We start from the raw sequence: 57,671 nt of genomic DNA on the forward strand, positions 1-57,671 counted from the left end.
GCTTCGCCGTTCGCGCCGAGGATGCCGGAAAGCCCGTTCGCATCGTCGGCGAAGTGGCCGCCGGGAGTCGTTTTCCGAGAGCGATCGGCCCGGGCGAAGCGGTCCGCATCATGACCGGGGCTCCATGTCCGCCGTGCGCCGATACCGTCGTGGAAAAAGAACGCATCGCGGACGATACGGCGTCGATCATCGTGCTGCCGAACCAACTGGTCGCGGGAACGCATATCGCCGCCGTCGGAAGCGAATGCCGACGCGGTCGAGTCGTACTCCCCTCAGGAGGTCGACTCACCCCTCTGGCGATTGCGTCTGCGGCCTCGTTTGGAAAAACAGCCGTGAAGGTCGTCCCGCAACCGCGTGTCTCGGTGATCACCACCGGCAGCGAACTCGTTCCGTGGAATCAGAGGCCGACGGGCGCGCAAATCCGCGATTCAAACGCGCCGATGCTGGCGGCATTGATGCACGAATACGGGCTTCGTACGGTCCGAATCGACCATGCCCGCGACACCACCGAGGCACTGGGGGCGGCCGTCACCCGCCATGCCGATGCCGACGTCGTGTTGTTTACAGGCGGCGTGTCGGTCGGTGATTACGACCTTGTCCCCGAAGTGCTGCAATCGCTCGGTGCGAAAGTCGTTTTCCACAAGGTTCGTCAGAAGCCAGGAAAGCCTTTGCTGTTCGCCGTCGGTACCGGCAAGGTTTTCTTCGGTCTGCCGGGTAACCCGTTGGCGGCTCACTTTTGCTGTCACCGATACGTTCGTCCGGCCGTCATGAGATTGCGTGGAGAACCGGGGCCGACCGACTTGGTCGGCAAGCTCAATGTTCCCATTCTGCCGAAACCGGGAAGAACGCATTTTGTCCTTGCCGAAGCAGTCTGGAACGACGCGCAAAAGGAATGGCGGTTGACCCCCACGCCGGGGATTAGTTCAGCGGACATTTTTTCGGCGGTCGAGGCAAACTGCTACCTTGAGATCCCGGCGGGACGAGAAAAGATGCTCCCGAATACCATCGTGCGATTCTCCTTTTTGTCGCACACTTGGGAATCGACTCAATCCACAACACCCGAAGAACCGGTGTAACGTTCAACTCCCAGCCGCATCGAACTCTTGCGGAGCACAACAACCGCCACGCGCATTGATTCAATCCGAAAGATTCACCTTTTGGCTGAAAGCACCAATAATTCTTGACGAAATTGACACTAAGGTATATCGTGCGTCGGGAGGCGGCAAAATGGTCGGCGCGGCAAAACAGGCCCAATCGGCACGGCACGATACTCAATCATCTTTCAGCCCTAAAGATCTCGCCTTTTTGCATCTCCCAACTTGCCGCATCACTCGTTGTACACGGAATGTGTTTGCTCAGCTCGCAACTTCTACGATTCGCGTATCGTGAAGGATGATTCATGTCCGCGCATCACACCCATCTCAAAGACCTCGTCGAAATCGACAGTGCAACGGTCCGTATTGCCGGCGATTCCGGCGACGGTGTGCAATTAGTCGGAACACAGTTTGCCGACATTTCCTCGATGGACGGTAGCATCATTTGTGCGATGCCCGACTATCCGTCCGAAATCCGCGCCCCGGCCGGGACCGTGGGCGGCGTGAGCTCTTATCAACTCAGTTTCGGAAGCGGAAACATCACGACCCCCGGCGATTCTCCGGGACTGTTGATCGCCTTCAATCCTGCCGCGTTGCGAGTTCATCTCAAAGATCTCGAACCGGGCGGCATCGTCATTCTGGACGAAGACACTTTCACCGCCAAGGCGTTGGAAAAGGCCGGTTACGAATCCAATCCGCTTGAAGATGGTACGCTGGAGCCGTTCCGTGTCATCCCCGTCCCGATGACGCGGTTGAATGAGCAGGCGGTTCGCGACATCGATTTGCCGTTGTTCCAAAAGGGGCGTAGTAAGAACTTTTTCGCCCTGGGCGTGCTGTTGTGGTTGTTTGACCGGCCCCTGCAGCCGCTTCTGGAATGGATGATGCGAAAATTCGCCGGAAAGCGAGACGTGATGGCGGCCAATGCCGCCGCGCTGCGTGCCGGCTACAACTACGCCAATACGGCTGAACTGTTCCGGGTCTACTACCACGTTCACGAAGCCAAGCTCCCTCCCGGCCGGTATCGTCGCGTTACCGGTAATGAGGCCGCTGCAATCGGTCTTGTCGCCGCAGGTTGTCGCGCCGCCCGCACGATCGTTTATGCGAGCTACCCGATCACACCGGCCAGCGACATTCTACACGAACTGTCCAAATACAAAGAGTTCGAAGTGCGCACGCTGCAAGTCGAAGACGAAATCGCAGCGTGTTGTGCGGCGATCGGCGCCTCGTACGCAGGATCGATCGGCGTGACCGGCACGAGCGGTCCGGGATTGGCGTTGAAGATTGAAGCCCTGGGGCTGGCGGTCATTACCGAGCTGCCTTTGGTGTTGATCGACGTGCAGCGTGCGGGCCCGAGCACCGGCCTGCCGACAAAGACGGAGCAGTCGGATCTATTCATCGCGCGATTCGGCCGTCACGGCGACAGTCCTCTTCCGGTCTTGGCCGCCGCAACGCCCAGCGATTGTTTCCATATGGCATTCGAGGCGGTGCGGCTGGCAACCAAGTACATGACACCGGTGATTCTTCTCAGCGATAGCTTTTTGGCCAACGGGGCCGAACCGTTCCGCATCCCCGATCCCGCGAGCCTGCCCGATCTGCGATCGTGCAAAGAAATCCCTCTGGAAGAATTTCAACCGTACAAGCGGGATCCTACCACGCTCGCCCGACCGTGGGTTCCGCCGGGGACACCGGGATTCGAACATCGTATCGGCGGGTTGGAAAAAGAAGATCCGACCGGCAACGTAACGTACGACGGTCCCAATCACGCCAAGATGACCCGTCTACGGCACGAGAAAATTGCACGTATTGTCGAGGACATACCCGAACTCGATGTATCAGGCGACGATCACGGCCCCTTGCTGGTTTTGAGCTGGGGAAGCACCTACGGTGCTGCGGCCGGCGCCGTCTCGGCTTGTCGGCGCGAAGGGCTGCCCGTTTCCTTTGCTCATCTGCGCTATTTGAATCCGTTCCCTCGCAATCTGAAAGACGTTCTTGCAAACTTCGATCGGATTCTCATTCCGGAAAACAACGCAGGTCAATTGCGTCTGTTGATCGAAGCGATGACCGATCGACCGGTGGAGAGCCTAACGGTCGTCGAGGGCCGTCCTTTCTTGATTCGCGAGATTCGCTCGAAAATCGAGGAGTTGATTTCCAGTGAACACACCGTCCGAAGCCGTTGAACGTGGGCCTTCCCGTTGTAGCCAATCCCTGACCCCGGCCGATTTCAAAAACGACCAACTGGTTCGCTGGTGTCCGGGTTGCGGCGATTACTCAATCCTGGCGCAGGTTCAGAAGGTTCTTCCTAAGCTGGGCATTCCCCGCGAGAACTTCGTGTTTGTATCGGGAATCGGCTGCTCGTCCCGTTTTCCCTATTACTTGAATACCTACGGTATCCATGGAATTCACGGACGTGCCCCTGCGATCGCAACAGGGGTCAAATGCGCCAACCCCGATCTTTCGGTGTGGGTCGTGATGGGCGACGGCGACGGATTTTCTATCGGGACGAACCACACCTTTCACGCCCTCCGCCGCAACATCGACATCAACATCCTGTTGTTCAACAATCGGATCTACGGGTTGACGAAAGGCCAATACTCACCGACTTCCGAATTCGGCAAACGCACCAAATCGAGCCCCTACGGCACAATCGAACAACCGGTCAGCCCCGTTCGTGTCGCAATCGCCGCAGGAGCCACGTTCATTGCTCGATCCGTGGCAGCAGACCCACGTCACTTAGAAACGGTTCTTGAGGCCGCGGCTCAACACCGTGGCACCTCCTTTGTGGAGATATTGCAGAACTGCGTGGTTTTCAACGACGGTGCGTTCCAAAGCATCAGCGCCCGGGACGTTCGCGACGATCATCGTATTCTGCTGGAGGACGGCCGGCCGATTCTTTTCGGCAAAGACCGTCGGAAGGGAATCGGAATTCGCAACATGCAGCCGTACATCATCGACCTGGATCAAGGGGGAAAACTGGAAGACGTTCTCGTGCATGACGTTCGCGCCGAGTCACCGGCATTGCCCGCGATGCTCGCCGCTTTGGAACCGCCCGGATTTCCCACGGCCCTTGGCGTATTCCGCGACATCGACCGACCAACCTACAACGACCTACTCGTGGAACAAATCAGCGAGGTCCGCAAAAAGAAGGGGCTCGGCGACCTGAACAGTTTGCTGAACTCGGGTAGCGTATGGGAGGTATGAGAATTCAGTAAGGACACACGGCATCCGATCCCCCTTCGCACAGCCAGGAGACGTAACCATGACGGAATCGGCCCCGGCCGTTTACGTGCTGCCTCCAGCCGATAAACGCCCGGTCGACCAGGATCGCGTCGATGCCCTGCTCCGGCAACGTGAACGCGAACTGCTTCGCTACAATGCCGAATGGTTTTGTCGCTTGCGGTGGCTCGTTGTCATTGCATTGACCGCCGCCGGATTGGGAGCGTTGGTCACCGATAACTGGTCCCTTTTCGGCTTGTCGATCGGCCCCGGCTGGACATTGACCGTCGCCATCGTTCTGGCGATCGCCAATCTCGGTTTTTTGGCGTGGTTGCGACGGCTGGGAAAAGAGATCTCCTGGCAACAAAGCAAGGCGGTGATTTGGTTCCAAATCGCTTTCGATCTAGCCGTGCTGACCGTCGTGATCCATCACATGGGATGTCTCTCGACGTTTGCACCGTTCATGTACTTAGGCCATATCGTCCTGTCGTGTATTTTCTTTCGGCCTACCGAAAGCTTGATCGTCCTGCTGGTTTCCATCGTATCGTATGTCGCACTTGTGGGGCTGGAGGCCTCCGGCGCCGTTCCCCCTGCAAGCCTTTTTGCGGGTGCCGCCATCCCCGACGATGAGAACGTCATTGCGTGGCAAACGGCATTCACTTGCTTCTTGTGGATCTCGATTTGGTACCTTGCTTCCCGTTTGTCCGACACGCTCCACCGTCGCGATCAAGAGCTGGCGGCTGCCAACATTCGGCTCGAGGCGGGAAGCCGTGAGCGGATGCGACACATGCTGCAAACGACCCACCAACTCAAAGCGCCGTTCGCAGCGATCCACGCCAACACCCAGCTCTTGCTGGACGGGTACTGCGGTGTACTTCCGGAACGGGCTGCTCGCATCACCGAAAAGATCGCCCAGCGATGCGCGTTTATGTCGCAGCAAATCCAAAGCATGTTGCAGCTGGCCAACCTGCGGTCGGAGGCACAACTCCCTCCTGCTCCCGAGCGTTTGCGCTTGGATCAACTGATAGAAACCCTCATTCGGCGAATCGAGCCGACGGCTCAGCAACGGGGAATCGCTTTCGAAACGGATTTGCGTCCCGTCGAAATCACGGTCCCCAAAGATTACATTACCATGATCGTCGACAATCTATTGACGAATGCGGTGAACTATTCACACGACGGCGATACCGTGCACGTGTCGCTCCAGACGGCATCGGACGACCAGGTGACCTTCATGGTCCGGGATCACGGTATCGGCATTCCCGCCGACAAGTTGCCGCACGTATTTGACGATTACTACCGCACCGACGAAGCCGCAAGGCACTGCCGGTTATCGACCGGCCTGGGATTGGCCGTTGTTCGAGATGCCGCTCGCGCCTGCGACATCGGTGTGCGTATTGAGAGTGCACCGGGATGGGGAACGCGGGTATGGCTCGACATTCCTATCCACTCGCCGCGTACGTCTTCGCCCCCGCTACCGAACAACGAAACAACGACCGCTCAAGCGAACTGATCTCAAACAGAAAGCCGCAGGGCTATCCGACACACGAGGAGAAACCAATGCCTCATATTCTGATCATCGACGACGACGAAGATTTCGCCGGTGCCGTAGGAACTGTGCTGGAGAGCGACGGCCACCGCGTGCACATTGAACTCGACCTCGAATCGGGATACCGGCATCTCGCAGAACAAACCTTGCCCGACGTCGTCATCCTCGACGTCATGTTCCCCGAAAACCCCAGCGGCGGATTCGAGTTGGCCCGGAAAATCCGCAAAGCGTACCCCGATCTACCGATTTTGATGCTGACCGCAGTCAACCAGGAGTTCCCCTTGGGGTTCAGCAACAAGGACATCGACCCCAAGTGGCTGCCGGTAGCAGATTTCATATCGAAACCGGTCGACTTCGAGGTGTTGCGGGCCAAAGTCAACGAACTGATCGATCAGAAAAAGGCGGAAACCGGCTGAGGTCGCCGCCCCAGAATAATCACTCGAATTGCGCAAGTTCCAAGATGCGGTCGGCAATCGCTGATACATCTTTGCGCAACCACACGGGCACCGGTACGTCCGGGTGATCGTCGGAAACGACGGCGACAATATCGTCGTGTTCCAAGGCCAACGGCGTCGTTTGTCGCTCGGCACGCCACACTTCAATCTTCTTCCCCGGCCCGTCGACGAATCCTTCTACCAACACCAGGCGACAAGGTGCGAACAACGGTGCCAATGCGGTTAGAAAGTCGCCGTCGGTGCGTGGAATGTATATCCCCAACAGTTCCGACGTCACGACGGCAACCGGCGACGCACCTGCCAGGCGATGCCGATGTGAGTCCTTGCCGGGCGTATCCAATTCATGGACATGCGGGCTATGCTTGATCGATCCGACGCGAATCTCCCGACGCCGGAACTCCTCCAACAAAGCCGTAACCAGCGTCGTCTTGCCGTGATTCTTTCGTCCCACGATATGGATCAAGTTCATCGGTTTCCTTTCATCGCGTGTTTGGGTGAGACGATTTTCGATCGATTGCGGACGACGATCATCGCCCCGGCGCCCCCGGATTGCCGGTCATCCACCGAACGGTTATGGTATGCGTGAAGCTCAGCTCGATCCAGCGGGACCGTTGTCGTAACCCGCGAGTGCAAGGCGACCGACGATTTCGGAGTCTCTCCCGTGGCGACGCAGGCCGAAGAAAACTATCTCAAGGCGATGTACCGGCTTGCCGCACCCGACCATCCATGGGTCGGAACAGGCGAACTCGCCGCCGTGCTCGGGCTATCGCCGGGTACCGTGACGAGCATGTTGAAATCACTCCATGCCAAAGAGCTGGTCGACTATCAAGCCTATCGCGGTGCACGATTGACATCCCAAGGGGAGTCGATTGCACTGCGGATCCTGAGGCGTCACCGGCTGCTGGAATCCTTTCTCGCTCGCGTCCTCGACCTCGGCTGGGACGAAGTTCATGACGACGCGGAACGGATGGAACACGTCGTCAGCGATTTCCTGATCGAACGAATCGACACATATTTAGGGCGACCGCGGTTCGATCCGCACGGCGACCCGATTCCCTGCCCGGACGGTGAAATCGTCAAGCGTCAAGCCCAGCCGTTATCCAATCTTCCGATCGGAGCCGCCTTCACGCTGGTACACGTGCTCGACCAGACCCCCGATTTCCTCCAATACCTCAATTCATGCGGGCTCGAGCTGGGTAGCAAGGGCACTGTTTCGGCCCGCAATGAGCCGGCACGAACGGTATCCGTGCATCTCGACACGGGTGAGTACACCTTCAGTCTGAGTACGGCTTCACAGTTGATGGTTTCCGTCGAGCAACCGTAGACCTGCCGGTTCCCTCCTCGCAGAGACGTCACATTAGGTCACCACCAAATCGCGCCCTTCACGGAAAAGTCGCGTGAGCCCCCCGGGGTAAAGGCCGTATGCCGCCGCGAGCAGTTTGATCGGGTGGATCGTCGGTTTCGTTGTACCTTGCTCCATCTGAATCTTGCACGTGCTGCATTCCGTCGTGCCGGCCTGAATCTTTCGGTGACGCAGTCTGTCGATCAATCCCCATCCCGCCCGCAAACTCGTGCGGTAGTTCTCTCGCTTCAACCCAAACGTGCCGGCCATTCCCGAACATCCCGCCTCGAGCGAGCGCACCGTCAAACCGGGAATCAACCGCAAGAGATCCTCACTCGGCGAGCCGATGTCCAGTGCTTTCACGCGACAAGGCATGTGATATCCCAGCACGGCGTGGATCGGCCGAAAGTCGAGTTGCAATCCACCGGCCAAGTGCAGGTTCCATAGAAACTGTGATGCGTCGGAGGCATTCTGCGCCACCAACCGTACGTCGGCATCGTCGATCAACGACGGATACTCGCGGGTCAAGCACACCGTCACGGCGGGTTCCGTCGCCACGACGTGATACCCCTGACGCACAGCTTCGGCAAAAATCGCGGTATTGTGGCGTGCGAGCCTCGCGGCAACATCCAACGCCCCGCACGCCATCGCCGCCAACCCCGCTTGCCGCTGGTCCGGCGGCACGAATACCGAAATCCCGTTGTGTTGCAACACCGAAACAAAGGCTTCCGCCAATTCAGGATCGTGATAGTTGGCGTACACGTCGACAAAATACGCCACCTTTAATCCCGAACGACGTACGCTGCGGGTCAATCCGCGACGGGCCGCGCGTTGCATGAACGGGGTGCGCGTAAACCGCGGTAATTTCCGCCCCTGGGCAATCCCGAATAGTTTCTCGATCACCCAGCGCGCCGAGCGGTTCGTCATGGCCCAATTGGAAAGCAGGCTCATGGAACTGCCGAGCTTGCCGAGGACGTCCATCCGGACAAGCAACCAATCGGCCAGCGACAACCCGTGGGCGGCCGTGTAGGCACCTTTGCCTTCGGCCATCAACTTGGGAATGTCCACTTGCGCCGGGCACTCGCGCACGCACATGTGGCAATGCACGCATTGGTCGGCAATCGCCTTGAATTCCTCGGTGCCGAGCACATCGAGGCTGAGTTGTCCGGTGAGAATTCCGCGAATCAGGTTCGCTTTAGCACGCGGCGAAGCCTCCTCCCGCGAGTGAACGCGAAAAACCGGACACATGCGAAACTCCGGCGAAGAAGCCCGACATTCTCCGCACCCGACGCATCTTTGGGCGATGTCGGCGACCTGTGCCGGATCCCAGTTCAACTGTAGTTCCAGAATATCGGGCAAAGGCGTATCGCTGGTTCGCCGTCGTTTTCGCTTCCGCCGGTCCTTACGATCCTTCGGCCGCGCCGCTTCGGAACGGGGTGTCTCAGCATTGCGAAGCGGGCTTTTCGCTTGGGTCGCCCGGATGTTCTGCAACCACGAATCGCCGGCCTCGCCCACGATTTTGCCGGGATTGAGGATCCACAACGGGTCGAACGTTCGCTTGATCGAACGGAATACGTCGGCAAGCGGTCCGTACTGTTTCTCGATGAACGGGGTTCTCGCCAACCCGCAACCGTATTCCCCGCCTATCGTTCCACGACGCCGCAGGACCTCGTCGTAGAACTCGTCGGCCAATCGGCGCATGCGATCACGATCGCGGTCGTCGGCAGGCTGAAAGAACGGCTGCAAATGGACTTCACCGTGCCCGGCATGGCAATAGATCGAGGCGGTCACCTCGTACTTGCGCAACATCTTTTGCACGGACAACAAAAACTCCTGCAACACGTTCGGAGGTACGGCCACGTCGTTCAACACCGGAACGGGCCGGGAGCGATCTTTGCCGCGAAACAACGCGGGTTGATTGAGCCGCATCAGCTTCCTCAACATCCGGCGCTCACGCTGTTCGAAAGCCTGCCGAACGGCCGTCGGGCGGTGCGGCCCCGCGGTCACTTCGTCGACGATTTCCAACAGTCGTTTTCGAGCGTCGGGCGCGTCGTTCCCTTCCACCTCCACCAAGACCGCGGCCTCGGTATCTTCGGGTACGAGAGCTTCCAAATCGTTTTCCGATTGTCGGGCCAGGCTCAAGTGTCGGCGCTCGAGCAAGTCGCACAAAACCGCTTGCGCTTCGAGAATCCGGCGCACCGCTCCCATCGCTCGCTCCAGGCTCTCGAAACACAGCAAAGCCATTCCACGAGCAGGTAACCGGGGGACCGTCTTCAATTCAATCTCGGTAAAAACCGCGAGCGTCCCTTCGGATCCGGTCAACAGTCTCGCCAGATCCAAATGCTCGTGATCGCAAACACGTGTCAAGCGATATCCGCATCCCGTGTTTGTCGCCCGTTCCTGATGAACGGTAATCAACCGGGCATTTTCGCTCAGAATCGCCGCCAATCGCGTCACAAGTCGCGACTTTGCCGACGACGTATTTTGCCGGTGTTCGGCGATCGCCTCTCTTCCCGCGTTCAAACGCGTGCCGTCGGACAAAACGGCCTTCACGTTTTCGACGTAATCACCGATCGATCCGTATTTCAAGAATCGTGCTCCGCGGGCATCGCGAGCTACCGCTCCGCCGATTGTCCCGACCGCGGCGTTGTCGGGATCAACCGGCACGTGCCGACCGTAACGTCGAAGGTAGGCGTTCACACGCTCCAGCGTCGCGCCAGGCTGGACGCGAATGGTCTCTTCTCCAGCAAAAACGATCCGCCCCAAGAACACCGAAAAATCGAGCACGAGTCCCGGTCCGAGCGATTCGCCGGCCACTCCCGATCCGGCCCCGCGGGGATGCACGGGAATGTCGTGCTCTGCCGCATATTGCAAACACACGATTACGTCGTTTGTATTACGCGGCCGCACGACTCCCAAGGGGCGAATCTCGTAGATACTTCCGTCCCCGGCGTAAAGCTGCGTGAAAGTTTCGTCGCAACGAACCTCACCGGCGATCTGCCCTCGCAAATCGTCCTGCACTACTGCTCGCTGCGGATCGATACTTGCCATCGTCACCCACACGCACCGGAGGCCGATTGCCGAATCCAGCCTTCGTCGGCGTACGAAGGCCCGCCTTTCCGCTAGTCTAGCGTCGACTGCGGCATATGGAAGAGCAGCCTACATTCCCCGAGAGTATTCCCGCCGAACCCGAATGGGCGGGAGCACCGAATCGATCAATGCTTATGCCCGAAGATCAGATTCATCACTTCGACACGGCTCGACGTATTCTTGCGAAAGATCCCTCGGACAGCCGAGGTCACGCAGACGGCTTCGGGTTTTCGGATTCCCCGAACGGACATACACGAGTGCATCGCCTCGACGACCACGGCGACGCCCCTTGCACCGAGCTCTTCTTCAATCAAGTCGGCAATCATCTCCGTCATGCGTTCCTGAACCTGGGGGCGCCGAGAGATATCCTCGACGACTCGAGCCAGCTTACTCAACCCGACCACTTTGCCGTTCGGCAAGTAAGCCACATGCGTCTTCCCCAAGAACGGCAATAGATGGTGCTCGCACATGCTCTCGAACGTGATGTCACGCACCAACACCACCTCGTCATATTTCTCGTCGAACACCTTTTTCAGGTGAACACGAGGATCTCTCCTTAACCCACCAAACAGCTCGGCGTACATACGGGCCACGCGAGCGGGCGTCTCGCGCAGTCCGTCACGGTCCGGATCTTCTCCCACCGCCGCCAATATCTCTCGCACGGCTTTCTCGATTCGCGCCAGATCGACGGGCGATCCCAGCGGCGACAGAGATGCAGCGTCCCGGTCTTGTGTTCCGTTATCTTGCGAAATCGACACCGTATTCACCTCTCTTCTGCCCCCACACATTGGGGGATCCGTTGTTTTTCGCCATTGATCGCATTGTAGAGCAAGGCGGCGACCGGTCAACGCACGGCATTGTCGATGTCGGCATCGGAGATTTCACGGGCAATGCTGGACGCGCTCACGACGGTGGGTTAGACTCCACCGTAAGGAAGGTACCGTCGGTCGACGCAACGGCATTCGCAGAAGCGGTCCATCGACGACTCGTCTCTACTCGCGGTACCGTTACAATCTGTCGAATGCACACGATTCGTGCCTTCCCCCAAGTCGAGCAGATCTCCTAGTCGATAATCAATACACAGGCTACCGTGCAGACGCGGCCCGTGTCGTGCTGCTTACGCCTCGTACGTTTCCTTTATGAGTCCCGAGGAAACGACGGCGTTTGACTCGCGTTTTGCCGAGGTTTGCTCGCGTTTTGCATCCGGATTGCATCGGCCCCTTAGGCAAGGGCCCCAAAGGCGGAACGGAACCACGGGCGCAAGTTGGAACGGGGAGGCTACTTATGGTCGAGGAATACGGCCCGGCCGGGCATCAAACTCCCGATCCCGCCAGCGATACTCCCCCGAGTTCGATCGCGCCGCCCGACTTCATGCCCGAAGCGTTGCAACCATCGCCACCGCCTCCGATTGCAACGCCGCCCCAAGGTGAATCGAAGCGTCCTATTCCCCGCGCGAAACCGCTGCAATCCGGTGATGAATCTACGGACCCCCGTCCTCGTGTCGTTCCCCGCGCGCAGCCGGTAGTTCCGCCACCGGCGGATGATGTCCCCCGAGAACCGTCGCGTCCGCAAGCCGCACGCGCAGTGCCGGTGAGGTCCACCGAGCCTCCCACACCCCGAATTCAGCCCGACAGACCGGGTTCACCCCTACGACCGACACGGCCGATTCCCGTGAAGCCCGGCATGCTTCCGGTTGCTTCCGACGACGCTCACTCCGACGCCGACGAAGAAGACGAGGACTTGACCGAGCTGGCGGTGGAGTACGCTCCGCCCTGGCTGATCAGCGCAGTATTCCACATGCTGCTGCTGATCGTATTGGCGCTGATCATGATTCCCCAGATGTTCAACCGGCGCATCGATCTGAACGCCGAAATCGTCTACGCCGAAAAGGAAGGCGAACAACTCGAATTCGATTCTCCCTTTGCCGGAACCGACGAGGAACTGCTCGAAGAACCCATTTACACGCCACTGGAACTACCGCAGGTCGAAGACCCATTTGCAGCCCCCGCCGAAGTACAGATTGCCCCTGAGGGCACGACCTCGACCAGTACCGAGACGGCGCAGATCATCGGATACGCGTTGCAAGGGCGCGAGGCCGGTTCGCGAGAAGCCCTCCTCGCCGCCTACGGCGGTGACAAGTCGACGCAGGCGGCTGTGGAACTCGCCTTGAAGTGGTTGGTGCGCAACCAGCAAAAAGACGGTTCGTGGAGCCTCCAGGGACCATATAGCTACGGCGCCAACGAAGAAAATCCCGAGGCTGCCACGGCCATGGCGTTACTGGCGTTCCAAGGCACGGGATACACGCACAAAAGGGGCCCCTACAAAGACGTCGTCTCCCGCGCGTGGTACTACCTGCTCAAGCAGCAGGATTCCGACGGCTGTTTTTTCCGGCAAGGCGGCTTCAATCATCGCTTTTACACCCACGGTCAGTGCGCCATCGCCATCTGTGAATTGTACGGAATGACCAAAGACGAAACGCTGCGAGAACCGGCCGAAAAGGCCATCCGCTATATCATCGATTCGCAATCGCCCGAGGGCGGTTGGCGGTACGCCCCCCAGGCCGACAGCGATCTCTCCGTTACCGGCTGGATGGTGATGGCCCTTCAAAGCGCCCGCATGGCCGGACTCGACGTGCCGGAAGAGACGCTAACCCGCATCGAACGCTTCTTGGACAAAGTCGCCGTCGAAGAGGGCAGCAAGTATTGCTATCAACGCGGCCGCGCTCCCACGTTGGCAATGACGGCCGAAGGACTCTTGTGTCGCCAATACCTCGGCTGGGAACACGACGATCCGCGGCTGATTGCGGGAGTCGAGTGGATTACCCAACCGGGAAATCTCATCCATTTTGAGCGAGATCGGGACGTGTACTACTGGTACTACGCGACCCAGGTGTGCCACCACATGGAAGGTGAATACTGGGAGCGATGGAACAACGTGATGCGTCAAGAACTTCCCAAGCATCAGGAGAAAACAGGTCCCGAAGCCGGAAGCTGGAATCCCGTGACTCCTTCGCGAGACGCGAACGAAACCTTCGGAGGCCGTCTGTACGTTACCTGCCTGTCGGTGTACATGCTCGAGGTCTACTACCGGCACTTGCCGCTGTACTCGAACGTGTTCCAATATCTCAAGGGCATCGCGCAATAGTCCGGCGTTTCAAATCGTTCCGGGCGCGTTTTCGTTCGTTTCGGCGGCAAACCCGACTTGCCGAGACGCTTCGAACAAAACGATTCCGGCACTGACCGACAAATTCAAGCTCCGCACTTCCGGGCGAATCGGAATTCGTAGTGTTCGATCGCGATGCCGTGCCAACAAGTCGCCGGGCAAACCGGTCGATTCGGCACCGAAAACAAAGACATCTCCCTCTGCAAACTTTTCATCACAATATCTACGCCGGCCTCGTTTCGACAAGAACCAAAAGCGACCATTCTCGAGCCGGTCCTGAAGTCGGTCCCAGTCGTCGACGACTTCCCATTCCAAATACGGCCAGTAGTCGAGCCCTGCACGCCGCAAATGACGGTCCGTGATTCGGAACCCCAACGGGCGCACCAACCATAACTTGGCAGCGCACGCAACGCACGTTCTTCCGACGGCGCCCGCGTTGTAGGCAATCTCGGGCTGGTACAGCACAACGTGGAATCGAGGGTTATACATGATCGTCGACTACACCTTTCGAGGTTTCCGGCGGCGATATTCCTGCCCAAGAACGGCCGACCATTCTCAGAGCGACTGTTGAGACACGCTCTCATCTGCCTTCTGTCGGCTCCTCGCAGGATCGCCGGCACAGCTCGAATACATCTTCGGCCAAAAGCTTTACCCGCAATGCTGTTGGCGGTAAATTGGACGGCTCCAAGCTTTTTCGCCCAGGCCGGTCGCTCCGCCGACGCGGGCGACTGCTGATTCTGCAACGCGTGCTCCACAGCGGCAAGGGGTACCCGAAAGCGAAAGCGTTGGAAGATCCTGACTGAGATCCCTTCGTTGCCAACCCGGGAGGAGTGTCCGTCGATGACCCACCTCGATGTCACACCATACGAACGTGCACTTGAATTCGCAGAAAAGCAAGTTGCCGCGTTGATCGAAAAACACCCCGACTTTTTCCCGATCTATACCGTCGACGGCAAGTGGTATCACGAAGGTGAGCTTTGGACGGATTGGACCGGCGGTTTTCTGGCCGGCATGATGTGGCAATTCCACCGTCGTACCGGTGATGCAACCTGGCGAGAGCGAGCGGAACATTACTCAAAGCTCTTGGAACACCGACGGTACGACCGAAAAGTCCACGACCTCGGGTTCATCTTCCTGAACACCTACTTGCCGTGGTATGAGCTGACGGGCGATTCCGAATTGCTCAACACGATACTCGAAGCCGGCAATACGTTGGCCCTGCGATTTCAGGAAAAGGGGCGGTACCTGTGTTCGTTCATCGGTCCTGAGTCGCTTTTCATCGACATCATGATGAACGTGCCCCTGATCTTCTATACGGCGATCGAGACGAACGACGACAAGCTCATGCGGATCGCCCGCGATCACTGCCGAACAACGCGGCGATACCTCGTCCGCGACGACGGCTCTACGGCGCACGAAGGCTTGTTCAACACCGAAACCGGTGAGTTCATCAAACAAAGTACCCATCAGGGCCTACGCGACGACAGCGCTTGGGCAAGAGGACTCGCTTGGTCGTTGTACGGCTACAGTAAAGTGTACGGATTGACCCACGAGAAGGAATTCCTCGAAACGTCGGAACTCAATGCCTCGTATTGGTTGGAACATCTACCCGACGACAAGGTTCCTTACTGGGATTTCGACGCCGACTTGAACGAACCCTTACCATGGGGGCCGCAGAAAGACAGCTCTGCCGGCGCCATCGCTGCCTCAGGGTTGTGGGACCTTGCCAAGCAAACGAAATCGCCGCAAAAGGCAAAGGCCTACCGGGAAACGGCTTTGGCCATGCTCGACGCCCTGATTGACCCCGAATACCTGGCGATCGACACGCCCGGCTGGGAAGGCATTCTCAAACACGGTGTTTATCACACCAAGAAGAACCTGGGCGTCGATGAATCGGTCATGTGGGGCGAGTTTTTCTTCGTCGAAGCCCTGACGAAGGTTGTCATGGACAACAAATCGTAAGCTTGATCGTGTACCGGCGGTCCGGCGGGGGTCGACCATCCCGAAACGCCGTGTTACGCTCAGTTATACCGAACCGGGAATACATTTCCGGGGTCGGTAGCATTTGATCAGCCCAGTCCCCTTTGCTAGGAGCGACATCCAATCGTGACCGTCGAGGTGCGACTTTTTGCCGGTGTTCGCCAGGCTGCCGGTTCGGATCGTATTACAGTGGAACTTCCCGAACCGCCCACGGTCGGTTCCCTTCGGCGGGTCTTGGCTGAACGACTGCCTCAAGTTGCCGAGATCATTCAAGCGGCGATGTTCGCCGTCGACACCGAATACGCCGCCGATGATACGGTCCTCCAAGCAGATCGGGCGGTTGCCTGTATTCCGCCGGTCAGCGGAGGCTGACCCGCCCTGCTTCTCCGCTCATCTATCGACGCAATTCGCAGGTCATGCCCACGATCGAACTCACACACGAAAAACTCGAGGAACAGGCCGTACTCGACTCGGTTCGTTCCAATCTGGCCGGAGCAATCGTCGTATTCGTCGGAACGACGAGAGAACTCACCGGCGACCGGCGGACCGTGTCTTTAGATTACGAAGCCTTCGAAGAGCTGGCCGTCTCGGAACTGAATCGCCTGGGATGCGAAGCTGAGAAAAAGTGGCACCTGACCGGTTGCCGGATCGTACACCGGTTGGGTAACGTTCCCGTCGAAGAATCGTCGATCGTAATCGCAGCGTCCGCTCCGCACCGGCGCAATGCTTTCGAAGCGGTCGCCTGGTTGATCGATGAGATCAAAAAAACCGTCCCCATTTGGAAACGCGAACGGTACGCCGACGGCACCGAGGAATGGGTACACCCTACACGCTCCGAGGATGCCGCCTCGTAACCCGTCGAATCGAGCATCACGGACCGTCGGCCGAGGTTTCTTCCAAAGGCCCTTGCGGCACCAGTCGATACCACGTGCCTTCTGCGGCGTTTGACGCGCGGGCCGTCAATAGATGGGTCGCGTCTGCGGCGAACGCCAGCGGTCCGACGAACACATCACCGCTGAACTCTTGCAGGACCGTCTCGCCTGCCGGTTCGAGTGAGGGCAGTCGATACCATCGAAGCACAACGTCCGTCTTGTTCTGCGATTTCGGTTGTAACTGCACGACAAGCATGAATCGCCCGTCGGGTGTGATTGCCGCGTCTTCGACGCGCTCGCACGAAACCGCCGTGACGACCTTTCCGTCGTCGGCGCTCACGATGAAGAAGCCGTCCGATGCGTGAACGATGACGTTCCCGCCGACTTTGCCGACGATGGAAAGCAAGCGTCCCTCGGCACGTTGCCACACGAGAGTGCCGTCCTTCGGATCGACACACGTGATACACCAGCTACCGCGCGTAGTAAACACGACGTATCGGCCCACCGGCAGGGGATTCTCCTCTTCGCGTCGCAGCCAGTCATTACCGTTCCACCAGTCGTTCCATTCTCCCCAAATCCAAGGAATACGACGGATCCACAGGACGTTACCGGAAATGTCGCAGCCGATCGCTGTGTCGCCTGCCGTCACAATCAAACGGTCGTCGGTGCGACACACACGAGCCGTCAGTTTCCGGTTCCATACGTCGCGGTAAGAAAGTAGCGGTACGCGGCGCAAGACGTCGCCGGTGCTTGAATCCATTTCGACGATCGACAGCCGCAAGTCGTTGCCGGCAGGCTGCCCGAACACACAAAACAGCTCGCGTCCGATGCACCAGGGATCCGACGCTGCATAGGAATCGGCACGCGACGTCCACAGCATTCGTCCATCGACGGCATCGACGCACACGATTCGAGGCCCCGAAGCAGTCAACTGCCTGCAGTAAATGCGGCCATCCAGCCGGACGGGTTTCATCCACACCAGCGGCCACTGCTGCCCCGCTTCGTCCACACTGCACCAATGCGACCACAGAGAAAGACGGCTGTTGCGTTCCACAGCGCTCAGTTCGACCTGGTTCGTCAGCCAAACAACGTCCTGCTCGAACACGGCCGTCGTTTGCTTCCCCGCCCAGTTGAAATCCCGTGAAGGCATGGCCCGCGGTTTCTTGACATGGATGCCGTGCATCTTGAAGACAGCTTCGAGGCTATATTGTGCGGGCAGCCAAGGTAGACTGTCCTCGTCAGCTTCGCTCGGCACACCGGTGCGATCAGCTGCGGGGGCGACTCGTCTTTCCAATCCGCAATTTCCTCTGAATCCTGTTTCGTCCCAAGTAGCTTGCTGCGTGGCATCCGTCGAATTTCCCAGCCTCGCAAGAAGCGCACGTCGTTGCGAAAGAGCCGCCTGTGTCTCCTCATCACCCGCTTGAACCGCGGTCGCGTACCAACTCGCGGCCTCGGCAGCTTTTCCCAACACAAGCCGCCGGTCCCCCAACCAAAGGGCGGCCGCTGCCGCCGGTTTGCCCAAATAGGTTTGTCTTGCGATTTCGACGGCGGTCGTCTCATCGCCGCTCTTGATGCATTCCTGCGTCCGAAGTTGCAACGCGGCGGAATATTCCTCTCGGATCCTCTGTCCCAATGCCGGCTCCGCATGAATCAATCGTCGCACCCATTCGTCGAACGACAGCCAGTGTGCCGGATCCTTTGGGGCGGGCAGGCAGCCCACGCCGGCACCGTACCGATTCTCTACCAACGCATGCACGGCAGCGTTGCCCCCCTCGCGCAGTCCGGCGTTGATCTCCGTCGTCAAATTGAAAGCTTCCTTTGTGACTTCAAGCCGAGAAGGCGGCATTCGTGAGGGTCTCGAATCAACCGGCAAATATTTCAGCCGTTCCCACGATGCAGCCGCTCGCGCTGCCGCCGCGCGCAGCATTTCTCGCGGCCCCGGCAGCAAGTGCTCCATCTCGTTTACCGGGCACCGGCACATTGCCGCTGCGCACAATTCACCCAATGCGAAAGAATCCCCCGAGGCCATCGACTCGAATATCTCGTGCCGCAGAGCAGCGGGCAAATAAGCGGTACGGTCCCATTCGGTCCAATACATCGAGGAGTCGACAAACCGAGCCGCTTTTTGGTACGGCTGCGACAATCCTTGCCTCGCCCAATCCAAGAAGGTCGGCTCGATGCTCTCGGAAAACTCGTGCCACGTTCCCCAATCGTAAGCCGGAAGGATACGGGCCAATTCGGCCAAAACCTGTGATCGCTCATTCCACGAAAGCGAGTCGTCGTGTCGCACCGTGTCAATCAAATCGAACAAGACGCGACGTGACGCAAACCAACTGCGATTTTCCAGCAGGCGTCGCACATTGCATGCGTATAGCCAATCGCGGACAGGGATGCCTTCCGGCCTCGCCATATCCCGAGCTTCATTCCAAGGGCGAACCCGATCATCGGCAATCAGTTCATCGGAGATCACATCGCGCGGCACGCGCGCCGCCAACCGACTGGTCTCCCGCAACGTCTCGAACCGAAGCCGGCATAGGGTTATCTCGCGGTGTTCTTTTCCCGGTGAGGCATACAATGCAACGGCAACCGGCTTGCCTTCGCACGGCTCGCCTCCCGGTTGTACGCGAGACCACGCCCGGCCGTCTCGCGAAAACTCCCAGTTTACTGATCCGCCCGCTACGATCATGCGATACCATTGCCGCGACGCGATCAACGGTGCGATCCGGTTACGACGATCGAAACTGCGGCGATCGTCGGCCGATGCCGGTTTGTCCGGGGCAAACACCGTTCCGCGTGTTTCGTTATGACGAAAGAACCCCAACGCCGCGATCGCGCGACCTTCGACGTCCAGCAACGCAATCCCCGTTTTCGGCGTAGGCGATTCAATTTCGAAGGTGTAGGCAAAAACTTCGTTCACCGGTAGCGACGTCATTGCCTGCACAACGCCGCTTTGCCCGTCGACGACAAGTCGCACTGCACCGTCGGCCATCCGTTCGACCTTTGCGGCGACGTCCGGTGTCACCGTCCACGTCCAGTCCGACGGCTGAACCGCCTCATTCCCGGAAGTCGTCGAAACTTGGATGAATGAATCCGAAACCTCGGGCACGTCAAAATCGTCGATCCAACGAATCTCGCGAAAAAGGGCCGTGGTCGCGATTTCCAAGATCCAGTCGCGAGGGTCACCGTCGACCGGCGCTTCGAGTAACACGTTTTTGCCTCGCGTCACGACGAGCCGCCCGGGGCGAAAATGTAAGACAACGCTACCGTGGCCCGAACGACGATAACGACCGCTGTCGGTCGCCAGCAAGGCGGTCGGTTCCAATCGGAATTGATCTTTCTCGTGCACCGCCTCGTAGAGCGCCCAAGCGTCGTGAAACGCGGGCAGGTATTTCAATACGTAGCCCGACGTCCCGGATCGCATCGCCAGCTCGAAGTTGTCGGTTTGCACAATGGCAATCCGCAACGCCTTGCCGGGCGGAGGACTCTCTCGAAAGCGAAATCCGCCCGAAAGACGGGGCAACTTCATGTTATAGCGAGAATACGAAGAGATATCGTACCGCTGGCCGGGCACCTCGCCCAACAGTTCTTCTAACTCCGAGGGCGTCGAAAGGTTTTCTTGTCGATGCGATTCAAGGAACGCCGGCGAGATACTCGCCGGCTCGTCTGCCGATTCGACGCGTGATTCGTTCGTACCGGCCTCAGCCAATATCGCAGCGGGTCGAGACGACACCGACCACACTATCGATATGACAATCGCCCACGTCGCAAATGTCCGCCGGAACCCCATCACCGGGCCCCGTTCTTTCCTGCGTGCTCTCTGATCGGCCATATACGCTTCTCTGAACCACAACGATCGTCGCTCGGCATTAATAATGTACCCACCCCAACCAAGCCATGAACTCCAGCAACCACGGATGCGTCCACGGATTCCACGTAGGATACGCCGCCGAAAGGGCCGAAAGCCCCAGCAGCAACAAAGCTGTTCCGCGCCGAAAGCGCGAACGCGCCATCCGATCGAGGGTGGGTATCATCGTCGTTAACCACAAAGGCGTGAACCACAACATCCAACGAAAGGCGCACGACATGCCCCCGTAATTGCGGTCATCTTGCCCCCGCATCAGGTAGAATGTCAAACACACGAGCGTCAAGACGGCAATCGACGCCGCCAACGCGCGGAGCCTTCGATCATCGCCCCTCACAATCCACATCCCCATTCCGATGAACGACAATATCCAAACCGGCGTCAGCGAAAAGATTCCGTGATGCCCGATCAGCACGTGCACGGCGTACATCAGTTGTGACGATTCCCCGCGGTCGATTCCTACACGATGCCGCCAATAACTCTCGTATATTTTCCCGTTCCGCTCGTACGTGTAGTCGTACCAGTTCTCTCCGGTCGTCCCGTCGCCTCTTTCCGCGTAGGGAATCGTCACCCGGCCGTGCGCTTGGTAGGTCGTCCAAAAGAAAGCTGCTGCGACGATTGCCGCCGCCGGAACAAAAGCAATCAACGTGTGCCGAATCGATCGGAGCAGCATGGCAAGCCCCAAGAGCCCCAGGAACGCCAGCGCAGGCAATTCGCATGCGACTGCGAATGTTCCGAACAAGCCCGCCGCGAAAAAGTCGCGTCTACATAGCCTGTCGTGCCACCATGTTGCAATCGCGCGATCCAATGCGATCGCGACACACACAATCGCCGGCAGATGGTTGTTCAATGTGATCAAAAACGGATTCACCAACGTGGCAAAGCACGCAGTCGCCACGACAAAAAATCGCGTCCAGTCGTTTTTCGCGAACCGTTCCGCCCAACGGCTGATCAGCACCAGCACGCCGATCCACGGCAGAAGGTTCCACGTCAACAACATAGTCCGCCCGATAAAGTACGGATGGTCTCCCAGCGTCCACGGCTCTCCGATAACGGCCTTTGTCCCGTGGTAGATCAGCCAATATTCCCACGATATGAGCGTCGGCAACAACGGCGGCTTGCTCGAAAAAAGGTGGCCGTCGTGTTTCACCATGTCGATGGTGTCCCAGCCTTGTTCTTGGATCACATTGTCGATGGCGTACGGCCATCCTTCGACTTGAAGATCCTTTTCCACCAGTACTCGAATGGTGCACCACCGACTTCGATCATTCGCACTGAGAAACGGCCGGCGAATCGTCGCTTGATCGATCAGCGCACTTCGGATTCGAGCCAGTTCGCGTTCCAGTTTCCGGCCGGTCACACCGCGGGCTATCAGCTCTTGTCGCCGCTGTTCGACTTTTTCGGGCACGGCTTCAAGACGCTTTTCTTCCAACTGAATCGCGTCGACCGAATCGACCGAAAGAATCCGCCCCGCGCCGGCGCCCGCTGCGACGGCAATCAGCACAGCGTACACCATCCGGCGCAATTTCGCGGTATCCTTGAACTCCAACGAGGCATTGTCGCCGGATCGACCGTCATTCTTCATCGTAGGCTCCTTCAAGGCAGAAAGCCGCACTTGCGCATCCACCGAACACACAAGTAGACGAACAACGCCGCGTCACCCGGTCGTCGTCCGAGTCGGTCCGCGTCGCTCGGCGATGGAGTAGGTCGGTGTCTGAGGCACATGAAACGCAGCAAACAACTCGGCCAAGAAGCCGACGCTCAACAGCTGGCCGCCCATCAGCAGCAAGGCGACGGAGTAGAGCACGAGCGGTCGTTTGTGTAATTCGACGTCGGGCATTTCCGTCAGACGAGAGACGACCCATTCGCCCGCCAACCAAACGAGCAAGAGCCCTCCGAGAGCGAAGCAAATTAATCCGATCGTTCCCAATAAGTGTTGCGGTCGTTGACCATAGCCGGTCACGAACTTGACGCTCAACAGATCCAAGAACCCTTTCACGAATCGCGTGAAACCGTACTTCGAATGACCGTGTTCCCGCGGTCGATGATGAATCACCAGCTCACCGACGCGAAATCCCTTCGCCCCGGCCAGCACCGGAATAAACCGATGCAGTTCCCCGTAGAGCGACACTTCCTTCAAGACTTCACCACGGTAACACTTCATACCGCAATTGTGATCGTGCAATTTGACCCCGGTCATTCGACTGACCATCCAGTTGAACACCCGCGATGGATACACCTTGTGCCAGGGGTCATGGCGGATTTTCTTCCACCCGCTCACGACGTCGAACCCCTCGTCGATTTTTTCCAAGAATCGCGGAATCTCGGCCGGATCATCTTGCAGATCGGCATCCAGGGTTATAACGCGGTCTCCCGTCGCCTCGGCAAATCCGGCGCTCAGTGCGGCGGCCTTGCCGAAATTGCGTCGGAACCGAATCGCCCGCACTCGAGGATCTTTGTCGGCAAGCTCACCGATCACTTTCCATGATTCGTCGTTCGACCCGTCGTCGACAAAGATGATTTCGACCTCGTAGCCATGCTCAGAAATCACGTTATCGATTTCGCGATGCAATTGGGGAAGACTTTCTTCTTCGTTGAATACGGGAATCACCAAAGACAGTTTCATTCGGGTCATCTCCCCATTCTCAAAATGTCGCCGTCGGTTGATTCGCGAAGCTCCACGCCCTGTCTTGTCAAACGGATGCCGTATGTTCCGAAGACGGTTCGTCGTCCTTCACCTGCGAATGCCGCCGCAGCTCCGAGGCACGGTCTCCGACGGAATTTGCCGTTTCCACGTCGAGACTTTTGGGCCTGGCCACGTAGAGTACGCCGGCGACGCCCAATTCGGCGGCCACCCATTCCAATCGCAACAACGCGGCGGTTACACAGGCGATAAGCTCGGCACGATCCGCCGTTCCCGGCAGCATCTCCAAATACGGGGCAATCAAGGCGACGAGAATCGCTTCGCGCACACCCAAGCCTCCCGGTAAGACGAGGATCAAGAATCCCGCCACTGTCGCCAATGCGGCGGTCGCAACGCACCGTGGAAACAGTGCCGCCCCCACCGGCTCGACACCAAGCCCCTTCAGTGTTGCCCACAAACTCGCCGCTAAGAACAACCACAACACGAACGTGGCCCCCCACCCCTGCCACAATAGGCCGAAATCAAGCTGCGCGATATGACGCGAAAAAGCCTCATCGCGTTTCAAGCGTCCGATCCACCGCGCAGCAAACTTGAACACCGGCGGAAGCGTCGGAATCCCCGCCACGGCCACGAGAATCGCCGCCGCCCACAGCAACTGCCGTTGCTCCCGCAAAGCAACCACGAGATAGCCTGCCGCCAAGAACGCTCCCACCGCCATCATCGTCAGCGTTTCCACGAAGACGGCAGCGGCCGCCACGGACGCGTCTGTTCGCTTGGAACGCACCAATGCGGCCCGAATCAAAACAGCCCACGCCTTCCCAGGAACATATTTCCCCAGGTGGCCCACGTAATAGGCACGAACCGCTTCATAAAACGTCGGCCGTTGACCGAAGGCAAGCAATACGCGCCACCAAAACCATGCCGAAGGACTCAAGCCGACGGCATAGGCCAACACCGCGAAGACAATCCACCCCGGCTGCCATGCAAGCGCCGACTTCCCGGATGCCCGGTATTCCGTCAATTGCCGCCATGCGTCCATCAGGGTGCCTCGAATGGCCCACAAAACGATGACGACAAGAGCAAGCTTCACAGCGAGGACAACGAAGCGTTTCCAGGGAGTTTTCTTCTTCGGTGGGGCAGTCATTCGGGGTTCGTCTTCACATCTTTACATCTGGAAACGTATTCAGGCGGGCACAGACCCCTCGCAAGAACTAGGCTCATGCCCCTTAATTCTAGGGGTTCGCCCAGCGTGAAAGGGAGCGCAAGGCGATGTCTACAGAATAGCCCCATTCATGGTACAATGCAACGCAACGCGTGATCTCACAACCACTTGCGTCGGAGGCTCCCCCATTACGCTCCGTCGCCGGAGGAAACCGTCATGTATTCAGCCTTGCCCGCCGTCGGTTTCTTGCTAATTGCAGTCCAGGCCGGATGGCAACCAGCCGAAACCGGTGGTGTCGAATATATTCTGCAGATAGAACCGGATCTGCTGCAGGACTTGGCAGAAGGTGCCACAGTGGCAGAGAGCGACTTTCCTCCCGAGCTCGTCGGAAAAATCGTGCGCTACAGGATTACCGTCGGCACGACACCGCCGCCGCGTATCGCACCGCCGGATCAACCGGAGCCACCGCAGGTTGCAACCCCCGAAGCGTCAACATCGTCCCCCGAAGAAGCACCACCAGCCACTCTGCCTGAGATTCCGCAGGGCCGCCGCTTAGAAGCCGTTCCCGCCGTATTTGCAGAATCGGAAACGCCCGGCGGGCCCTCGACTTCACCCAGTGACGCTTCTGCTACGCCGCAGACCTCCTCTACCGAAACTCGCCAAACGGGCGTCTCCCTATCGAGTTCCGATACCAAGCCTCGCCCTTGGTTGCCGCTTACCCTGGCGATCTCCGGCATGGTGGCCGCGGTCGCGGGAATGCTGTACACCGGCTGGTTGGCAGTCGAGTACCGCCGCAAATATCTCTCGCTATTGCGCGAAACGCTGACCGGCGATCAAACACCACAGCCGGCATAACCCCTGCCGCGGATCAGGCGGCTTCCGACGTTCGTTCGGTCTCAGATTCCGCGAAAAAATGCTCGCCCTCCGACAACCAGCGTGATTCGGCGAACTCCCACGAGTCGTCCTCTCGGTCGTCTCGAGGTTGTTGCGAGTGGTTCTCGCCCGCACTCTCTTCCGACTTCCGAGGCGTCTCCGGCGCTTCGCGGTCGGGCCCCTGTTCGACGGCGTCCTCATCCGGTGACGATGCAAGTGTCACAGCCCTTGCTTCGCGCGTTTCTTGGGCAACCTTTTCTCGAAGACCTTCGTCGTCACCGCGGCTTGCCGCACTGGCCCCCGCAGATTTGTCCGGTCCGTGTTCGCCCTTCAAGGCATGCTCGACCGTTTTCTTCTGCCGACGGCGCTGCTTCTTCGTCTCGCTTTTTTTGGAAGACCGTCGGCCATCGGGTGCTTTGACGTGACGGGCAGAATCGGATGCCGCCTCCAGCAGAATCGTACCGTGTTCCGTCAGCACAATGCCCGGTACGCCGACTTTTCGGAATGCCTGAACGATGTGCTGATGACAGGTAAACAGCAGGATTTGCCGTCCGGCTTCGGCAAGCCGCCGCAGCACATCTACGGCTGCCGTAACTCGCTTCACGTCAAAATTCACCAAGACGTCATCCAAAACGATCGGCAGGGACTTTTCCTGGTGAGCATACACCGAAGCGACACTCAACCGTAAAGCCAAGAACAATTGTTCTCGTGTACCGCGGGAAAGCTGCTCCACGCGGCGCACACCGTTTTGGGCATCGTCGACAAAAAGAACTGCTTCGTCGATCGGCGTCCACACGCGCCGATAGCGTCCGCGAGTCAATCGGCGGAACAACTTCGAAGCTTCCCGGAGTGCCTCAGGCTGACGGCGGGTTTCGAAACGTCGTCTCACGCGAGCCAGTGCACGTTCCAGCAACGCAATGCTGTTCCACTCTCGCTCGTACTCCGCTTTTTGCCATTCCAGTGCACGTATTCGAACAGCACATCGGGCGGGCCCTCTGTTTTCGGCCGCCTGGGCCAACTTTGCCGACAACGCCCCCCGCCGCTCGTAACAGCCCTCCAACGTCGATTTCAACTGTGCGGCATTCTTGGCGACTTGTTCGATTTCGGCCGTCAACTCTCGGGAATCTTTGGCGTATTGCTTTGTCAATACCAAAATCTCGTCAGCCTCGCCCGAGCGATCGAGAACGAGTTGAATCTCGGCTTTTTCTTTCTCGAGCGCGGCGCGTCGTTCCGCCTGTTCTTGTGACTCCTCTGCTCGCTTCTTGAAAGACCGATAATCGGATGCGCCCGCCTCGTGATACAAGCGCCGCAATCGGAGCCGATCTCGCTCGATGCGTGCCATCATCCGTTCCCGTTTGCGACGCAGCGAGTGCCTTCTTTCGCGTAACCGTTTGCGAATCCGATCCTTCTCGAGGGCTAGCTTCAGGGTATCTTCCAGCGTGGTCAACAACGCATTCGGTTCGTCCCCGTTCACACCGATTGCGTCGGCCACCTGGCGGATCTGTACTACGAGAGTCTCCAGCTCTCGTTGCTTCTGAGTCAGTTCCTCACGCGTCGCTTGATACCGACGGCGCATTTCCGCCATTTCGTCACTTTCGCGGAACAATTCGGCGACACGGCCGGGTGTGAGGTCGGCGGGAAGTCCACAACTTTTGAGACGGGCTGCCCATTCCGATTTTGCTTCCGCCAGCCGAGCCTCCACGGCCTCATATTCGCGCATTCGAGACTCGGCCGCTTCTTCCGCCGCCGCCCGCTTCCCCTCGAGTACCGAAAACTCGTCCAATGCGGCGAGTTCTTCTTCCGTTTCCTTCAGGCGGGCTTCCCACGACCATTCGCTATCGCCCAACTCGGCTTCCAATGCAGCGCGTTCGGCGGTCAATTCGGCACGCTGCGTATCGAGCATTTGACGTCGCCGCCGACACTGCTCCAATCGCGATCGAGCCTCGCGTTCAAGGAGGAACTTCGCGGCAATCGATGCCGCCATCGCCCCTGCACCGGCGAGAATGGTGAAGATACCGAAGCCTTCCAATCCGCTTTGGGAAAAGACGGCCGAAACGATCGTAAACAAGATCAACATCGCCCCGACGATAAACCCCGCGCCGATTCCGGCCAGCACCGGCACGGACAGTCCCTGTTCTTCCAGCAACTGCTGAATTTGCCGATCGAGCTCGGCTGCATACTCGTCTGTTTCCTCCAACCGGCGTTCGCACTCGATCCGCCGCCGTAGCCGGGACGCCCGCTTCCCGAGTCGGTCGATCGCTTGCGACAATGTCTTGTCCGGCCGATCGGACAAAACCGACGCCAATTGTTTTTCCAACTCGACGGCTTCGGCCTCCGCACGTTCGGCTTCGGCCCGTAATCGGGCAGCTTCGGCCTCCAGCTTTCCCAGCCGTTTTCCGGGGCCGCGAAGTCGTTTCCACGTTGCCGATGTGATCGTCACGCCCTCACCGTCATCGGAGTCGATCGCAACCGGCACTCCAAAACGCGCCCCCAGTTCTTCGAGCCGGCGACGCCGACGGTCGGCTTCCATTTCGAGTTCTGCAATCTGTTGCTTCAGCCGGGGAAGCCATTCTCGCTTCAACACAAGAGCGTCGATCTGCGGGCGTACTTGCAACACATGGGAGAGCTGCCCTAGTGCCTTTATCTTCTTCCGCAAGCGGGATTCCAGCGACCGTAGCTTTTTCAGATTTTCCCGACTGCGGTACAGTCGTTCGCGAACCTGTTCGACCAGCTCGACCAGTTCGCTCGTCGGCCCGGGGTCATCAAATCGTTTGATCTCGCGCGCCAGGGACCGATACCGACGCCACCGCGGCAATAAAGCCTCGACCGTCTTCAGTGTCTCAAGCCGTTTCTGGACGGAAGCCGCTTCTTCTTCCAAGGCGGCTATCTGTTGCTCGTTTTCCTTCGCTTGTCGCACAAGTTGAATGTGTGCCCGCACCTCCGCCGCGTATTCAGTCTGCCGTTCCGCAAGCTCTTCAAGCCGCGACGCACAGTTTTCCAAGGCACCTGGCTCACCATTACCAAACAATCGCCGCCGCGTCTGCTCGATCTCGGCGATCAGTTTTCCCAACGCACCCCGGTCGACGCCGAGGCTTAAATCGTAAAGCAGTTCGGCTGCCTGCGTCTCGTCCAATGTTCGCAGCGATGCCAGTTCGTCCAGGCCGACGGCAAACACGTGATTGAACGTCGGCTCGTCAATACCGTGAAGGAGCGTCTCCAGCGTCTCGACCTCGATGACGTCACCGTCGGCGTCCAGAAGACGGACCGATTCCCCTTCCCCCGGCCGCCAACGCCTCGACAACCGGCAATCGATCTCGCCGTCGCGGATCACCAACGAACCGGCCAGCGCGCCGCCGTCCTCAAACAGATAACGGCTGCGGGATTCCATCCCGAACCACATCGCCCGCAGGAACTCCAAGAGTGTCGTTTTTCCTGCTTCATTCCTGCCGTAGAAAACGTTCAGCCCCGGCGAGAGCTCCTCGATTACGAGATCCCGCCAAATGCCGAACCGTTCCACCTCGATCGACCTAATGTTCACCGCACTCGCTCCTTCGAGCCCCGGCCCGGGCACGTCCGTGTCGTCCCTGTCTTATTGTGACTTCGGACCACCTTTCTCCGACCGCGCCGTCGGCATCTTAGTCGATATGAAGTGCCTGCAACGCACGAACGACGGCCTCGTCCCGCGACGAAAAGGCGATTTTCACGCCTTTTTCCGCCTCGTTTTCAGTTGATGATGATTCACCCTCGGAGGCTTCCGTTGCGTCTTCTCCGTTCCCCCCGGCCAACATCTTCAATAACTCGCCCCGGAGCGTTTCGTCGCCAAACTCCGCCCCAGGATCGTCCCACACGGAAAACCTGACCGGCCCGATGCGACACGACGGTTTCCGCTGGGCACATCGCTCCGCTATTTTCTGCAACGCCTTGTCGATGAGTCCACTACGTCGCGCCGCAGCCAAGTCGGCGGCGCCGCCGGCGAATTCCACCGCAAAGCACGCGGCAATCCTTGTCGACGCCGTGGCAGCCTCGACCTCCCGCATCGCGGAAGCGACGATGGTTTCCGGAGTCGATTCTGCTTCGATCAACAACGTCGTTTTCCGATATTGCAGCGTCTCAACCGTGATCGCCCGCGGAGCATCGAGCAGGCCGTCGGCCCCGATTTCGACAATCGAGACCGAATGCGTTCCAAGCTCGCACCAGTCGCGCCCTTGCGGTGTCCCCGGATCGTGCCACCAAACGCCGTTGCGATTGACCGTCTTACGGCGATGGCTCCCACCTAAGGCCCAATAGGCAGATCCCGCGATGTCCGGAACACAGTCGATCAACTCGGCCGGCTCGGTCTTATCGCCGTCGATATGCCCGACGCCCACGACAAGACTTCCCGCCGGGACGACCGGAACCTGGCGATCGTTGGCTTCGCTCTCGAAACCGTACGGCCAATAGACAAACACCAGGGGAGGATCGTGTGCTCCCAATTGAGGCCGCAACAGGGTCGGCCGCCGCTTGGGCAACAGCACGTTCTCGGGCCAAACGTCTCGGTTCGTTTCCCAGTCGACTTCGGCCGTGCCTGGAGCCCACACGACGGCGATTCCTTCTTCTCCCAAAAGCGAGAACTGTTCAAGCAAGAACGCAACCGCCCGCGGTCCGGCGCGGTTCAAATCGACGAGATCGCCCGCAATCACCACGGCGTCGACCGCCTCGTCGACCGCTTTTGCTACGATGGCCTCGAATACCTGGTACGGCACATCACCCAGCCAATCGACGTATTCGTCCGGTGAGTCCACCGGCCCCACCGGCGGTCGCTCCAAATGGACATCCGCCGTGTGCAGCATCCGATACGGTCGGGGCATCGAGATCACCTCCGTGTTCGCCCGCGTGGCCGATCCGCCAACCACCAACTACCGACGCGCAGCCGGCACGCTTTGCCGCCCGCTGATTCAGACTCCGATTGTTCAAGTGGGAAGTCTAGCGAATCCTGAGAGGCGGAGCCATAGCAATTCATTCGTGCCGAAACGGGCATTCCGGCGGCATCGTCGGGGGCTTCCCCCCGCTCAGAACCGACGCAAATACATGCAATCTGCGCAAGACAAAAAAACTTGGCAAGGGGATTCGCCGTCGGCAACGAACATCAGCGGGGCCGGATTTCCAGCATTCCCCATTCCTCGAGCCCAGGAACGGTCACGATCAAGCGTTCGTTTTCCGCCTGGATCGACAAGCCCGAGACATCCCCGCGCGGCGTGTGCCACACGGCCGAACCATAGGCTGCCGGTTCGAGCGGCAACAGCGACGCGGCCAGCGCAACCCTGAACTCGCCTTTCGGAACGAAACGATCGTCCTTGCCGGCATAGGTGCGGTTGACCAGATGCACGACAACCGGCCGACGCTCCTCATTCGCAAGCCGGAGAACGGCCAACACGTCGTCGGCACCAATTACCTCGACCGGGGTTCCGAGTCGCGTGAACAATCGTTCGCGATCCGACCACGTTACCACCCTTTCGCTCAGGCTATCCAACACCGCTCGTTGTGCCGGATCAAGAATAAGATCGTCAGGAACGACGATTGCCTCGAAGCGACTCAACATCTTCAGCGTCAGGCGTTCGTCAGGCAACCAATCATCACCCGCAATGACGACTCCGAATGGAACGTTTCGCTCAGCCAATTCGACGCAAATCGGTTCGATGTTTCCCTTCCTTGTGCGATTCGCCTCGCTTCCGTACACAACCGCAACAGATGCGGCCGCTTCGTAGCCGTCCATCAATTCCGCATGCTCACGAACGAAGCGGTACACGTATGCGTATTCTTCCGTCGGGCCGTCATACCAATGGGTTCCCTTTTCCGGCGTGTAGCACCACTGCCGTTGCGGCGCCATGAAGTTGTGGCCCATCGCGTACGATAGCGCCGTCCACGACCGCACCAGAGCGGTGCGGTTCTCGGCGTTGATCAAGGCCCAATCCTGGCCCGAAGCGGTCGCCGCCACCGGCTTCCCAAGGGCGTCGGCCAATTTGTAGATGTAGATCGGATGTCGCGGAAACGAGAGGTCCGCAGCATTGTGTGGTATCTCGCAACAGAAGTAGCTCAAATAGGGAGCTATGGCCAATCGCATCGGCGAACCTAAGCCGGAATTGACCGACAACGTCAGTTTTCGCCCCGCCCGGCGACACGCCTCACGATGGTATTCCGCAACAAAAGCCACATTTGCTTTGACCTGGAAATCCAGGAATTCATCGGCCAGCGGTAGGCTCCCGCGTTTCCGGTTGTACTCGTCGGGCGTCACCCCGTGATCGAGCAAGAACTGCCGATAGTCGAATGCGTCCAGATCGTCGATACCCAGTGACGTCAGCTTTTCCCGGGCCACATTTTCCTTCAGGTACTTGCGAAATCCGTCCATGCAGTACCGACAAAAGCAAGCCGATCGCCAAGTCACCGCGGCGGAAGTCCCGGCGTAATCGTCGATGTGCAAGCCGTCTGCCCCCGAAGCGGCGACATCGTCCAAACGGGAATACAAAAACTTCCGATACACCGGGCTGTTTGTGCACCACCACCAAGCCGGCTGTTCCTTGTATTTGTGATCCCACAACCAAGGAACAATGAACGGTTCACCTGCGAAGTTGCGACAGGCGGCATCCATAAACTCGGGTGTGAAATCGATTACGCGACGGAATTCCGTCAAGAAACCGACACTCGTGGTGAACAGCCGCACGCCCGCCTCGTGAGCACGACGGATATGTTCGGCGTCGGCACGCCCCGCCCACCCCAGGACGGTGCACCCGTAATCGGCGTACCGGTCCGGGTTGTCGTACATGAAGACGACGTCACTGTGTCGAATCGCCCGCGAGGAATGTTGCTGGCCGACCAGCGTCTCCCCCGACACACAAGCCGCCACCATCACGACCCAAACGGGGACGAGTCGTCCACCGATCCTCCCGTTGCGAGCTTGCGTTCTCATCCCCGGTTACCTCGCTTTGCCGACCACTCTAGAACATGCGCCCGCATGCATGGAGCAAGCGCATCACGGTGCTTGGCCCAATGATAGTCGGCAAACCGCGGCAACGCAAAGGCAGCGAAAAAGCCGATTCGAAGCACGACCGAAGTCATACATCAGCGACGCGCAGCGGCTGCGGGGGGCTTCTCTCGATGACGAAGCAAAGCGGCATTTTCGGGCGACTCCGAGACCGCATCATTCACTTCGCGATCACCTCGCCCGCCGAAAAAACGCTCACAGAAGCGGCCCCACAGCAACATGAACGAAGGCACCATAATCGTTCGAATCACGAACGTATCGAGCAGCACGCCCATTGCCAGTGCGAAGCCAAGCTGATGCATGGTTCGCAGCGAGCCGGTGATCATTGCAGCAAACGTTCCGGCCATGATGATGCCGCAACTGGTAATGATCCCGCCGGTGCGAATCAACGCCGCCCGTAGCCCTTCGACCATCCCGCGCTTCCTTTGCTCTTCGAATACGCGGGTAACGAGATAGATGTTGTAATCCTCACCGATGGCCACGAGGATCACGAACAGAAACGTCGGCAATTTCCAATCCAGGCCGTGATACGAGTCGCCGTGTAACCATTCAAACACCCATTGGGTCATGCCGATCGTAACGAAGTATCCCCACATGACCGACAAGACCAAGTAAATCGAGATGAACGGCCGCCGAATGATGAGAATCAACACGAACAACACGGCGATCGGAACGAGCTTTTGAATGAGCAACTGGTCGCTGGCCGTGATCGCTTTCAAGTCGCGAATCCCGGGGGTCGTCCCCAGAAAGTAGAACTCGGCTCCGGCAAACGGCGAATCCTCCTGCGAAGCGTATTCCTTCAAGAACTTCTCGACGTGATCCAACAAGCGGATACTTTCCAGCGAGAACGGATCATAAGGGAAGATGAGGTCGAGACGCGTCACACAACCGGTGTACGGTTCCTGCTGCGCCACGTAGATTTCCTTTGCGCGACCGCTGATCACGCCCCGACGCATGCCGCCGAAAAGGCCCACGCGGCGCTTCGTCCGATCTCCCAACGGCTCGACGAGACTTCGCACGCTTTGAATAGGCCGGAAGGTCTTTCCGGTCGAATCGGTGTACTCCATCTTGTACAGGGCATCGACCAGCTTCGGAAGCCGCTGGAAGCGATCCGGGCCGGTGGAGAAATCCGCACCGGGCATGTAGACGAGTACGGTCACAGGCCCGGTTTCACCGGCGGGAAAGTATTCTCGCAACAAATGCGTTCCTTGCACGCACAGGCGGTCCCGTCCCAATTCGTTGAGCAGGTCATACGTCACCGTCACTTTGCGACCATGCCAAGCGAAAGGCGCCATCACGAGTAGACCGACGACCAACACCCATCCCGGCCGGGCGATAATCAGATCGCTCAACCCCACCCAAAAGCCGCGAAACCGCCCGCCTTGTGCGGCCCTCGCCTCGCTCTCAGGCGAACCGTCGCTCTCACCGTCCCATGATCCTCCTTCATGAACGGAAAACGGCCAAAAGACGTATTTACCGAGAACCCGCAAGATCGCCGGGGCGAGGGTCAAGCATGCCGCCAAAGCGATCACCAGGCATATCGCAATCGCCGGGCCGCCGCTTCGGAACTTACCGAAATCGGCGAAGGCCATCGTACCCAACCCTAAAATGGTCGTCAGTGCGCTGGCCGCCAACGCGCCGGTCACGCGTTCCAACGCCAGCGCGGTCGCCTCTTGCGTGCTGTACCCGTTGGCCAACTCTTCCTTGTAACGAGCAATCAAGAACAAGCAATAGTCGGTGCCGGCTCCGAACAACACGACGACGACGAAAATCTTCGTCGTCTTGAAGACGGCGAATTCGTACCAATTCGTCTTCATGCTGATGTCGGCCAAGATCGCAATCACGTCGAAAGCGAAAAAGACGGCGATCGCGATCGCGATCAGCGGCACGGCCGCAAGAATCGGCGCCCGGTAAACCACAAGCAAGATCAAGATGATCAGGCCGATGGTCGCCCATTCGGTTCGCTTGATACTCTCCTCGGCCGCGAACAACATGTCGGTGCCGATCGCCCCCGAGCCCGTAATTCCCAACGTGAGCCCGACCGGCTTCGTTTCGGCATTGTCGAGCGCACGGAACTTGTCGTAGATGCGCGACATCGGCTCCATGTTCTCGACCGCCATGATCTCCCCCTGCATTTGCAGGATGACCAGTGCGGCCTGCCCGTTCTCGCCCGGGGGGCTGATGAGTTTTTCGCCGACGACCGGGGTTCGCGGGCCGATGATATCCAGAATAGGGGTTTCTTCGCCCTTCTTGGGTGTATAGGCAGCGACCACCTCGTCGGCAAAAGCAAGATCTTCCTTCGTCAGCGGGCCGTCTCGCCGGGCGAGCACCAACACGACCTCGCTCTTGCTTCGCACTTCGCCGAAGGCAGCATCGCGAAGTTTCTCGCCTTGCACACTGGCCACGCTGTCGGGCAGATAGGCAAAATCCCCGTCACGGGCTACGTCATCCCATACCGGCGCGGCAAGTCGCACAAAGGCAAAGGCAGCGGCCCAGCCCAAGAAGACCAGGAACCACCATCGAGAAACGGCATAACTAAATCGCTTCAGCACAGCGCCACCATCTTGGGTCGCAGAAAAAATTCCGGTCCGAGCCGGTCTCACGCCTCTCAACTCCCGGCTGCACCTATCACAAGCCTCCATCCTACCACATTGGGTGCCCCAGCCAAGAGAACACGCGATGCGGCGACTGCCGGAATTGGCCCGCAAATCCCCCCTAGGCCACCCGTTTTCACTGCCGGGAATCTGAATGTGACGGCCACGTCGACTCTACGGCCCCTGACCGCAAGCGGCTCTTGATTAGAAATCGGCGATTGAAGCCGGCAGATTGGGGCTTTGTCCCTAAAACGGCCTTTTTTTGAGCATAGGCCGCATAGCCACCGTCATCGACACGACTGGACTAGTGCCGTTTCCAGTTCGGGAATTTCGCGTTTTTGGCAGGGGCGGAAATTGATCTTGGAGAATTCGCGGAGTTTAGCAGCCCGTTGCACAAGCGGGTTTTGGACATCGTTTGAAGTAGAATAAGGCCCAGCGGCGGCTAGGGCCGCGCGGGCTCGGTATTGGCTACAATGAAGGCGAGTTGAGAACACGCGTACGGGGAGACGGTTCGCGTCGGGAGGCGAAACAATGCGGATCAAGCTCGAGCAACACCAGCACAGCAACGGGGACTTCACCGGAATTTGGTGGCTCACGGCGGTTGCGGCCGTTTTGTGGCTCCCGTGGATGATGGAGCCTGCCGTAGCAGTGGAAGTGCCGGACGGTCCCGACGGCTGGTCGGTTGCGGCGCCGCGCGACGAGATCGCTCCGGCGTTCGCCTATGCCCCCCGCGGCGGGCGCAACGGGCGAGGGGCCTTGGTGATCGAATCCGATGCGTTGGAGGGGCGGATCGGATGGTGGCAGCGCACGTTTGCTGTGGAGGGAGGCAAGTACTACAAGTTACGTGTTTACCGCAAAACGAAGGGGGTTGATGTGCCGCGGCGCAGTGCTGTGGTGCGGATCGTATGGCAAGACGAACAGGGTAGGTTGGTGCCCCGTCCCGGGCCGGTGGTTGACTATTTCCGAGGAGATGGCACGACGCTTGCCCGTCCCGAATTTCCACCTGACAGGGATACCGACGCCCAAGGGTGGACCGAAGTCTCCGGTACGTACCAAGCGCCGCCCGCCGCGTGCCGAGCGGTCGTGGAATTGCATTTGCGTTGGGCCCCGCAGGGGCAGATCGCGTGGAGCGATTGGTCGTTCGGCGAGGCGCCGGCGCCGCCGAAACGAATCGTCCGTTTGGCGGCCGTCCATTATCGGCCCCGCGAAGGGACGACAGCTGCACAGAAACGCGAACAATTCGCGCCGTTGATCGCGAAAGCTGCGCAATTGCGTGCCGACTTGGTTGTGCTCCCGGAAACGCTGACCTACTACGGCTCGGGCAAGACCTACGCCGAAGTCGCCGAGCCCATCCCAGGCCCAACGACCGACTATTTCGCTCGACTGGCTAAGCAGCATAATCTGTGGATCGTGGCTGGGTTGCTGGAACGGGACGGGCCGCTGGTTTACAACGTGGCGGTTCTGATCGGGCCGGAGCAAGGGCTGGCGGGCAAGTATCGCAAGGTCTGTCTGCCCCGCAGTGAGATCATGGGCGGCGTGACCCCCGGCAAGGAATATCCCGTGTTCGACACGCCTTTCGGCAAAGTGGGCATGATGGTGTGCTACGACGGATTCTTTCCCGAGGTGGCTCGCGCGTTGGCCAATCAAGGGGCCGAGATCATCGCTTGGCCGGTTTGGGGATGCAATCCGTTGCTGGCCCGGGCCCGTGCCTGCGAGAACCACGTCTATTTGGTCAGCAGCACCTACACGGACGTATCGCAGAACTGGATCGTTTCCGGCGTGTTCGATCACCGGGGGGAATTGCTGGCTCAAGCCCAGCGCTGGGGGGACGTAGCGCTCGCCGAAGTCGACTTGAACCGGCCGACGTATTGGGCGAGTCTCGGGGATTTCCGGGCTGAAATTCCCCGCCATCGTCCCGCTCAGTGACCAGGGCGGCCGGAGATTGGTGGACGGATCTTGCCGCCGGCGGACCGAAGGCCTCGGAGATTCGATTTTCCCGTCTTTACCCTGTCGCCGCTTCCCGGCACCAATATCGCCTCGCAGCGTTGACGTGGGCCGCCATCCGGTGCGGTAGGCTCTCGCACGGCGAGGCACTCCCATTCAAGGAAGATTTCGTTGGCAGCAAGGAGTGCTGGACGTGAGAACCTCTTACTTTTCCGCCGGCGTCTTGGCTGGTTTGGTGTGGGCGACCGCTTCGGTTGCGTGGGCCCAAGCTGCTCCCGATGTTCTGCGATCGACTGCTCCGCGGGGAAGCGGGCGTGCGGCTGGTGGATTGTGGCGGGTTTAGGCGGCTGGGCGGAGATGGGCTTCCCAGAGGTCGGCACAATCGCCGTCGAATTAGGCAGGGCCAACTGCCTGCTTGCAGCGGCTGGCGCCACTCGATGGCCCCTGCCGTGTTGCCAGCGTCCCCCGCACCAGGCCCCGGTGCCGCATCGACGTACCACAGTTCGGGCATTCCGGCGGAGCCTCCGATGTCTCGGCCGAGTCGGCCCAGGCCTGCATGGTCGCTTCGCCCAACTCACGCAGCCCCTCCTCGATCTGCTTTTCCGCCTCTTCCAAATCCCGCAACTTCGAAGGAAGTCGATCCAGCATCACATCCAGATACCGATGCAGTTGCTCACGATTCGCCGCGTCCACTACAATGGCCATCGTTTACCTCGCAGGGCGTTAGGAAACTTCAATTACAATCAAAATCCTAACGCCCTGTTTTACTCATTTTCCCCAATCGCGCAACAACATTTCAGCCGCACACAAGGTTACCCGTTATTGATCCTCCCAAAAGTAGTGGACCCTCGGAGCCTCAGCAAACGCCGCGAAAACCGGGCTCCCGCTGGTCGCCCTGGGCTCACTACTTTCGCGACGGTCAGTAGTACGGGCGAGAAGGTCACGCTTTCACAACCAGGTAGTCAGTTCGACAAGTTCCTCGAATGAATCGCAGCAGTTGACCAGTTTCACCAGTGCCTCGGTGCGCCAGCGGGGTACCCACTGCGCTTCGTCCCGACGGCGGATGGTGTCGATGATGCGTGCTTTGATCTGGTCGAGCGTGAGTTGGTCACCTTCGGTAGCCTCAACAACCCGGGTCCACGCGTTCCCATTCGTTAGCCAACAGAATACCTTGCCCAGAAAAGTTCTTGGTTGGACAAGCTCTACTTGCTGCACGTGCAGTGTTCGCCCGGAAATGTCGATAAGTTCGAGACCCACATAGTGCCCTCTCCATGCCAGTCGGAGGGGCAATGAGCAGATTTCCTTCCGGTACTGAAAGGATACAAGGTCAAGCGATCTCGTAATGCCGATTGCGGGCATTTGCAGTCTTGCCAACGGTCCTGATCCGATGTCGATGCAGCGTGCGCCGTGTTCTTCCAACAGTCGCACAATCTCTAGTTCCAGATCGTCAGACTGGCGCCGAGGTGCTTGCCGAACCGGAAATATGGTGGCGACATAACGGCGGGATTTCCGATCCAGCTCCAACTGAAGGTCGACGGTGCCGGCACTTCGAGTACACCGATAGGAAAAGCCTTCTGGGTCGGGCGGCGGGATTTCGATCTGAAAACGCTCCTCCAATTCACGTCGTCTTTCCGGGGTAAGCGGAGGATTGATAACAACAGTTATGCCCTCCTGTTGCAATAAGTCCTTACAGTTCTGCGCAACCTCTATCGGTAGGTACAGATTTGGCAAGGGTCCACACCATCGACTGCGGTCTCGATAGTGCGATACCACCGATCGCCCAGCGATTGTCATTCTCTTCAAGGTGTTCGCAGCGGGAGAGGGCATGATTGAACCCAATGACGGTGTCATGGCCTACGGCAACAGCGGTATCCAACCACGAAAGAACCCGTGGAACGCAGCAGTCACGCACGACCTCGCCCGCTGACCGTACTTAACGACCAACTCCGGAAACAGAACCGGAAGCTTCCAAATCCTGTACGCTTTGTCGACGAATCTTGGTCCATTCTCGTACGGCGTCACTCTGAGCAAGAACAGACCGTTTTCAAACACTTCAGTCGCGTGAGCCACCTGGCGATTTGCAATGAAAATCACATGAATACGAAACCTGCCGCCACCGGGACCGAAAATGATCGACATCGTCGGTTTTGCCCGACTGAGCAGGAAGCCTCCCAGGGGCAAAAAGCCCAGCGTGTGGTGCCAGCGGAAGTCGCCTGCCAAGAGATGATACGTGCTGTTGCCCAGCCCGTAAAGGTTACCTGCGACGATGTAATACCGTGCAGTTTCAAACGCCCAGCGACCGGCCAATTGTTCTGCCGTGCCCGCCGCCACGGCACTTGCGTAGCGTGCCCCCTGGTAGCCGAGGGCAATCGAGTGCACGATGCCCGCCACCTGACCGAGCCGGAACGCAATGCCCTGATGGTTCCGCGTGGCAATTTCACCGTAAAGCAACTCGCGAAGCTTGGTGGTCATGCCGAAGGAGATGATGTCGGCGAACCCGGCGGCAAAGCGATCGACCTTGTCGAGCCAGTCGCCCGGGCCGGTCCAGAGCTCCCAAAGAGCGTCGGCAGCCCGATCGACAAGGTGCCCGAAAGCCTCCCAGAAAGATTCGGCGATCAGACCGAGTGGATCACGCTGGAAGAGGATGTACCTTTCGAGTTGCTCAAACGCCTCGGCATGTGCTCGGGCCAAACGTAATGAAAGGCGTTCGTCCTCTTGGCACAACCGGGCAAGCTGCCGGTCCAAATCGGCAAGCATCTCGGGCAGCCGGGCTTGGACAGCAGCGAGGGCGTCGTGCTGGGCCTTGGCAGCGTCGTGGGCCTGCTGGATGATTCGCCCCACGACCGTTTTTCGTGGTTCGAGGTTAGCGACCGTCACAGAAGTAATGGCCCGCCGGTGACCAGCCGCAGACTGCTTTCCCCGCACTTCAGCAACGAAGCAAGGGCTCACTACTCTTGCGGACATCGACAACCGGAGCACAAAGCTGCCGGAGCCTCTGGTGGAAGGTGCAAAAGAAAGAGAAAACGGAAGCGGCGGCTGTGTCGCGACAGGAAGAAAAGCAAGACCGCCGCGTTTGTGGGCGTCAGAGAAAGTTTGAAAAGTACGGATGTAAAGGGGGACAGCGAACCCCTGGCTGTGCTGTGTCGTCAAGCAGAGGGCAAGCTGTGACGACCGACGTGTGGCAGTAGCATCACAGCCAGGTGGTCAGCTCGACCAGTTCCTCGAACGAGTCGCAGCAGTTGACGAGTTTGACCAGTGCCTCGGTGCGCCAGCGGGGAACCCAATTGGCTTGGTCGCGCCGGCGGATCGTGTCGGCAAGGCGGACTTTAATTTCGTCGAGAGAAAGTTCCTCTCCTTCAGCTAACCCTACCAGCTCCAGTTCCACCGGTAGATTGAACAACCAGCGGACGAGTGCTCGAATGCCGATTGGTGGCTGCGCAAGTCGCGCCCCCTCGATCACATAACTCTTTCGCGCTGCATCGACGAACCACGCCTGGTGGAACCAATCAAAGTGTACAGCGCGCGCTGGGACAACGCACAATTCGGCCCAACTGGCAAAGCTCTGGATGTCGCCCGATCGGCTGACGGCGATTATGGGCCAAGTGATGTCGGCCGGTTCCCGGGAATTTGTGTGCGCCCACGTACCACCGTGGCCGACCAGCGTGCCGACAAGCCGTGCAAACAACTCTTCCACATTGGCGTGAGAAAGGTCCTCAGTCGGATACTCTGGCAAGTAGATCACGCACCTTCTGTCATTTTCGCGGACAATGTCTACATCAACCACGACGTCACGATACTTGCACCGCAAGCCGATAACATGAGCATAGTCCTTTTCCAGCTCCGACTCGGACGGTGCCCGTTGCCCCAGAAACTCGCACATTCGCGCGATTTGTTCTGGCGACGGTGGCTCTGTTGGGGTAACTTCCAAACCGGCGTCATGGAGACATTGGCGCAGCGAGTTGGCGGCGGTCGCGGGGAGAAACAACACAGCAACACACTTCCGCCGGAAGTACAATTGCCTTGGAAAGCGGTATCGGCGGCTTTGGTAACGATAATAGTCGCTCAGTTGCATGACGGCTCACCGTGCACTCGACTGGTCGCGGTCAAATAAAAGGACACCACCCCCGGAAAAACGCGTGGATCGCCGACGTGAGGCACGACCAGGCACCGATTCCCGGCCGCACGACAGCTTCGGGGGAAAAGCACCGGAAGCTTGATAATCCGGAACGTGTCGTCGAACCACCTGCTCGCCCTCCAAAGCGGCAGTTCCTCGACGGTCATGTTGAAATAGTCACCTATCGCGTGGAGGTATCGCCCCATCGCACCGTAGTACACATGGAAAGGTCGGCCGGAACGAAACAGGATCGACATCGTCGGTTTTGCCCGACTGAGCAGGAAGCCTCCCAGGGGCAAAAAGCCCAGCGTGTGGTGCCAGCGGAAGTCGCCTGCCAAGAGATGATACGTGCTGTTGCCCAGCCCGTAAAGGTTACCTGCGACGATGTAATACCGTGCAGTTTCAAACGCCCAGCGACCGGCCAATTGTTCTGCCGTGCCCGCCGCCACGGCACTTGCGTAGCGTGCCCCCTGGTAGCCGAGGGCAATCGAGTGCACGATGCCCGCCACCTGACCGAGCCGGAACGCAATGCCCTGATGGTTCCGCGTGGCAATTTCACCGTAAAGCAACTCGCGAAGCTTGGTGGTCATGCCGAAGGAGACTATGTCGGCAAACCCAGCGGCAAAGCGATCGACCTTGTCGAGCCAGTCGCCCGGGCCGGTCCAGAGCTCCCAAAGAGCGTCGGCAGCCCGATCGACAAGGTGCCCGAAAGCCTCCCAGAAAGATTCGGCGATCAGACCGAGTGGATCACGCTGGAAGAGGATGTACCTTTCGAGTTGCTCAAACGCCTCGGCATGTGCTCGGGCCAAACGTAATGAAAGGCGTTCGTCCTCTTGGCACAACCGGGCAAGCCGCCGGTCCAGTTCCCTCAGGCGGACGTACATGCCGATCTGGCCGAACCACAACGACCACCAATGGGCGCTGGCCGCGTGCTGGGTTTGCTGGATGATTTGCCCTAGCGCCTCCTTTTCCGCATGGACCTGGGCGCGAAGTTCTTCAAGACCCTGGCGGAAGGCTTCCCGGGCCGAGTAGAGCGAATCGTAGGCATCCTGCTTGGCACGGGCGACCGACTGGGCCAGCTTTTCGGCGGTGTTGGCGATCGCCGCGTCGGTCTGGGCAATGGTGGCGGCCAAGTCCTCAAGAGCCGCGGTGCGCTCGGCGGCAAAGTCGCCCAGAAGCTGGTCGATCGACTGGGCCACCTCATCCCGCGCGGTAAGCACCTCCTGGTACGCTTGTTGGGCGTCTGCCAGCACTTGGTCGACAACCGAAGGGGGGAGTTCCGGCCAGGGATGGTCGGTTTGGATACTCGGGTCATTCTCCACCACCGACCCGATCTGCGGGGCGATAAGTTCGGCGGATACTTCGCCGCCGGCGCGGATGCGGCCGATGGAATGGGCTGCCCGAACCGTACCGTCAACCGCTCCCCAACTGCCGATACTGCCGATCCGCCCGCCCAGTTCGGAGCCGCTGGGATTGTCGGCGGTGATTACCGCGTCGATCGAGCCGAAGGCGAAGATGTCGTAGTCACTTGAGGAGCTATAAACGTAGTCGTAGTACTGGTCGTGGCAGCCGATGTTGCGTCCGGCGTGCAAGTAGCCGGTGATATCGCCGCGTGCCCAGAGGGCGGGCGTGCCGTAGTAGTTCCAGTGTCCGCCGCCCAGGTCGCGATCGGCCGAGAGGCTGCCGGCGAAATCGCCGTAGGTTTGTACGGCCGCGTCGCGTCCGGCGTGGAAGTTGCCGGTTACCGAACCGAAGGCGAAGACGGCAAGATCGCCGCCGGCGGTGGCCGAGCCGCTGATGGTGCCTTCGCTGCCCAGGAACAGGTCGGCTGTTGCGGACGCCTGACCGTGGAAGGAGCCGAGGGCCAGCACTTCGCCATACTGGCCTGCCTGGAGGCGGCCGAGAGCGTCGCCGACGACCCAAAGCCCGGCGCTTGCGCCGGCGGAAACCAGCAGGGTGTCGCCGACAGCGTTGCCGATTGCAACCAGGCCGGCGTCGCCGGAGGCGGAGCGGACGTGGCCGTTGAAGTCGCCGTAAGCGAAGGCGAACGCGCCCTCGGGGCCGTCGACCACGAACGGTCCGGCGGCGGTCGACCAACGCTAACCTCTTACCAAAAAACGCATTACGAGGGACCGCCAGTTTTCTTCTCCCGGCCACAAAACTGGGGATGAGTCAGATCTCGCGCCGATTGCATCGACGCATACTTGCTCGAGCGGGACATCCAGCCGCTGATCCCATCAAAGGAGCATGAAGACCGCGCGGCGCGGCCTGCGAAATTCGACCGCAGGAAGTACCGGCGGCGCAACATCGTCGAGCGTTTGATTGGCTGGCTGAAGGAAGCCCGTCGCATCTTCTCGCGCTTTGAGAGAACGTCGCGAAACTTCGCCGCCTTCATCAAACGTTATCTGCGCCTGGCTACTTCTACAGCACAGGGCTCACTAAATAGCCAGACGCAACCACCAGATACTGTGCCAGGGCCGATGGTGCCACCAAAAGATGTTGTGGGAGTCAACTCACCGTGCGTTGTAGTACTACCTGCACTTTCTGAAAAACGCCTATCTCACCTAGCTTCCGCCGCCGGGGTGCTTTGTCGTGACCATGCTGGCCCGGAACGGGCACCTGGAACACGGGAGAAGACGTGCGGAGGGTGCGTAACCTTTTGAAAAGGCTAACAGCCCGTTGTAAAACCTCTTTGCAGCTAGCGGCTGATTGTAGAGAATAGCGGCACAAAAGGACAAAGAATAAGCCTCTGGGACCAAGATTCTGACGACACAATGCTCGGACGCAGAAGAAGGCTTCGACAGCCGACGCTGTTTATCCGCCGGGATGAAATCCCCGAACCGCCGGGTGCCGCGTTTTATCGCAAGCTGAACGCGCTTCTGGCGAAACACGACTTCGATCAACGGGCGGAAGCACTGTGTGCCCCGTACTATGCCCAAACCGGCCGCCCCTCGACACCGATCGGCGTGGTGATCCGGATGCTTCTGTTCGGTTTTCTGGAGGGCATCGGTTCGCAACGCGGGATCGCCGCCCGCTGTGCCGACAGCCTCTCGGCCAGAATCTTTTTGGGCTGCGAGATCACGGAACCGACGCCGTGCCACAGCACGCTCAGCCGCACGCGGCAACGCCTGCCGCTGGAGGTCTTTTTCGAGCTGTTCGCCATGGTCGTCGAGATCGCCCGCAAAGAAGGCCTGTTGCGCGGCAAGACCTTGGGCGTCGACGCGACCTTCCTGGAAGGCAATGCGGCCTTGAAGTCGCTGCAACATAAAGAGGAAGGAGAAAGCTGGAAGGAGTTTGTCCGCAAGATCTACATGGAAGAGAACCCCGAGGCAGACGAACCGACCGACGACGAGCTGCGTCGTTTCGACCGACAGCGGCAAGACAAGAGGCTTTCGAACCGGGACTGGGAATCGTCGGTCGATCCGGACGCGAGGATCGCCAAGCTGAAAGACGGCCGCACCCACATGGCCTACAAGGCGGAGCACGCGGTCGAACTCGGATCGGGGATGATCCTGGCGGCGGAGGTGTACATGGCCGACACGGCGAGCATCGAAGAGACGTTGGCGACGGCCGACAAGGTCGCGATCAAAGCGAACATGACGCCGGCCGAGGAGGTGGTCGCGGACAAGGGCTATCACAAGGCGGCAACGCTTTCGCAGTTGCAACACGTAAAGGGTTGGCGGACGTACATTCCGGAAAAGCGTCTTCGGCACAAGCGTCGTTGGACGGACAAGCCGAGCGAGCACGAGGAAGCGTATCGCGCGAACCGCCGGCGTTGCCTGGGAGCCCGCGGGAAACGGCTTCAGCGAAAGCGCTCGGAGGTCTGCGAGCGGACGTTCGCGCACGTCTGCGATACCGGCGGTAGTCGTCGGGTATAGCTGCGGGGCCTGACGGAAGTCAGGAAATGGTACTTGGTGCGGGTGATGGGCTACAACCTGGCGGTGATCCTGCGCTTGCTGTTCGGCCTTGCCTCGCCGCGGAGCCTGACTCGCGTCCTCTGTCTTTTCTATTTTGTCATGGTGGCTATTTATCTTCACACCAGGTCACTATTCGGCCGATTGGGCCGCATGCGCGGCTTTTTGACGCCGGTTTGTCGATATTCCGCCTCGCGCGGCCCAAACTACCGCCGGGCCTTATTCGACCTCACACGATCCCCAAAACCAGCTCGTGCAACGGGCTGTTATCAGAAGGCGATACTTGCCGGTTCCGGGATTTCACTGGGATAGCAAACGTCGGCTGTCAAAAAACGATTTTCTGCGGCCCAGCATCGTGCCGTCGGAAAATTGGTTCCAGAAGCTTGTTTCTCAACGTTCCGCGCGGCTATTCTCTACAATCGCCCGCAGACTGGAGAAAGCGGTGTTGGGGATCGTTGCGGGCTGAATAGGAACGCCCGGCAGCTTCGGCCACGAGAAAAGAACCTGACAAAGCGCCACATCTGTGCATGGATGGAGCAGTTATTCCTGCCGGTTATCCTGATTTCGTGATCGATCCCCTTCACGCGGAAAGCGAGAGACAAAACCTGGATTCAAGAAGAGCTGGAGTACGCCATGAAAGCAAGATACGTCTTGGGGATGATTCTGTTTACGGCGATCTCCGTCATGCATGCCATTGGCCAGCAGCGGCAGGAGCCCGCGAAGAGAGCGCTCCCGGAATTCAAATGGGACCGAGTACCGGTGTCCGCCCACTTCGGCATTGGCGACGGTCTCGAACCGGCGCAATACGATTTTGTCGCGAAGCATTTCAATTTCATTACGCTCACCGCGGGCCGGCTTCCCCGAGACAGTGAGGGCAGCGCTGAGACATACACCGCGCAAGCCGCCCTCGCCATTAAAGAGCGTAACCCGAATGCGACAGTATTGTTCTACTGGGCCATCGATAAGCCGAAGTGGCAATCGAAAATTTCGAATGCAGCCTATCCCGGTGAGTACATTCTCCACACTCGAAACATGCCGGGTGGAAAGCAACAGGTCACCAGGTATTTCGATTTGACTCGCAAGGCTGTTCAGGACTGGTGGTCGGATGCGGCGGCCGACGCCGTGCATAAGTATTCCTGCGACGGGATCTTTGTCGACGGCGCCACGGCAGGCTCGCCGGGAGGCCCCTTCAGTCGTGACCTCGGGGCCGAGAAGGCTGCCGTCATGGATAAGGCCGTGTTTGCCATGCTCAAGAGCGCAAGAGAGAAGATGGGCCCCGACAAGCTCATCATCTTCAATCCGCTGCACGGCTATGACGGAAGTCGCTCGCAGTTGGGCAAAGAATATCTGCCGGTGACCGACGGTGCCATGATCGATGACTTCGATCGGCTCCGTGTACAGAGCAAGGAATACATGGCCAACACGATTAAAACAATGCAAGAGGCCGCCAAAGACGGGAAGATCATCATCTTCAAAGGCTGGCCGCGTTTTCTGGCTGCCTGGAGGAGCGGGAAGATGAAAACGACCCCGCATGACGAGGTTCTCCGCATGGCGCGCAATGACATTACGTTTCCGCTGGCCTGTTTCCTCATCGGTGCCCAGCCGCATTGCTATTTCTGCTATAGCTGGGGCTGGAATCCCGAAGAAGGTTCACTCGACTGGTATCCAGAGTTTGACAAACCGTTGGGCCCGCCGAAGGGCGATGCCGTTCAGAAAGACTGGACATTCGAGCGTGAATTCCAGCATGCCCATGTATTCGTCGACCTGGAAAACAGAACGGCCGAAATAGACTGGAGATGACCTTTGAAAACAGGAGCGTGAAAGCCGAAGCAAGGTTCCGTTGATACACGAGAGGCACGCCTAGGTGCCGAAACACCATTCGCAAGGCTATCAGCCCGTTGCACAAGCGGGGGTTGGGGATCGTGTAAGGTCGAATAAGGCCCGGCGGTAGTTTGGGCCGCGCGAGCCGGAATAGCCCGGGCAGGTGAGAACCATCGGCTGCTGAAGCATTTTTCTGCGGCCGCGCATCGTGCCGTCGGAAAATTTTGGTCCCACAAACTTGTTCCTTGCCGTTTCGTGCCGCTATTCTCTACAATCAGCCGTAGTCGTAATGGGATTTTGCAACGGGCTGTGAAACTCCGCGTACTCTCCAAGTTCGCTTTCCGTCCCCACGAAAAACGTGAAACTCCCGAACTGGAAACGGCACTATTTTATTCATACAAAAAATGCGGCCAAAACCGAATATCGGTCTCGACCGCATGCAGTGGACGCCGTGTTCAAGCAACTCGGTTCTAGCGACTCGTGCCGATTCATTCCCAGGCGGTGCCGACGCGTCTTTCCGCTTCCACGGCTACCGAATCGGCCAATTTCGAATCGACCCCCTTGATGTGTTCAACGATCCAATCGAAGAGCGCAAGCTTCACATGGTGAGCAAGTTCCTCCGTGGGACCTTCCCGCTCAAGACGGCTGCGAGCGTCAGCCAAGCGGTCCCGGAACTCGGCGTGCTGCCGGATGTTCTCGTCCTTGAACGGGCAATCGTACTGCTCCATGACCCTCTCTTCGTGCCGGAAATGCTCCATGGAGTATTCGCCCAAAAAGTCGATCAGTTCACCCAGCACTGTTTTGGACTTGCCGTTGCGCAGGGAATCCAAAAAACCGTTGAGTTGCTCGAGCAACCGGCGATGTTCCTCGTCGATTTCCGGCACACCGGTCGCCATCTGCTTGGTCCACGTAACGGGCATAACGTCTCCCCCACTGAATACGCATCGACAGCAGCGTTGACCAACGATCGGCAAGCCTTTGCGGCTCTTCATTCAACAATAGTTCACCGCGAATATCCTGGATCGCGGATGCCGCAAATCGGACGCCGAACGTGCCATCGAAGCCGGAATATTCGGCAAATGCTGCACGATCGGCTGCCGGGCGAGAACATCAGCGAGAAACAAGCACGACCCGCAAATCGCACACGTTGGTGTCCGTCGGTCCGCAACGCACCAACGCCCCGAGTTGGTCGAAGAAATGATAGGCATCATTTCGGCGGAGAAAGTCTTCGGGATGCAATCCCATCTCTTTTGCGAGAGCAATCACCTCGGCATCACAGACGGCACCGGCGGCGTCCGTGGGACCGTCTTCGCCGTCGGTGCCGCCGGAGAGCACGGCGATATCACCGGCGCCGTCGTCCCACAACATGGCTGCAGCCGCAAGCACCAACTGTTGATTGCGGCCGCCCACCCCTCGAATCTCTTTCGGGGCCAGCGTCACGACCGGTTCGCCGCCGGTAATCAGGCAATCGACGCCGGGCTGCTCGCGCATTCGCAGCGCCATCTCGACGTGGCGTTCGGCGACGTCCTCAACCTTTCCTTCCAACTCGACGGCGCTGGTCATCGCTGCGGCATAACCGAGCCGGTCGGCCTCGATTCCTGCCGCATCGACGGCCGTCGCGTTGTTCCCGATGATCACGTTCTCGACCTGCCCGCCGCAAGCGGTCGTGATTTCCGCCTTGCCGGAAGTCCTCTGCCGTTCTGTAGCGACCGCACGTTGAAGGGCCTCGAACACCCGCTCCGAAATCCCCGCCGCTCGGGCACCGAAACGCTCGAGCACGTCCAACGCTTCCGAAGCGGATTCCGTATTGCGTACGGTCGGTCCCGACGCAATCACATCCAACGGGTCCCCTAAGACGTCCGAGATGATGAGTGACACCAATCGTCCGGCCCCGCAGGCCGCGGCGAGTCCGCCGCCTTTTACGGCACTCAGTTGTTTGCGAACACAATTCAATTCGCGTATGTTCGCTCCGGCGGCACTCAAAAACTGGGTGACGGCGAGCTTGTCTTCCCAGGTAATGCCGTCAATCGGTGCGGGCATGAGGGCCGAACCGCCCCCGGAAATCAAACAGATACACAAATCGTTCGGTCCCAGCGCCCCCACAAGTTTCAGGATTCTTTCCGTTCCCTCGACCCCTTCGGGACGCGGTTCATTGACACCCGCCGGTCGTGCCGCATGCAGCCGTATGAAGCGTGTTTTGCGCACGCAATCGGCCGGCACGTTGACCCACCCGTGCAACGATGTGCGATCAGCCCACGCATCACCGAAGACCTCTTCGACGGCCGTAGTCATCCCGGCGCCGGCCTTGCCCGCTCCCACGACACACACGCGTGCCACCGTCTTCAAGTCGACAACGATTTCTTCGTCGCGGCCGAGCAACAAACGGGTACCGTCGATCCGCATCGCAGCACGCACGAGGACGTCGCTGCGCACTGCATCGACGCCGGCTTGCCAAATTCGAACGGCATCGGCACGCAATTGGGCGGGCGTTTTTTTCATGGCACAAGAGTAACCGGCAGAACAACGGCGGCAAATTCAAAGGTTCACTCGAAAAAAGATCCTGTCCGTCACGTCAGGCATCGAACCGTACTCGCAAAAGGCGATACCAGTCGCCTTCGTGTTCGACGATCTCGGGAACGAAGCTGTTGGGACGAGACGCCATCATGACCAAACCGACCAAAAATGGTCGATCACCCCAGCGAGCCATTCCGGCAACGGAGCACCACGGCGTCCCACGTCCGCGATCGCCGGGCAATGGAACATTGGCAAAAAACGAACGGGCAAAGCCTTCGCTGCTCAATTGCTCCGGCCACGTGTACACGGCGGGACGATCCCTCGCGACGACTTCGGCCAAACCGGGCACGACCGCCTCGAACAACGCGTCGAACTGATCGCGCGGCGGCAGAGGATTGGCACGTCCCGAAGGTGCCAACACGACCACTCCCAATCGTACCGGCAGACCTGCGAACTCAAGTTGCGGCATCTGCCCCGGTACGGGCGGCTGAATCGGCAGCGAGGTCACATCGACGGAAAGATCGACCGGCAAAACCGCCGGTTTTTTCCGTCTACGGCGCCACATCCGCAGCAACACGTAAAGAATCGGCAACGGAGCTGCAATCAGCAAGAGGTACCCCGGCGAGATTCCTCCCAACCCCTTCTGGACAAGACCTTGCAACTGTTGCCAAATCGCTTCCATGACGCAATCTCGCACAAGACATTCACGTTTTGCTCACGTTCATCGGCGTGGAAGCCTCGAAAGCGAGGAACGCAGCCACCGCACCGACGATCATACTCCTCGGTGGTGTGCCGTCAACGTCGCGTGCGGGCCAACAGGCCGTTCAACACAAGTGCTCCCAAGAGTACGACGCCCATGAGGAGTTGACGCGAGAAATCGTCGATGTGCATCAACGTGAGGCCGATGTTCAAGACGGTGAACGTCGCTACGCCGACGACCGTCTTGCCCATGCTGCCTTCACCACCGAAGAGACTCGTTCCTCCCAGTACGACGCACGCGATTGCACTGAGCAACAAGTCTTGATTCTGGTCGAGCGTGACGCTGGTCATTCGACCGGCGTTGATCAAACCGCCCAATCCTGCCGTGACGGCTGAAATCGCCAGACACGCCACGACGATTCGTCCCGTGCGGATTCCAGCCAGTCGCGCCGCCTGACGGTTGCCGCCGGTCATGTACACGTACCGTCCGAATCGCGTGTACTGAAGGACGATGTGCCCGATCAGCATGACTACGGCGGCCAGCATCGCACTGTACGGCAAGACCGTCAATCCCTGATGCTCGATGCCTCGATTCCCGATCGTGCTGAGTATTTCGGGGACCCGAAACGCTTGCCCGCGGGTAATATACTTCGCCGCACCTTGTGAAATGAACATCACGGCCAACGAGATGATGAAGCTCGGCAATCGCGACGCGACCGTCACCATGCCGGAGAAGAGCCCCAACAACAAGGCAGAAATCATCGGCAGCACCAGGCACACGGCAATCACGTACCACGTCGCATGATAGTGCCCGTCTTCCAATACGGCCCAACGCTGAAACAACCAACCACAAAAACAGGCCGTCCACAAAGCCACGGTTCCGACGGCCAGATCGATTTCGGCCGTCAGCAGAACAAACGTCATTCCCGCCGCAACGATCGCCAATACGGCCCCCTGTTGCAGCGCCGTCACGATCGTAATCGTACGCAAGAAACCGGGTGAAGCGATCGAAAAAAAGACGATCAACGCCGCAAGACTTGCAACCGGCGCAATATCTTGCGGTTCCCACCGCCCGAACACGCGCCGAACCCACGTTTTCTGCGTGCTCCGCGTTTCGCCATCGTTCATGAGTGCCTCGGTTCCTTGTTGTGTATCGCGTGTGTATCTGCTCTCCGTCTGCCGCCTATGCCGTTTCCATCAACATCTTCTTGGTAACTTCGCCTTCGCGAAATTCACGAACGATGCTCCCTCGCTTCATGACGAGGATCCTGTCGGCATGTTTCAACACAAGTTCCGGTTCGGTCGAGGCCAATACGACGGCCGCGCCTGCTCGTGCCTGCTCGCGGACGAGCTGAAGCACTTCTTCTTTCGCGCCGACGTCCATACCCCGCGTGGGTTCGTCCAACAACAACACGCGCATCGGCCCTGCAAGCCACTTGGCAAACACGATCTTCTGTTGATTGCCGCCCGACAAATTTCGAACCGGAAGGAACGGATCGGCCGGTCGGCATCCGACCCGCTGCAACAAAGGCACGGCAACCTGCACTTCTTTGGCTTCGGTGATCCAATCGCCGACCGCCCGCCGCAGATGACCGATCGTGACGTTCTTGAACACTTCGGCATGCGCAAACAAGCCTGAAGCGCGATCGGCCGGCACTAGAACGACGCCCCTTTCGACGGCCGCGCGGCAATCACCCGGCGGCAACCTGGCCCCCTCCAAGAGGACTTCTCCGGCGTGGGGCCGAACCGCCCCTGCAACGGCATGAACGAGCATCTGGTTCCCCGAACCGACGAATCCGTACACGCCGAGAATCTCTCCCGGCCGCACGTCGAAATCGACGTCGGCGAATGCGTTGCGACAAGTAAGCCCCCGTACGGTGAGCACTGGGGTTCCGCGATCTCTCGGCGAGAGAATCGTTCGATCTGTTTCCGTCGTCGTCGATGCGGTATCGCGTCCGAGCATGCAGGCGATCACTTCCGGCTTGCTCAGATTCGTCGACGTCGTAACCCGTCTTCCATCCCGCAAAATGGTAACGCGATCGCAAATCCCCAGGACGTCCTCGATAAAATGGCTGATGAATACCATCGCCACGCCCCGATCGCGCAATCGCCGCATCAGCAAAAACAAACGCCGGGTTTCCGGCGGCGAGAGGGCGCTCGTCGGCTCGTCCAAGATCAGCACATCGGCCCCCGAATGCACCCCGCGGGCGATTTCGACCATCTGCCGGATCACTAAGGGATAGCGATCCAACCGCTGTTCTACGTCGATGTGAATGTTCAGATCGGCCAAATACGCTTTCGCCAGGCGATGCATCGACCGCCAATCGACCAAGCCGAGTCGTGTAAGCGGCTGTCGGCCCAAGAAGAGGTTTTCGGCGACCGTGAGCTGCCCGACGCCGGACAACTCTTGGTAGACCATGGCCACTCCGCACGAAGCGGCATCTCGGGGGCCGGCAAACCGGACGCGTTTCCCTCGCACCCGAATTTCGCCGCCGTCCGGCATGTACACTCCCGCCAAGACTTTCATCAAGGTGCTTTTTCCGGCACCATTGCTGCCCACCAAGCCGTGCACCTCGCCGCGGCGCACGTCGAAATCGACTTTGTCGAGGGCCGTGATGCCCCCGAATCGCTTGGTAATCTTGCAGCATTCGAGGATCGGCGAGGTGCTCACGGACGCACTCCGATTGCGGGTGGCGCAGCTTAAGTCAGCTTTTTTCCAAGAACCGTGCCGCTATCAGCGCAACGAGCTCTATGCGACGGCCGTCACACCAGGCAATGCTTCGGATCCGAAAGATACAACAGCGCATCCAAGTTGCCTTCTTCACGGGAAACCAACGGGCACGGTGTGACGATTTTCAATAACTTGTCGAAAGACTCGTTATTGCGAACGATGAACTGTCCGATCGCCACCGCATACATGTGAATCATTCCGGCAGGATTCACACTCGTGGCACCAAGCAAACCGTCACGAACGCCGGTCAAGCCGGGTAGTTGCCCGTCGACACCGACGACGACCATGTCTTCGTGCGGCGTGCCGGGAAGTTTGGCCGCACAAGCGAGGGCCATGTCGTCATTGTGACAAAAGGCGCCCGCCACCGGTCCGCCCGCCTGTTGCAAGAGCAATTCGAACGTGTTGCGGGCCTTCTCGGTCTGCCAGTCGCACCACCTCACGTCCCCGCCGACCACCTCGATCTCGGGATACTCGCGAATGACGTTTTGGAACCCCTTGGCCCGATCCTGAGCACCACTGTGTTCACTTTGACCGCCGATATGAATGACTTTCCCCTTCCCGCCGATTTTCTCGACCATGTACCGCGTGACTTGTTCAGCCATTCTCACGTGGTCGGGACAAATGTAGATGGGCACACCGGTGTCGAACAACTCGTCTTCCGGAACGATGAGGGTATCCATACCGATCACCGGGATTCCGCGTGCCTTCAACCGTTTGACCGGTTCGGCCAAGATGTCGATTTGATGGGCCTGGAAGGCACAAAAGTCCCAATCCTCGGCAGTTGCGAGCTCGATTCGCTCTCGCTGCGTTTGCCCGTTGAATTCACCGTCGAACCAGACGATCTCGACGTCCAACAGATCTCCCCAAAGCATCGCGGCATCGTAGCCGAGTTTGTTCCATGTACCGGCCAGGCCCGCGTTGGAGAAAGCCGCCCGCAGACGACGTCGCTTTCCTCCCGTGCTCTGTTTTTCGGCAGCACAGCCGGCCAGGAATGCCGACATACCGAGAGTTCCGCCCGCGGCGAGTGCCTTCAACCAATCCCGGCGCGAATGGGTGTCGCGTTGCATGATCGCTCCTCGGCTTCTTGAAATTCCCGATCGATTTGCGATCGGAGATGGCACAACCGTCCACAGCCGCCGAATCCGACTTTCGGCAACACTCGTATAGCCGTCAACGGATTTCGATTTCGTACCACAGGGTCTTGTACTTCGGTCCGGCAAGGATCACGGCCGTCCCGTTCTCGGAGCGGATCGCGATCGGTTCGCGGCGTTTCCCGTTTTCATCCAAGGGATAAACAGCAACTCGCTCACCAGCCGCGGGCAGAGTGATCTCGACGGGAACACCTTCGCAAAGCACCGGCCCCTCGCCCCAATTTCGACGCAGCGTGATGCGATCGTTCCCCAAATCCTCCAGGGTTGCGCCTCGATTTTGAACGACTCCGGTAGCGGCCAACAAGATGCGTCCCGGTCCGCCGAACCCCTTTCCGTCGATCACGGTCAGGCTGATCGTCGACCACCCCAGCTTCGTCTTGCCCGGCTTTACAAACACATCCCCCAATTTGAACTGCCGGTCGTCTGTGAACCCGGTCAGCAGCTTCACGCGATCGGTATTCACGGCAAACAAGCCTTTGCCGGGCTTCGAAACGTCCCAACAAATCTGTCGCGTATCTGTCACGAAAACACGCCGATCGTCCTCGACCTGCGGTAACTCGGTGTCGGCGTCATGCAATGCAAGCACCACCCGCGATAGCAACGGCGTAAGCGGGTCGAGCCCGAAATTCTCGGCGGTCTCCGTCCACGCACTGAGCGTTTTTCGAAGCCACTCGCGTTCTTGATCCAAACGCAACGGCACACGAACGCACGCACGGCCGGGTTCGACGGCCTGCTGAGTGAACATGGCCACACACGCGGGATGGTGCACCAGCTTGACGGGATCACTTTTGATATCGAAGTACCCGCTGAGCTTGTCGATTTCGTACTCCCGATTGTGGCTGTACGTGAAGGTGAATATCCCGTCCCAATCCTGGAACGCCCCCATCGCAGCGATCATGGGAAAGCCTTCGGCGGCATATTGATTCGGTTGCGGATGGTTGTACTCGCTGACGGTGAACGGCTTGCCCTCGACCCGTCGCGCAGCCAACGACGCCAAGGTGCCGCCGGGGTTGTTCACCAATGCCACGTTCCGCACAAACCAGTCGTTTGGATCCCAAGGCCGTCCCGGAAACGCGGGATGCTGCCAATACGCGTGGGCGTCGATGTAGTCCAACTTGGCCTGGATATGAACAGGGCTGTAATGCAATTGAGTGCCCGCCACGAGGCTGCGGACGCCCAATTCATTCTTCAAATAATCGTACATGCCCCACCAATACTCGGCTTCAAGATCCCAGAGGAAGTCGGCAAAGTCGGCCCGAGCAGCTCCGGTGAGCAATCCGCCCGTCGATCGAACGATGGGCACGGAATCGTCTTTCAGGCTTTGCCCTTCTTCGAGGCCGGTGATTCCCCCCGGTCGCAACGAAACATGGGCAATTTCGTACGTTCCCGGCTGGAAACCGTTGAATGTGACACGACAGTCGTCGTCGGATCGATCGGCGATGAACGTGAGTTTGAAGTCGCGCCAATCGGTCCCGAGTACAACTTGGGTCGACAACCCCACGCGTTGCCACGGTTCATGGTCCATCATGCAATTGACGCCCAATTTGGCTTCTCGCTCGCAACGCGCCGAAAAGGTCAACGTGTACGGTTCACCCTCACGAAGGGCAAACCCGCCTTGGCTCATTTGCGGAATCCACGACTCGCGTCCCATTTGCGTGATGGTCAACCGGATTCCGCCTCCGGCCGGTGTCTCGATAGGCGCCGTGTCGAACTGCGAACGGTCGTCCCGCTGAATATGCCACGTTTGATTCGCCGGTTCGCGAAAATCTCCGTCGCGGAGCATTTCGTCGCCCAGTGGTTTTCTACCACGATTCCACGCGGCGGCCAGTTTCTCGTCGCTGCCGTACTTCTTGCGCAGCCAGGCATTCCACAGTTGCCGAAACGTCGTCGCGTACGGCTCGGGCAGATCGTCCAATTCTCCCCGCGAATATTGGCAATACGCCGCGTTTTCGTTGTTGATTTCGATCATCGCGACGGCGGGTTCCTCGCAATACCGTGTTCGAGTGTACGGGTTGCGATGCGTCAGCAGGTCGCGCGCGAACTGTTTTTGACATTCGATCATCCGCGGCTCGAAGTTATCAAGCCCCTTGTCGTATTTCGGACGACCTTGGACGTTTGGAAACCCTTCGGCAGGTCCCAATTGACGCGAAACATGCAAATTGATGTTGACGTAAATCCCGTGCTGTTTCAGTTGGAAGATGAAGTAATCGAGCCGATCCAACATCTCGGGGTCGATCACCAGCTTGTTAGGACTCGATCCCCAAATGTGCCGATTATCCATGTGGTGCAAACGTACACAGTTGATGCCCAACGAGGCCAACCGTGCCGCGACACGTTCGGCTTCTGCACGTGACGGGAAACATCCGTCGAAACACATGTTCGTGGCCCAAAACCGAATCCGGCCCGCGTCGGTCCCAAAGTGCCCATTGACAACGCGGACGAACCCGTGCTTGCCTGCCGGACGATCCAGCCGGGACGATAGATCGGTGATCCCCCCCGCCGGATCATATCCGACAACGAAGGGAAACAAATCGTCATCTTGCGCCGCGCAAACAGTGCGGCCTCCCGACACACATGCCAACCCCAGAGAGCAAACGACGGCCGCCAAGCACGCGGTCCTCAACAGCGAACGAGATTCGTGTTTACGCATGGTGAGTGTGGCTCCTTTAATCCTCTGTTCCGGGGGAGCAGGCGAGCATTGTCCCCGTCGGGTAGGCATGTACGAGCAGATAGCATCCCCCACTTGATGTAACCCCCTTGTGCGTGTCTCTGGATAGCCTATTCCCGCTGCCGCATCCCTGCAAGCGGAACACCACGATTCGGCCACGCCCATCTTGTCGAGGTCAATTCCTACCAATGCCCTGCCGGATGGGCTACAATCAGCATCGTAGTACGGGGTTCGGGACCGCGACGCATCTCGTTGCCTCGGCCACCTTTTCGGACGACCAAAGGACGGCTTTCCGAGAGCCGCTCCGTTATCACCTGCGGCACCGGCGTATCCGTTTCGACTCCGGTCATACGGCTGACCCATTCGAGTCTGGGAGAGGACACGATGCGATTGGCTCGATTTCACGCGGCGGCATTTTTTCTCACGGCACTCGCCCTAACGCTCGGATGCGGAAAAGGCGACGATACGGAACAGGCTCCACCGCCGGTTGCTTCTACCCCGGCACCATCACCCGCCACTCCAAAGCCGGCCCCCGCCAAGCCTAAACCGCAAGCGCAGACGGAAGAAGAGGAAAAACCGAAAGAGCGTCAGATCCCTGACGACCTCTCTCAGTGGATCAAGGAAGATTTCGTCAAGGCCCGTAAGGAGCTCGACGAACGCATCTTCGAGGCATTGCCGCTGCTTGCCCAGGCAACGGTAGCAGGGTCTCGCGACGCCGGTGAGTCTCTGGATATCTTGTCGGAGATGATCACGATGGCCCCCCTGCCGGAACCGAAAAAAGATGAAAAACCCAAAGCCGGTCCCTACGGCTCCGGCTCATACGGATCCGGTTCATACGGATCCGGGATGAGTGAAGAAGAATACGAAGAGGAGTACTCCGGCGACAGCGAGGAAGCGTATTACGAAGAAGAATATTCCGACAGTGAAGAGGAATATTACGAAGAAGAGTACGAAGGCGAACCGGCCGAAGAATCGTACGGAAGTTCGTACGGTCCGCCCCGAACCCCGCAAAATCCTCAACGTTCGCCGGAAGAATCGGCGTTTGAACTTAAGCTCCTGAAGACGGCGATTCAGGGCGTCGTTGCCGTCGGCAACCAGCAGGCGCAAGGAATTCTTCGCGAGTTGTTGGCCGGTACGCGCGAGGTAGAAGACGATCGAACGGCCGTCGAAGCCGTCATCCAAGGGATCGTCGAAGCCTACACGCC

39 protein-coding genes (2 of these 39 cut by a window edge) are annotated in these 57,671 nt (G+C 59.0%); 15 read left to right on the forward strand and 24 right to left on the reverse strand.

All coding sequences use genetic code 11. From position 1 onward, the window contains the following. From ACYQ2I_RS11825 to ACYQ2I_RS11845, 5 genes are all read left to right on the forward strand, one after another. Nucleotides 1-1,076, forward strand: partial view of a molybdopterin molybdotransferase MoeA gene (locus ACYQ2I_RS11825; RefSeq protein ID WP_460167221.1) — the 3' portion only. Its footprint begins 178 nt before the window's first position; the window shows 1,076 of its 1,254 coding nt (coding positions 179-1,254); its start codon lies off the left edge, out of view; the stop codon is at nucleotides 1,074-1,076. A gap of 323 nt (nucleotides 1,077-1,399) precedes the next feature. Continuing rightward, entirely contained in the window at nucleotides 1,400-3,271 is a 1,872-nt protein-coding gene (locus ACYQ2I_RS11830) for a 2-oxoacid:acceptor oxidoreductase subunit alpha (RefSeq protein WP_460167222.1), read from the forward strand. After that, nucleotides 3,246-4,292 carry a 2-oxoacid:ferredoxin oxidoreductase subunit beta gene (locus ACYQ2I_RS11835; RefSeq protein WP_460167223.1) on the forward strand — a complete coding sequence of 349 codons (1,047 nt, stop codon included), beginning with the start codon at nucleotides 3,246-3,248 and terminating at the stop codon, nucleotides 4,290-4,292. Before ACYQ2I_RS11830 ends, ACYQ2I_RS11835 begins: the two co-directional genes overlap by 26 nt. 58 nt (nucleotides 4,293-4,350) lie before the next feature. Beyond that, nucleotides 4,351-5,820, forward strand: coding sequence for a sensor histidine kinase (locus ACYQ2I_RS11840; protein ID WP_460167224.1), 1,470 nt, complete (start codon nucleotides 4,351-4,353; stop codon nucleotides 5,818-5,820). Nucleotides 5,821-5,867: 47 nt separating this feature from the next. Next, the gene (locus ACYQ2I_RS11845) at nucleotides 5,868-6,272 is read left to right on the forward strand and encodes a response regulator transcription factor (RefSeq protein WP_460167225.1); all 405 of its coding nucleotides are present in this window, start codon (nucleotides 5,868-5,870) and stop codon (nucleotides 6,270-6,272) included. A 19-nt stretch (nucleotides 6,273-6,291) separates the two neighbouring features. On the opposite strand, the gene mobB is transcribed toward ACYQ2I_RS11845, so the two are convergent. Continuing rightward, the gene (mobB, locus tag ACYQ2I_RS11850; RefSeq protein ID WP_460167226.1) at nucleotides 6,292-6,780 is read right to left on the reverse strand and encodes a molybdopterin-guanine dinucleotide biosynthesis protein B; all 489 of its coding nucleotides are present in this window, start codon (nucleotides 6,778-6,780) and stop codon (nucleotides 6,292-6,294) included. Between the two features lie 192 nt (nucleotides 6,781-6,972). On the opposite strand from mobB, the gene ACYQ2I_RS11855 reads away from it, so the two are divergent. Continuing rightward, a complete protein-coding gene (locus tag ACYQ2I_RS11855) occupies nucleotides 6,973-7,635 on the forward strand; it encodes a metal-dependent transcriptional regulator (RefSeq protein ID WP_460167227.1) in 663 nt (220 codons plus the stop codon). A 33-nt stretch (nucleotides 7,636-7,668) separates the two neighbouring features. On the opposite strand, the gene ACYQ2I_RS11860 is transcribed toward ACYQ2I_RS11855, so the two are convergent. After that, entirely contained in the window at nucleotides 7,669-10,704 is a 3,036-nt protein-coding gene (locus ACYQ2I_RS11860; RefSeq protein ID WP_460167228.1) for an anaerobic glycerol-3-phosphate dehydrogenase subunit C, read from the reverse strand. A 164-nt stretch (nucleotides 10,705-10,868) separates the two neighbouring features. After that, nucleotides 10,869-11,501, reverse strand: a complete 633-nt coding sequence (folE, locus tag ACYQ2I_RS11865) for a GTP cyclohydrolase I FolE (protein WP_460167229.1) — start codon at nucleotides 11,499-11,501, stop codon at nucleotides 10,869-10,871. Between the two features lie 925 nt (nucleotides 11,502-12,426). Here folE and ACYQ2I_RS11870 point away from each other — a divergent pair. After that, a complete protein-coding gene (locus ACYQ2I_RS11870) occupies nucleotides 12,427-13,887 on the forward strand; it encodes a prenyltransferase/squalene oxidase repeat-containing protein (RefSeq protein ID WP_460167230.1) in 1,461 nt (486 codons plus the stop codon). 9 nt (nucleotides 13,888-13,896) lie between these two features. Here ACYQ2I_RS11870 and ACYQ2I_RS11875 read toward each other — a convergent pair whose 3' ends face one another. After that, nucleotides 13,897-14,394, reverse strand: a complete 498-nt coding sequence (locus ACYQ2I_RS11875) for a tRNA (cytidine(34)-2'-O)-methyltransferase (RefSeq protein WP_460167231.1) — start codon at nucleotides 14,392-14,394, stop codon at nucleotides 13,897-13,899. A gap of 351 nt (nucleotides 14,395-14,745) precedes the next feature. Here ACYQ2I_RS11875 and ACYQ2I_RS11880 point away from each other — a divergent pair, with 351 nt between their 5' ends. From ACYQ2I_RS11880 to ACYQ2I_RS11890, 3 genes are all read left to right on the forward strand, one after another. Beyond that, entirely contained in the window at nucleotides 14,746-15,867 is a 1,122-nt protein-coding gene (locus ACYQ2I_RS11880) for a glycoside hydrolase family 88 protein (protein WP_460167232.1), read from the forward strand. 144 nt (nucleotides 15,868-16,011) lie between these two features. Beyond that, on the forward strand, nucleotides 16,012-16,257 hold the full coding sequence (moaD, locus tag ACYQ2I_RS11885; protein ID WP_460167233.1) for a molybdopterin converting factor subunit 1: 246 nt from the start codon (nucleotides 16,012-16,014) through the stop codon (nucleotides 16,255-16,257). A gap of 44 nt (nucleotides 16,258-16,301) precedes the next feature. After that, entirely contained in the window at nucleotides 16,302-16,739 is a 438-nt protein-coding gene (locus tag ACYQ2I_RS11890) for a molybdenum cofactor biosynthesis protein MoaE (RefSeq protein WP_460167234.1), read from the forward strand. Between the two features lie 16 nt (nucleotides 16,740-16,755). On the opposite strand, the gene ACYQ2I_RS11895 is transcribed toward ACYQ2I_RS11890, so the two are convergent. The 4 genes from ACYQ2I_RS11895 to ACYQ2I_RS11910 form a co-directional block, all read right to left on the reverse strand. Then, a complete protein-coding gene (locus ACYQ2I_RS11895) occupies nucleotides 16,756-20,487 on the reverse strand; it encodes an outer membrane protein assembly factor BamB family protein (RefSeq protein WP_460167235.1) in 3,732 nt (1,243 codons plus the stop codon). A 136-nt stretch (nucleotides 20,488-20,623) separates the two neighbouring features. Next, nucleotides 20,624-22,204 carry a glycosyltransferase 87 family protein gene (locus tag ACYQ2I_RS11900; RefSeq protein WP_460167236.1) on the reverse strand — a complete coding sequence of 527 codons (1,581 nt, stop codon included), beginning with the start codon at nucleotides 22,202-22,204 and terminating at the stop codon, nucleotides 20,624-20,626. 72 nt (nucleotides 22,205-22,276) lie between these two features. Further along, nucleotides 22,277-23,245, reverse strand: coding sequence for a glycosyltransferase family 2 protein (locus tag ACYQ2I_RS11905; RefSeq protein WP_460167237.1), 969 nt, complete (start codon nucleotides 23,243-23,245; stop codon nucleotides 22,277-22,279). A 67-nt stretch (nucleotides 23,246-23,312) separates the two neighbouring features. Continuing rightward, the gene (locus ACYQ2I_RS11910; protein WP_460167238.1) at nucleotides 23,313-24,407 is read right to left on the reverse strand and encodes a lysylphosphatidylglycerol synthase domain-containing protein; all 1,095 of its coding nucleotides are present in this window, start codon (nucleotides 24,405-24,407) and stop codon (nucleotides 23,313-23,315) included. 234 nt (nucleotides 24,408-24,641) lie between these two features. Between ACYQ2I_RS11910 and ACYQ2I_RS11915 the strand changes: the two genes are divergently transcribed. Next, entirely contained in the window at nucleotides 24,642-25,280 is a 639-nt protein-coding gene (locus tag ACYQ2I_RS11915; protein WP_460167239.1) for an RAD23 family protein, read from the forward strand. Between the two features lie 13 nt (nucleotides 25,281-25,293). On the opposite strand, the gene ACYQ2I_RS11920 is transcribed toward ACYQ2I_RS11915, so the two are convergent. The 4 genes from ACYQ2I_RS11920 to ACYQ2I_RS11935 all read right to left on the reverse strand — a co-directional run bounded on the left by ACYQ2I_RS11920 (nucleotide 25,294) and on the right by ACYQ2I_RS11935 (nucleotide 34,868). Next, complete coding sequence (locus ACYQ2I_RS11920) at nucleotides 25,294-28,836, reverse strand: AAA family ATPase (protein WP_460167240.1); 3,543 nt, start codon at nucleotides 28,834-28,836, stop codon at nucleotides 25,294-25,296. A 97-nt stretch (nucleotides 28,837-28,933) separates the two neighbouring features. After that, complete coding sequence (locus ACYQ2I_RS11925) at nucleotides 28,934-30,145, reverse strand: metallophosphoesterase family protein (RefSeq protein WP_460167241.1); 1,212 nt, start codon at nucleotides 30,143-30,145, stop codon at nucleotides 28,934-28,936. 278 nt (nucleotides 30,146-30,423) lie between these two features. Then, nucleotides 30,424-32,241, reverse strand: a complete 1,818-nt coding sequence (locus tag ACYQ2I_RS11930; protein WP_460167242.1) for an alpha-amylase family protein — start codon at nucleotides 32,239-32,241, stop codon at nucleotides 30,424-30,426. A 152-nt stretch (nucleotides 32,242-32,393) separates the two neighbouring features. Beyond that, the gene (locus ACYQ2I_RS11935) at nucleotides 32,394-34,868 is read right to left on the reverse strand and encodes an MMPL family transporter (RefSeq protein ID WP_460167243.1); all 2,475 of its coding nucleotides are present in this window, start codon (nucleotides 34,866-34,868) and stop codon (nucleotides 32,394-32,396) included. Nucleotides 34,869-35,441: 573 nt separating this feature from the next. On the opposite strand from ACYQ2I_RS11935, the gene ACYQ2I_RS11940 reads away from it, so the two are divergent. After that, nucleotides 35,442-36,836, forward strand: a complete 1,395-nt coding sequence (locus ACYQ2I_RS11940) for a carbon-nitrogen hydrolase family protein (protein ID WP_460167244.1) — start codon at nucleotides 35,442-35,444, stop codon at nucleotides 36,834-36,836. Between the two features lie 411 nt (nucleotides 36,837-37,247). Here the strand turns inward: ACYQ2I_RS11940 and ACYQ2I_RS11945 are convergent, their stop codons facing one another. The 5 genes from ACYQ2I_RS11945 to ACYQ2I_RS11965 all read right to left on the reverse strand — a co-directional run bounded on the left by ACYQ2I_RS11945 (nucleotide 37,248) and on the right by ACYQ2I_RS11965 (nucleotide 43,040). Continuing rightward, nucleotides 37,248-37,559, reverse strand: coding sequence for a hypothetical protein (locus tag ACYQ2I_RS11945; RefSeq protein WP_460167245.1), 312 nt, complete (start codon nucleotides 37,557-37,559; stop codon nucleotides 37,248-37,250). A gap of 243 nt (nucleotides 37,560-37,802) precedes the next feature. Continuing rightward, nucleotides 37,803-38,585: a hypothetical protein gene (locus ACYQ2I_RS11950; RefSeq protein WP_460167246.1), complete on the reverse strand. Its 783-nt coding sequence runs from the start codon at nucleotides 38,583-38,585 to the stop codon at nucleotides 37,803-37,805. A 123-nt stretch (nucleotides 38,586-38,708) separates the two neighbouring features. After that, on the reverse strand, nucleotides 38,709-39,695 hold the full coding sequence (locus ACYQ2I_RS11955) for a hypothetical protein (RefSeq protein WP_460167247.1): 987 nt from the start codon (nucleotides 39,693-39,695) through the stop codon (nucleotides 38,709-38,711). A 349-nt stretch (nucleotides 39,696-40,044) separates the two neighbouring features. Beyond that, nucleotides 40,045-40,926 (reverse strand): hypothetical protein, encoded by an 882-nt coding sequence (locus ACYQ2I_RS11960; protein WP_460167248.1) that lies wholly within the window; start codon nucleotides 40,924-40,926, stop codon nucleotides 40,045-40,047. Further along, nucleotides 40,917-43,040 carry a hypothetical protein gene (locus ACYQ2I_RS11965; RefSeq protein WP_460167249.1) on the reverse strand — a complete coding sequence of 708 codons (2,124 nt, stop codon included), beginning with the start codon at nucleotides 43,038-43,040 and terminating at the stop codon, nucleotides 40,917-40,919. The genes ACYQ2I_RS11960 and ACYQ2I_RS11965 overlap by 10 nt, the downstream gene beginning before the upstream one ends. Before the next feature lie 702 nt (nucleotides 43,041-43,742). Between ACYQ2I_RS11965 and ACYQ2I_RS11970 the strand changes: the two genes are divergently transcribed. Both ACYQ2I_RS11970 and ACYQ2I_RS11975 read left to right on the forward strand, forming a co-directional pair. Further along, nucleotides 43,743-44,846, forward strand: coding sequence for a transposase (locus ACYQ2I_RS11970; RefSeq protein WP_460167250.1), 1,104 nt, complete (start codon nucleotides 43,743-43,745; stop codon nucleotides 44,844-44,846). A 669-nt stretch (nucleotides 44,847-45,515) separates the two neighbouring features. Further along, entirely contained in the window at nucleotides 45,516-46,682 is a 1,167-nt protein-coding gene (locus tag ACYQ2I_RS11975) for a putative glycoside hydrolase (RefSeq protein WP_460167251.1), read from the forward strand. 509 nt (nucleotides 46,683-47,191) lie between these two features. Here ACYQ2I_RS11975 and ACYQ2I_RS11980 read toward each other — a convergent pair. The 7 genes from ACYQ2I_RS11980 to ACYQ2I_RS12010 form a co-directional block, all read right to left on the reverse strand. Beyond that, the gene (locus tag ACYQ2I_RS11980) at nucleotides 47,192-47,695 is read right to left on the reverse strand and encodes a bacteriohemerythrin (RefSeq protein ID WP_460167252.1); all 504 of its coding nucleotides are present in this window, start codon (nucleotides 47,693-47,695) and stop codon (nucleotides 47,192-47,194) included. Between the two features lie 118 nt (nucleotides 47,696-47,813). After that, nucleotides 47,814-49,202 carry a glycerate kinase type-2 family protein gene (locus tag ACYQ2I_RS11985; protein WP_460167253.1) on the reverse strand — a complete coding sequence of 463 codons (1,389 nt, stop codon included), beginning with the start codon at nucleotides 49,200-49,202 and terminating at the stop codon, nucleotides 47,814-47,816. A gap of 73 nt (nucleotides 49,203-49,275) precedes the next feature. Then, nucleotides 49,276-49,899: a hypothetical protein gene (locus ACYQ2I_RS11990; protein WP_460167254.1), complete on the reverse strand. Its 624-nt coding sequence runs from the start codon at nucleotides 49,897-49,899 to the stop codon at nucleotides 49,276-49,278. 113 nt (nucleotides 49,900-50,012) lie between these two features. After that, nucleotides 50,013-51,044, reverse strand: coding sequence for an ABC transporter permease (locus ACYQ2I_RS11995; RefSeq protein ID WP_460167255.1), 1,032 nt, complete (start codon nucleotides 51,042-51,044; stop codon nucleotides 50,013-50,015). Nucleotides 51,045-51,099: 55 nt separating this feature from the next. Further along, nucleotides 51,100-52,587, reverse strand: coding sequence for a sugar ABC transporter ATP-binding protein (locus ACYQ2I_RS12000; RefSeq protein ID WP_460167256.1), 1,488 nt, complete (start codon nucleotides 52,585-52,587; stop codon nucleotides 51,100-51,102). A gap of 92 nt (nucleotides 52,588-52,679) precedes the next feature. Next, nucleotides 52,680-53,714 (reverse strand): sugar ABC transporter substrate-binding protein, encoded by a 1,035-nt coding sequence (locus ACYQ2I_RS12005; RefSeq protein ID WP_460167257.1) that lies wholly within the window; start codon nucleotides 53,712-53,714, stop codon nucleotides 52,680-52,682. Between the two features lie 103 nt (nucleotides 53,715-53,817). Beyond that, nucleotides 53,818-56,448: a cellulase family glycosylhydrolase gene (locus ACYQ2I_RS12010; protein WP_460167258.1), complete on the reverse strand. Its 2,631-nt coding sequence runs from the start codon at nucleotides 56,446-56,448 to the stop codon at nucleotides 53,818-53,820. Between the two features lie 402 nt (nucleotides 56,449-56,850). Between ACYQ2I_RS12010 and ACYQ2I_RS12015 the strand changes: the two genes are divergently transcribed. Further along, on the forward strand, nucleotides 56,851-57,671 hold the start of the coding sequence (locus ACYQ2I_RS12015) for a hypothetical protein (protein ID WP_460167259.1). 1,870 nt of this gene lie beyond the right edge of the window; 821 of the gene's 2,691 nt are visible here — the first part of the coding sequence; the start codon lies at nucleotides 56,851-56,853; its stop codon lies off the right edge, out of view.

The organism is Thermostilla marina (genome assembly GCF_054657455.1).

Excerpts from the sequence above, each read along its gene's own strand:
- ACYQ2I_RS11830 (WP_460167222.1), top strand. The coding sequence starts at position 1,400 with ATGTCCGCGCATCACACCCATCTCAAAGACCTCGTCGAAATCGACAGT.
- ACYQ2I_RS11840 (WP_460167224.1), top strand. The coding sequence starts at position 4,351 with ATGACGGAATCGGCCCCGGCCGTTTACGTGCTGCCTCCAGCCGATAAA.
- ACYQ2I_RS11845 (WP_460167225.1), top strand. The coding sequence starts at position 5,868 with ATGCCTCATATTCTGATCATCGACGACGACGAAGATTTCGCCGGTGCC.
- mobB (WP_460167226.1), bottom strand. The coding sequence starts at position 6,780 with ATGAACTTGATCCATATCGTGGGACGAAAGAATCACGGCAAGACGACG.
- ACYQ2I_RS11860 (WP_460167228.1), bottom strand. The coding sequence starts at position 10,704 with ATGGCAAGTATCGATCCGCAGCGAGCAGTAGTGCAGGACGATTTGCGA.
- ACYQ2I_RS11870 (WP_460167230.1), top strand. The coding sequence starts at position 12,427 with ATGCTTCCGGTTGCTTCCGACGACGCTCACTCCGACGCCGACGAAGAA.
- ACYQ2I_RS11875 (WP_460167231.1), bottom strand. The coding sequence starts at position 14,394 with ATGTATAACCCTCGATTCCACGTTGTGCTGTACCAGCCCGAGATTGCC.
- ACYQ2I_RS11880 (WP_460167232.1), top strand. The coding sequence starts at position 14,746 with ATGACCCACCTCGATGTCACACCATACGAACGTGCACTTGAATTCGCA.
- ACYQ2I_RS11890 (WP_460167234.1), top strand. The coding sequence starts at position 16,302 with ATGCCCACGATCGAACTCACACACGAAAAACTCGAGGAACAGGCCGTA.
- ACYQ2I_RS11900 (WP_460167236.1), bottom strand. The coding sequence starts at position 22,204 with ATGAAGAATGACGGTCGATCCGGCGACAATGCCTCGTTGGAGTTCAAG.
- ACYQ2I_RS11905 (WP_460167237.1), bottom strand. The coding sequence starts at position 23,245 with ATGAAACTGTCTTTGGTGATTCCCGTATTCAACGAAGAAGAAAGTCTT.
- ACYQ2I_RS11910 (WP_460167238.1), bottom strand. The coding sequence starts at position 24,407 with ATGACTGCCCCACCGAAGAAGAAAACTCCCTGGAAACGCTTCGTTGTC.
- ACYQ2I_RS11915 (WP_460167239.1), top strand. The coding sequence starts at position 24,642 with ATGTATTCAGCCTTGCCCGCCGTCGGTTTCTTGCTAATTGCAGTCCAG.
- ACYQ2I_RS11925 (WP_460167241.1), bottom strand. The coding sequence starts at position 30,145 with ATGCCCCGACCGTATCGGATGCTGCACACGGCGGATGTCCATTTGGAG.
- ACYQ2I_RS11930 (WP_460167242.1), bottom strand. The coding sequence starts at position 32,241 with ATGAGAACGCAAGCTCGCAACGGGAGGATCGGTGGACGACTCGTCCCC.
- ACYQ2I_RS11940 (WP_460167244.1), top strand. The coding sequence starts at position 35,442 with ATGCGGATCAAGCTCGAGCAACACCAGCACAGCAACGGGGACTTCACC.
- ACYQ2I_RS11945 (WP_460167245.1), bottom strand. The coding sequence starts at position 37,559 with ATGGCCATTGTAGTGGACGCGGCGAATCGTGAGCAACTGCATCGGTAT.
- ACYQ2I_RS11960 (WP_460167248.1), bottom strand. The coding sequence starts at position 40,926 with ATGCAACTGAGCGACTATTATCGTTACCAAAGCCGCCGATACCGCTTT.
- ACYQ2I_RS11970 (WP_460167250.1), top strand. The coding sequence starts at position 43,743 with ATGCTCGGACGCAGAAGAAGGCTTCGACAGCCGACGCTGTTTATCCGC.
- ACYQ2I_RS11975 (WP_460167251.1), top strand. The coding sequence starts at position 45,516 with ATGAAAGCAAGATACGTCTTGGGGATGATTCTGTTTACGGCGATCTCC.
- ACYQ2I_RS11980 (WP_460167252.1), bottom strand. The coding sequence starts at position 47,695 with ATGAAGAGCCGCAAAGGCTTGCCGATCGTTGGTCAACGCTGCTGTCGA.
- ACYQ2I_RS11985 (WP_460167253.1), bottom strand. The coding sequence starts at position 49,202 with ATGAAAAAAACGCCCGCCCAATTGCGTGCCGATGCCGTTCGAATTTGG.
- ACYQ2I_RS11990 (WP_460167254.1), bottom strand. The coding sequence starts at position 49,899 with ATGGAAGCGATTTGGCAACAGTTGCAAGGTCTTGTCCAGAAGGGGTTG.
- ACYQ2I_RS11995 (WP_460167255.1), bottom strand. The coding sequence starts at position 51,044 with ATGAACGATGGCGAAACGCGGAGCACGCAGAAAACGTGGGTTCGGCGC.
- ACYQ2I_RS12005 (WP_460167257.1), bottom strand. The coding sequence starts at position 53,714 with ATGCAACGCGACACCCATTCGCGCCGGGATTGGTTGAAGGCACTCGCC.
- ACYQ2I_RS12010 (WP_460167258.1), bottom strand. The coding sequence starts at position 56,448 with ATGCGTAAACACGAATCTCGTTCGCTGTTGAGGACCGCGTGCTTGGCG.